This is a genomic window from Flagellimonas oceanensis (assembly GCF_003992595.1).
In the GTDB taxonomy this organism is placed as follows: Bacteria; Bacteroidota; Bacteroidia; order Flavobacteriales; family Flavobacteriaceae; genus Flagellimonas; species Flagellimonas oceanensis.
In genome coordinates this window covers 1-57,671 of sequence record NZ_RZNA01000039.1, presented here as the reverse complement: position 1 = coordinate 57,671, position 57,671 = coordinate 1, and the positions used below count along the sequence as shown (strand labels likewise).

At 43.7% G+C, this 57,671-nt stretch carries 44 protein-coding genes and 2 pseudogenes (1 of these 46 running past the window's edge); 31 read left to right on the top strand and 15 right to left on the bottom strand.

Annotation, left to right across the window (positions count from 1 at the left end; genetic code table 11):
- The 14 genes from EO132_RS09645 to EO132_RS09580 all read left to right on the top strand — a co-directional run.
- A protein-coding gene (locus EO132_RS09645) for an alpha/beta hydrolase (protein WP_127137643.1) crosses the window boundary here: on the top strand, positions 1-989 show its 3' portion. 73 nt of this gene lie to the left of the window's left edge; only the last 989 of its 1,062 coding nucleotides appear in the window; its start codon lies beyond the left edge, outside the window; it ends in the stop codon at positions 987-989.
- 61 nt (positions 990-1,050) lie between these two features.
- Complete coding sequence (locus EO132_RS09640) at positions 1,051-1,500, top strand: nuclear transport factor 2 family protein (protein ID WP_127137642.1); 450 nt, start codon at positions 1,051-1,053, stop codon at positions 1,498-1,500.
- Between the two features lie 105 nt (positions 1,501-1,605).
- Positions 1,606-3,234 (top strand): carboxylesterase/lipase family protein, encoded by a 1,629-nt coding sequence (locus EO132_RS09635; protein WP_127137641.1) that lies wholly within the window; start codon positions 1,606-1,608, stop codon positions 3,232-3,234.
- A 35-nt stretch (positions 3,235-3,269) separates the two neighbouring features.
- A complete protein-coding gene (locus tag EO132_RS09630) occupies positions 3,270-5,420 on the top strand; it encodes a pyrroloquinoline quinone-dependent dehydrogenase (RefSeq protein WP_127137640.1) in 2,151 nt (716 codons plus the stop codon).
- Positions 5,421-5,583: 163 nt separating this feature from the next.
- Positions 5,584-6,318, top strand: a complete 735-nt coding sequence (locus tag EO132_RS09625) for a carboxymuconolactone decarboxylase family protein (protein ID WP_127137639.1) — start codon at positions 5,584-5,586, stop codon at positions 6,316-6,318.
- A gap of 31 nt (positions 6,319-6,349) precedes the next feature.
- Positions 6,350-7,426 (top strand): alpha/beta hydrolase, encoded by a 1,077-nt coding sequence (locus tag EO132_RS09620; RefSeq protein ID WP_127137638.1) that lies wholly within the window; start codon positions 6,350-6,352, stop codon positions 7,424-7,426.
- Positions 7,416-7,901 (top strand): cupin domain-containing protein, encoded by a 486-nt coding sequence (locus tag EO132_RS09615; protein ID WP_127137637.1) that lies wholly within the window; start codon positions 7,416-7,418, stop codon positions 7,899-7,901. Before EO132_RS09620 ends, EO132_RS09615 begins: the two co-directional genes overlap by 11 nt.
- A 20-nt stretch (positions 7,902-7,921) precedes the next feature.
- Entirely contained in the window at positions 7,922-8,521 is a 600-nt protein-coding gene (locus EO132_RS09610; protein ID WP_127137636.1) for a flavodoxin family protein, read from the top strand.
- A 91-nt stretch (positions 8,522-8,612) separates the two neighbouring features.
- On the top strand, positions 8,613-9,074 hold the full coding sequence (locus EO132_RS09605) for a (2Fe-2S)-binding protein (RefSeq protein ID WP_127137635.1): 462 nt from the start codon (positions 8,613-8,615) through the stop codon (positions 9,072-9,074).
- A gap of 19 nt (positions 9,075-9,093) precedes the next feature.
- Positions 9,094-11,355, top strand: a complete 2,262-nt coding sequence (locus EO132_RS09600) for a xanthine dehydrogenase family protein molybdopterin-binding subunit (RefSeq protein ID WP_127137634.1) — start codon at positions 9,094-9,096, stop codon at positions 11,353-11,355.
- Positions 11,356-11,410: 55 nt separating this feature from the next.
- Positions 11,411-13,645: a xanthine dehydrogenase family protein molybdopterin-binding subunit gene (locus tag EO132_RS09595; protein WP_127137633.1), complete on the top strand. Its 2,235-nt coding sequence runs from the start codon at positions 11,411-11,413 to the stop codon at positions 13,643-13,645.
- 145 nt (positions 13,646-13,790) lie between these two features.
- Entirely contained in the window at positions 13,791-14,774 is a 984-nt protein-coding gene (locus EO132_RS09590; protein ID WP_127137632.1) for an aldo/keto reductase, read from the top strand.
- A gap of 13 nt (positions 14,775-14,787) precedes the next feature.
- The gene (locus EO132_RS09585; RefSeq protein ID WP_127137631.1) at positions 14,788-15,147 is read left to right on the top strand and encodes a helix-turn-helix domain-containing protein; all 360 of its coding nucleotides are present in this window, start codon (positions 14,788-14,790) and stop codon (positions 15,145-15,147) included.
- Positions 15,148-15,329: 182 nt separating this feature from the next.
- Positions 15,330-15,683 carry a putative quinol monooxygenase gene (locus EO132_RS09580; RefSeq protein WP_235856427.1) on the top strand — a complete coding sequence of 118 codons (354 nt, stop codon included), beginning with the start codon at positions 15,330-15,332 and terminating at the stop codon, positions 15,681-15,683.
- A gap of 143 nt (positions 15,684-15,826) precedes the next feature.
- Here EO132_RS09580 and EO132_RS09575 read toward each other — a convergent pair.
- From EO132_RS09575 to EO132_RS09560, 4 genes and pseudogenes are all read right to left on the bottom strand, one after another.
- A pseudogene (locus EO132_RS09575) lies at positions 15,827-16,165 on the bottom strand (ATP-binding protein); the annotation flags it as partial.
- 108 nt (positions 16,166-16,273) lie between these two features.
- Positions 16,274-17,140, bottom strand: coding sequence for a sigma-70 family RNA polymerase sigma factor (locus EO132_RS09570; RefSeq protein ID WP_127137630.1), 867 nt, complete (start codon positions 17,138-17,140; stop codon positions 16,274-16,276).
- A 17-nt stretch (positions 17,141-17,157) separates the two neighbouring features.
- On the bottom strand, positions 17,158-17,892 hold the full coding sequence (locus EO132_RS09565; protein WP_127137629.1) for an NYN domain-containing protein: 735 nt from the start codon (positions 17,890-17,892) through the stop codon (positions 17,158-17,160).
- A gap of 4 nt (positions 17,893-17,896) precedes the next feature.
- Positions 17,897-18,091 carry a small ribosomal subunit protein bS21 gene (locus EO132_RS09560; protein ID WP_127137628.1) on the bottom strand — a complete coding sequence of 65 codons (195 nt, stop codon included), beginning with the start codon at positions 18,089-18,091 and terminating at the stop codon, positions 17,897-17,899.
- Between the two features lie 836 nt (positions 18,092-18,927).
- Between EO132_RS09560 and EO132_RS09555 the strand changes: the two genes are divergently transcribed.
- Both EO132_RS09555 and EO132_RS09550 read left to right on the top strand, forming a co-directional pair.
- Positions 18,928-19,908 (top strand): fatty acid desaturase family protein, encoded by a 981-nt coding sequence (locus tag EO132_RS09555; RefSeq protein WP_235856426.1) that lies wholly within the window; start codon positions 18,928-18,930, stop codon positions 19,906-19,908.
- A 70-nt stretch (positions 19,909-19,978) separates the two neighbouring features.
- Positions 19,979-20,176 carry a cold-shock protein gene (locus EO132_RS09550; RefSeq protein WP_127137627.1) on the top strand — a complete coding sequence of 66 codons (198 nt, stop codon included), beginning with the start codon at positions 19,979-19,981 and terminating at the stop codon, positions 20,174-20,176.
- Between the two features lie 382 nt (positions 20,177-20,558).
- On the opposite strand, the gene EO132_RS09545 is transcribed toward EO132_RS09550, so the two are convergent.
- The 9 genes from EO132_RS09545 to EO132_RS09510 form a co-directional block, all read right to left on the bottom strand.
- Positions 20,559-21,407, bottom strand: coding sequence for a prohibitin family protein (locus tag EO132_RS09545; protein ID WP_127137626.1), 849 nt, complete (start codon positions 21,405-21,407; stop codon positions 20,559-20,561).
- Positions 21,408-21,552: 145 nt separating this feature from the next.
- A complete protein-coding gene (locus EO132_RS09540; protein WP_127137625.1) occupies positions 21,553-22,248 on the bottom strand; it encodes a M15 family metallopeptidase in 696 nt (231 codons plus the stop codon).
- The gene (locus tag EO132_RS09535; RefSeq protein ID WP_127137624.1) at positions 22,214-23,299 is read right to left on the bottom strand and encodes an alanine/ornithine racemase family PLP-dependent enzyme; all 1,086 of its coding nucleotides are present in this window, start codon (positions 23,297-23,299) and stop codon (positions 22,214-22,216) included. The genes EO132_RS09540 and EO132_RS09535 overlap by 35 nt, the downstream gene beginning before the upstream one ends.
- Positions 23,296-24,375: an N-acetyltransferase DgcN family protein gene (locus EO132_RS09530; protein ID WP_127137623.1), complete on the bottom strand. Its 1,080-nt coding sequence runs from the start codon at positions 24,373-24,375 to the stop codon at positions 23,296-23,298. Before EO132_RS09530 ends, EO132_RS09535 begins: the two co-directional genes overlap by 4 nt.
- Positions 24,372-24,593: a hypothetical protein gene (locus tag EO132_RS09525; RefSeq protein ID WP_127137622.1), complete on the bottom strand. Its 222-nt coding sequence runs from the start codon at positions 24,591-24,593 to the stop codon at positions 24,372-24,374. The genes EO132_RS09530 and EO132_RS09525 overlap by 4 nt, the downstream gene beginning before the upstream one ends.
- A 33-nt stretch (positions 24,594-24,626) precedes the next feature.
- Positions 24,627-24,959: a cupin domain-containing protein gene (locus EO132_RS09520; protein ID WP_127137621.1), complete on the bottom strand. Its 333-nt coding sequence runs from the start codon at positions 24,957-24,959 to the stop codon at positions 24,627-24,629.
- A 456-nt stretch (positions 24,960-25,415) separates the two neighbouring features.
- Positions 25,416-25,574, bottom strand: coding sequence for a hypothetical protein (locus EO132_RS19265; protein WP_164732315.1), 159 nt, complete (start codon positions 25,572-25,574; stop codon positions 25,416-25,418).
- A 102-nt stretch (positions 25,575-25,676) separates the two neighbouring features.
- Positions 25,677-26,237 carry a helix-turn-helix domain-containing protein gene (locus tag EO132_RS09515; protein ID WP_127137620.1) on the bottom strand — a complete coding sequence of 187 codons (561 nt, stop codon included), beginning with the start codon at positions 26,235-26,237 and terminating at the stop codon, positions 25,677-25,679.
- A gap of 60 nt (positions 26,238-26,297) precedes the next feature.
- Complete coding sequence (locus tag EO132_RS09510; protein ID WP_127137619.1) at positions 26,298-27,203, bottom strand: SAM-dependent methyltransferase; 906 nt, start codon at positions 27,201-27,203, stop codon at positions 26,298-26,300.
- A gap of 1,400 nt (positions 27,204-28,603) precedes the next feature.
- On the opposite strand from EO132_RS09510, the gene EO132_RS09505 reads away from it, so the two are divergent.
- The 4 genes from EO132_RS09505 to EO132_RS09490 all read left to right on the top strand — a co-directional run bounded on the left by EO132_RS09505 (position 28,604) and on the right by EO132_RS09490 (position 33,759).
- Entirely contained in the window at positions 28,604-30,007 is a 1,404-nt protein-coding gene (locus EO132_RS09505) for a sulfatase-like hydrolase/transferase (RefSeq protein ID WP_127137618.1), read from the top strand.
- A 29-nt stretch (positions 30,008-30,036) separates the two neighbouring features.
- A complete protein-coding gene (locus EO132_RS09500; protein ID WP_127137617.1) occupies positions 30,037-31,761 on the top strand; it encodes a GMC oxidoreductase in 1,725 nt (574 codons plus the stop codon).
- A gap of 3 nt (positions 31,762-31,764) precedes the next feature.
- Positions 31,765-32,475: a gluconate 2-dehydrogenase subunit 3 family protein gene (locus tag EO132_RS09495; RefSeq protein ID WP_127137616.1), complete on the top strand. Its 711-nt coding sequence runs from the start codon at positions 31,765-31,767 to the stop codon at positions 32,473-32,475.
- Between the two features lie 204 nt (positions 32,476-32,679).
- Positions 32,680-33,759, top strand: coding sequence for a formylglycine-generating enzyme family protein (locus EO132_RS09490; protein WP_235856425.1), 1,080 nt, complete (start codon positions 32,680-32,682; stop codon positions 33,757-33,759).
- A 304-nt stretch (positions 33,760-34,063) separates the two neighbouring features.
- Here EO132_RS09490 and EO132_RS09485 read toward each other — a convergent pair whose 3' ends face one another.
- Positions 34,064-36,040 carry a BspA family leucine-rich repeat surface protein gene (locus EO132_RS09485; protein WP_127137614.1) on the bottom strand — a complete coding sequence of 659 codons (1,977 nt, stop codon included), beginning with the start codon at positions 36,038-36,040 and terminating at the stop codon, positions 34,064-34,066.
- Positions 36,041-36,486: 446 nt separating this feature from the next.
- On the bottom strand, positions 36,487-37,092 hold the full coding sequence (locus EO132_RS09480) for an RNA polymerase sigma factor (protein WP_127137613.1): 606 nt from the start codon (positions 37,090-37,092) through the stop codon (positions 36,487-36,489).
- Positions 37,093-37,210: 118 nt separating this feature from the next.
- On the opposite strand from EO132_RS09480, the gene EO132_RS09475 reads away from it, so the two are divergent.
- The 11 genes and pseudogenes from EO132_RS09475 to EO132_RS09425 form a co-directional block, all read left to right on the top strand.
- Positions 37,211-38,371, top strand: a complete 1,161-nt coding sequence (locus tag EO132_RS09475; protein ID WP_127137612.1) for a FecR family protein — start codon at positions 37,211-37,213, stop codon at positions 38,369-38,371.
- A 158-nt stretch (positions 38,372-38,529) separates the two neighbouring features.
- Entirely contained in the window at positions 38,530-42,105 is a 3,576-nt protein-coding gene (locus EO132_RS09470) for a TonB-dependent receptor (protein ID WP_127137611.1), read from the top strand.
- A gap of 22 nt (positions 42,106-42,127) precedes the next feature.
- Positions 42,128-43,852, top strand: a complete 1,725-nt coding sequence (locus EO132_RS09465) for a RagB/SusD family nutrient uptake outer membrane protein (protein WP_127137610.1) — start codon at positions 42,128-42,130, stop codon at positions 43,850-43,852.
- 347 nt (positions 43,853-44,199) lie between these two features.
- Entirely contained in the window at positions 44,200-45,654 is a 1,455-nt protein-coding gene (locus tag EO132_RS09460; protein WP_127137609.1) for a sulfatase, read from the top strand.
- 8 nt (positions 45,655-45,662) lie between these two features.
- A complete protein-coding gene (locus tag EO132_RS09455) occupies positions 45,663-46,967 on the top strand; it encodes a sulfatase family protein (RefSeq protein ID WP_127137608.1) in 1,305 nt (434 codons plus the stop codon).
- Positions 46,968-47,077: 110 nt separating this feature from the next.
- The gene (locus EO132_RS09450; protein ID WP_127137607.1) at positions 47,078-48,658 is read left to right on the top strand and encodes a sulfatase family protein; all 1,581 of its coding nucleotides are present in this window, start codon (positions 47,078-47,080) and stop codon (positions 48,656-48,658) included.
- Positions 48,659-48,871: 213 nt separating this feature from the next.
- Complete coding sequence (locus EO132_RS09445; RefSeq protein WP_127137606.1) at positions 48,872-51,208, top strand: family 20 glycosylhydrolase; 2,337 nt, start codon at positions 48,872-48,874, stop codon at positions 51,206-51,208.
- A 276-nt stretch (positions 51,209-51,484) separates the two neighbouring features.
- Entirely contained in the window at positions 51,485-53,173 is a 1,689-nt protein-coding gene (locus EO132_RS09440; protein WP_235856424.1) for a glycoside hydrolase family 2 protein, read from the top strand.
- 186 nt (positions 53,174-53,359) lie between these two features.
- The gene (locus tag EO132_RS09435) at positions 53,360-55,171 is read left to right on the top strand and encodes a sodium:solute symporter family protein (RefSeq protein WP_127137604.1); all 1,812 of its coding nucleotides are present in this window, start codon (positions 53,360-53,362) and stop codon (positions 55,169-55,171) included.
- 22 nt (positions 55,172-55,193) lie between these two features.
- On the top strand, positions 55,194-57,122 hold the full coding sequence (gene nagB, locus EO132_RS09430; RefSeq protein ID WP_127137603.1) for a glucosamine-6-phosphate deaminase: 1,929 nt from the start codon (positions 55,194-55,196) through the stop codon (positions 57,120-57,122).
- A 91-nt stretch (positions 57,123-57,213) separates the two neighbouring features.
- A pseudogene (locus tag EO132_RS09425) lies at positions 57,214-57,671 on the top strand (hypothetical protein); the annotation flags it as partial.

Here is a 57,671-nt window from a genome sequence, read left to right as displayed (position 1 = left end):
AGCCCATTTTGCTGCAGGACCAAGGAAGCTTTGCCGTCGGGGGAACCGTAAAGAGCAATCCAGGAACTTTCGATGCCATTAAACGCACCCCGGAAGGTCAGACCTATCATGGGGACCATGCCTATGTATTCTATCAAGTCCCGGCCGATGCACGTAAATATCCCTTGGTGATGTGGCACGGTATCGGACAGTTTTCCAAGACTTGGGAAACTACGCCCGATGGACGCGAGGGGTACCAGAACATATTCTTGCGCAGGGGGTTCAGTACCTATATCATCGATCAGCCAAGAAGGGGCCGGGCCGGAAAGAGTATGGCGGAAGCGACCATTACCCCGACCCCGGATGAACAGTTTTGGTTCAACATTTTCAGGGTGGGGGTTTGGCCCGATTATTTTCCAGGGGTACAGTTCGCCAAGGATGAAGAGACCCTGAACCAATATTTTCGTCAGATGACCCCCAATATCGGAGGCTTTGATATTGAGGCGATCACAGAGGCTACCTCAAAGCTGTTCGATCGTATCGGGGACGGCATACTGGTGACCCATTCCCATTCCGGGGGCTTCGGCTGGTCAACGGCCCTTAAGAATCCACATGTCAAGGCCATCGTTTCCTATGAGCCCGGTTCCGGTTTTCTTTTTCCAGAGGGAGAGGTGCCGGGACCCTTGCCAAGTTCTGCCGGAGAATTGCAGGCTTTTGGGATTCCCAAGGAGGAGTTCATGAAATTGACCAAAATCCCCATCGTCATTTATTATGGGGACTTTATACCAGAAACGTATGATCCCAATCCGGGAACCGATGGTTGGCGCGTTCGTTTGGAAATGGCCCGCAAATGGAGGGATGTGGTCAACAAATATGGCGGGGATGTCACCGTGGTGCACCTGCCCGAAGTGGGCATCAAAGGGAACACCCACTTTCCCTTTTCGGACCTGAACAATATTGAAGTGGCCGATCTCATGTCGGCCTGGTTGAAGGAAAAGGGCCTTGATTGATGCAGGTCTTAGTGCACAAGAATTGAATTGACATTTGAATACAAACTAAAAAACAAACACCATGAAACGACTTTTACTGATTTTTCTGTGCTGTACGGTAGGCAACCTTTGGGCGCAGGATTCCGATATTACAAATGAGATAAAGAAGCTGTCCAAGGCCAAGTGGCAATGGATGGCCGATAAGGATGTAGATCGATTGGCCGAGCTCTTCCACGACAAGTCCAAATTCGTCCATATGAGCGGTTCTTGGAAAAAAGATCGCGAATTGGAAATCATTGAGAGCGGCAGTATTTGGTACAAAAATACCATAGTGCACGATGTGGCCGTGGAAACCTTCGGGGACGATACCGCTATCCTCTGGAACCGTATCACCTTGGAAGCCCATGTACGGGGCAATGATGTATCCAATGAGTTTACGGCCACCGAATTCTATAAAAAGGAAGGGGATGCCTGGAAATTGTTGGATCTCACGTTCAGCAGTGTCCGGGATACCCATCAAATCGAACATTGAACCGACAGGGTTCACTAAATCTTTTAGACCCAAGAGCATATGGACAACGTTCATCCAAGGGGTTGGGGGTAATACAATTAGAGCACATTAAATAAAGAAAAACAAATGAAAATAAGTATTATGGGTTTGCTATTGCTGTTCAGTGTGGTGATGGGGGCCCAACAAAAGGGGCAAGATACCGATTTGGTAACCACGGAGTCGGGTATCCTGAAAGGGGTTCAAGTCAATGATGTGGTCAGTTTTAAGGGGATACCCTATGCGGCACCGCCCGTCGGGGAGTTTCGTTGGCGTCCCCCACAACCCGTATCAGCTTGGACTGGAGTACGTGAGGCCTCTACTTACGGGCCTGATTGTGCGCAGTCCGGATGGGGCGGAGCACCTGGTAGTATTGTCGAAGGCTCATCCGAGGATTGTCTGTACCTGAACATATGGAAGCCAGCCGATGCCACAGCCAAGGATAAGTTACCGGTCATGGTTTGGATCCATGGTGGTGGATTTACAGGTGGGAGTGGTTCCGGGGCCGGAATTGCCGGCGATGCCTTTGCGGAGCAAGGGGTGGTCTTGATCACCTTCAACTATCGGTTGGGCCGATTGGGCCATTTTGCCTTTCCAGCCCTTAGTGAAGAGCATCCCGGGGAAGCCAAGGGCAGCTATGCCTATATGGACCAGATAGCTGCCCTGCAATGGGTGCAGCGCAATATCAGTGCTTTTGGAGGCGACCCAGATAACGTGACGATATTTGGATTTTCGGCAGGAGGGGTATCGGTACATTCCTTGATGACCATTCCCGATGCACAAGGTTTGTTTGATAAGGCCATAAGCCATTCCGGTGGGGCCAGGGACGGGGTGTTGACCGGTAGGCCGATCCGTGAAGAGAATGCGGATATTTTCTATAAAGAGTCCGCGGAGACCATTGGGATCAACTTTGCCAAAAAACATGGTGTCGAGGGAACGGATGCCGCAGCCCTTGCAAAACTGCGTGCCCTCCCAGTAGAGGAGATCGTTGATGGTGGTCAGGAGACCGATGGACAAGGAGGTCCCCGTATCTATTCAGGACCTATTTTGGACGGTACATTGGTGGTGGAGACCGCTGAGAGTGCCTATATGGCGAACCATCAGGCGAAAGTGCCCTTGATGATCGGTTCCTGCAGTGCAGAGGTCGGGGGCAGTTTTGTCAACAACTCCAGTACCAAGGAGGAACTTTTTGCCCTGTTCGGTGATTTGGGCGAGGAGGCCAAATCTGTATACGATACCAAAGGGGACAAGGAGTTTGCGGAGGTAATCGCCAAGTTCAATACGGACTGGGTATGGGCCGAACCCGCACGTTTTACGGCCAATACCTTTGTGGCCGCAGGAGAACCGGTCTATTTCTATCATTTTGATTTTGTTTCCGATCCCATGAAGGAACGGATGCCCTATGGCGCCGGACATGGAACCGATATATCCTATGTGTTCAATACCCTGGATGCCCGTTGGGGAAATCCCGAAAAGACAGCGGAAGATGAGAAATTGGCAGAAACCATGAATACGTATTGGGCCAATTTTGCCAAGACCGGAAACCCCAATGGGGAAGGTTTGCCGCAATGGCCCGGATACACCCCTGAAAACAATATGATATTGGACATACAGTCAAATGGTGTGCCTGTGGGCAAAGTGGATCCCAGAAAAGCACGATTGGATTTGATAGAAAAGGCGGTGAAAATACGGGAGAAATTGCAATCAAGGGGGATATAAACGATTTGGAAAAAGAATTAAGGAAAAACACGACCATGGAAATCAGATTGGAATATTGGAGAACATACGGAATGGGCCTTTTGGCGCTATTGGTGCTGGCCGGTTGTAAAAAGGAGGAATCGGAATGGGACAATACATGGACCGCGTATAAAGCGGATGCCAAGGCAACCAGCTATTCCCCTTTGGATCAGATTACGGTTTCCAATGTCAACAATTTGGAGAACGTGTGGTCCTTTCATGCCGATGACGTGGCCGATGGGGAAGAGCCTGTGGTATCCAGCCAGGCAAATCCCATCATCATCGATGGTATCATGTATGCCAATTCCAGAAGCCAGACGGTTTATGCGATCAATGCAGCGACCGGGGAAAAGATTTGGGCCTTCAAGGCCCTTGGTGAGGATGAACCCACTGCTGCCAGTCGTGGCGTGACCTATTGGGAGGATGGTGATGATAAGCGTATCCTGTATTCCGCGGGCAACAACTTGTTCGCCATTGATGCAAAAACGGGGAAAGCGATCACTTCTTTTGGTGAAAATGGCAAGGTCAACCTGAATGTAGGCGTTCGGGACAATCCCGATGAAATATCGGTCACCTTGACCACACCGGGAAGTATATTCAACGATTTGATCATCATTGGATCTAGATTGCCCGATTTTTATGGAGCACCTCCAGGATATGTCAGGGCCTATAATGTGAGGACGGGCGAGCTCGCATGGACTTTCCATACCATTCCCCATCCTGGTGAACCCGGCTATGAGACCTGGCCACCGGATGCCTATAAATATGCCGGTGGCGTAAATTGTTGGGCAGGGATGAGCATCGACAAGGAAAGGGGCATGGTCTTCTTGGCCTTGGGATCCCCCTCCTATGACTATTATGGGGCCGATAGGATCGGTGCCAACCTATACGGCAATTGTGTGTTGGCCTTGGATGCCACAACGGGACACTATAAATGGCATTTTCAGACGGTACACCATGATATATGGGACTACGATTTGGCCAGTCCCCCCAATTTGGTGACCATCAACCATGATGGAAAAGAAATCGATGCTGTGGCCCAAGCCACGAAACATGGCTTCATCTTTGTTTTGGACCGTGAAACAGGGGAACCCATCTTTCCTGTCGAGGAGCGGAAGGTGCCCGAATCCCATCTCCCCGGTGAAGTGGCCTTTGAAACACAACCCTTCCCCTTGAAACCCGCACCCTTTGTGCGGCAATCGATGACGGAGGAAGATTTGAACCATTATTCGGATGCCGATTATGATTCTATATTGAAAACGTTCCGTTCGGTACGATATGAGGGGCTCTTCACACCACCAGATTTAAAAGGGACGCTTTCCCTTCCAGCGACAAGGGGTGGCGCCAACTGGGGAGGCCTGGCCTATGATCCAGATACCGATTACCTCTATATCAGGGGCAACAACCTGCCTGAAATACAGACCATTGTGGATGCGGATAAACATTTTGCCGCACAGAACAATACCCGATACGAATTGGGAAGGGTCACCTACGAAAAGCTTTGCGTGGCCTGTCATGGTGCGGATAAAAAAGGGGTGGGGCCTACTATTCCTACCTTGGTAGATCTCAAGGACAGACGCTCCGAAACGGAGGTCCTTGACAAGATCCGTCAAGGCGGTGGGATGATGCCCGGTTATAAAGGCGTGTTGACAGAACGTGAGGAACGGGGCGTTTTGGCCTATTTGTTCGAATTGCAAGATGCCGCTACGGAGGATGAAATAGAAGAAAGTGGGGAAGAAAAACCAGTGAGGTATATGAACATCACACCATATCGCACATGGAGCGATCCTTCGGGCAATCCAGCCATGAAGGGTCCTTGGAACACCTTGAACGCCTTGAACTTGACTACAGGGGAATACGAATGGCAAATTCCCTTGGGGAACGATGAAAAACTGCAAGAGGAGGGAGGACCTGAAACCGGCCTATTGGCGCGTTCAGGGCCCATGGTGACCGCAGGTGGCCTGGTGTTCATCAGCGGTGCCGATGATAAAAAATTATGGGCCTTTGACAAGAAAACGGGGAAAAAGGTATGGGAACAGGAATTACCTGCGGCCAACAATGCCAACGTTTGCTCCTATTTTGTGGATGGAAAACAATATGTGGCCCTATCCGTGGGAGGAACCAAAGAAAACCCATCCGGTTCGATCATGGCCTTTGCACTGCCTTAGGAGACAGGAAGATGAACACACCTTTTTAGGTGTAGGAAGCATTGGAAGCCCCAGAGGAATGGTTTTATGGCTCAAGAAGATGCTGGGCATTCCAAGCTTCCACATCCTTAGAAATGAGGTAAAAAGTGAATTATGAATGAATTAATAACAAAGAAATAGGATTATGGGAAAGGAACGAATGAAAAGTATTGTATGTCTTTTTTGTTGCCTGGCGGGCCTGCAGGGTTTACCGGCGCAAACGGAGGCAGGACCTTCGGAACTATTGGACGAGAAGCAAAAGAGTATTGTCAAGATCGCTTCCTTCACCGCACAGGGTAAAATGGAGGAGCTCTCGGTGGCTCTGGACCATGGTTTGGATGAGGGGTTGACCGTCAACGAGATCAAGGAAGTATTGGTACATCTCTATGCCTATAGTGGTTTTCCGAGAAGTATCAGGGGACTCCAGACTTTTTTGGAGGTGATCGAAAAGAGAAAGGAACAGGGCATTCAGGATGATTGGGGCAAAGAGGCCTCACCCATTGTGGATTCTAGGAGCAAATACGATAGGGGCATTGAAACCTTGGAGGAATTGGTATTGGCCAAAATGGACGGGCCCAAACCTGCCTATCAGCAATTTTCCCCAGAAATGGATGTATTCCTGAAAGAGCATTTGTTCGCAGACCTGTTTGAAAGGGATGTATTGACCTATGCCCAGCGGGAGTTGACGACCATTTCGGTTATTGCCAGTCTGGGCAATCTGGATCCCATGCTCAGAGGTCATATGAACATATCCCTGAATGTCGGTCTGACGGCTGCACAGTTGGAGGAATTTGTAAAACTTATTGAGGTTACGGCCGATCAAGAAAAGGCCGACGATGCCCATAACGTATTGGAAGCCGTTTTGGCGGCAAGGGAATAAGATTGTAAAGAAAAAGAGAAAAGAAAAAGAGATGAAAAAGACACAAATTTTAATGTTAATGATGATGATCGCTGGGGCCGTGGAGGAAACAAGGGCACAGCAGCTACAGAATCCGTTTGGATTGGTATATGCAGGTGCCATTTCGGAAAACAAAAGAGGAGCGGTGAACATACACCCGGTGACCTATGAACGTTCCGGCATTACAGTGGCCGCCAATGTATATACCCCGCCGAATTTTGATGCGGACCACAAGTATCCCACTCTGGTGGTGGCCCATCCCAATGGAGGGGTAAAGGAACAGGTGGCGGGCCTTTATGCCCAACGATTGGCGGAACTGGGCTTTGTGACCATAGCGGCCGATGCCGCCTATCAAGGGGCCAGTGGAGGGGAACCCCGAAATGTGGACACACCCCACAATCGCGTGGAGGATATCCATGGGATGGCCGATTTTATTTCGAAATACAAAGGGGTCGATCCAGGGAACATTGGGCTTTTAGGCATTTGTGGCGGAGGAGGATACTCCTTGAAGGCGGCACAGTCGGACAAACGCTTTAAGGCCGTTGCCACGTTGAGCATGTTCAATTCCGGAGAAGTACGGCGCAATGGTTTCTTGAAATCCCAAGTGGAGAGTATCCAGGAACGATTGGAGCAAGCTTCCAATGCAAGGGAACAAGAAGCCAATGGTGGGGAAGTATTGTATGTAGGGAAAGGAACACCTCCCTTAACGGAAGAACAGATTGCTGCCATGCCCTTCGATCTCTATAGGGAAGGGTATATCTATTATGGGAAAACCCATGCCCATCCCAATTCGGGTGGAGGGTATACCATGAGCAGCCTATTGGAACTCATGACCTGGGATGCCACCGATGAAATTGAATTGATCGACCAGCCCTTATTGATGATCGCCGGGAGTAAGGCAGATACCTATTATATGACGGACAAAGCCTTTGAAAAGGCTGTCAATGCCAAGACCAAGGAGTTGTTCTTGATCAATGGGGCCACCCATATCCAAACCTATTGGAAACCGGAGTATGTGGACCAAGCGGTGGACAAACTGGAAGCATTTTATAGAAACAACCTTGAAATTTCCCAAAGCAATGAACTGTAGGCTGTATTTATGTTATGTCCTTATGGGTTTGGCCATGATCTCTTGTCAACAACGAAAGGATACTTCCGCTTCGATGGAGGGAGATGTGCAACACGAACGGGTGTTTGATAAGGGCAATAAGATCTCCAATGATAATTTTACTGGGACCGCTTGGTTGCAAATGTTGGTGGATGCCGATAGCATCAACCAGAACTCGGTGGGCAGTGTCACTTTTGAACCTGGCGCCAGGACCAATTGGCATTCCCATCCCAATGGTCAGATCATATTGGCCTTGTCTGGGAAAGGGTTTTACCAAGAGGAAGGGAGTCCGAAAAGGATCTTGAAGAAAGGGGATGCCGTTAAATGCCCTCCGAATACCCCACATTGGCATGGGGCGAGCACAGGCGAAGAATTCGTGCAGGTGGCCATCACCAGTAGGATAGATGGCCCGACACAATGGTTGGACAAGGTGACGGATGATACCTATCTAAAATAAGTCCTAAAGAAAACAGGAAGATGGCAAAACGCATGTTGGTCTTATGGGTATCGTTGTTGATGGTTCAGGGCCTGTCCGCCCAAAAAAGTTCCGTGGACTCCGAGCGGATATTGATCGTTTATCTTTCCCGTACAAAGAACACGAAGACCTTGGCTGAAATCATCCATGATAAAATGGGCGGGCGATTGGAAGCCTTGGAATTGGTGAACCCCTATCCTGAAAATTATAGGGCCATTGTGGAACAGGTGGCAGCGGAAAACAGAACAGGGTATTTACCCCCATTGAAAAATAGATTGGATATGGAAAATTACGATGTGGTGTTCCTAGGGTTCCCCACTTGGGGGATGCAGTTGCCACCACCCATGAAAAGCTTTCTCTCATCCCATGATCTAAAAGGAAAAACTGTCGTACCTTTTAATACCAATGGAGGGTATGGTATCGGAAGCTGTATCCAGACCATAAAGGAGCTTTGTCAAGGAAGTACCCTGCTCAAGGAGCTGTCCATCAAAGGGGGTAGTGAACGGGACGGTATTTACTTGGCGATCAAAGGGCAACGCAAGAAAGAAGTGGAGGGTATGGTCCAATCTTGGTTACATGCACTTCGAGTGTTATCAAAATAGAAAAAGGGAACTCCTATCCAAAATGGAAGGGGTTTGAATTTAGTAGGTCTTTTCGGCACAAATTATTTATTTTCATAAAAAACAAAGGATTATGGCAAATTTCAATCTGAACATCAATGGGAAGTCACATACGGTGGACGTAGATCCCAGTACCCCCATGTTATGGGTCCTACGGGACCATCTGAACTTGGTCGGGACCAAGTATGGCTGCGGTATCGCCCAATGTGGTGCCTGTACGGTCCATTTGGATGGTACGGCGACCAGATCTTGCATGTTGACGGTTTCCATGGTCGGCAATTCTGAAATCACCACCATTGAAGGTTTATCGGAAAATGGGGACCATCCCGTACAGAAGGCATGGTTGGAAGTGGATGTGCCCCAATGCGGGTATTGTCAGGCCGGACAGATCATGACGGCCTCGGCACTATTGCAGAAGAACCCCAACCCCAGTGATGAGGAGATAGAAATGGCCATGAACGGGAACATCTGTCGTTGTGGGACCTATATAAGGATCAAGAAAGCAGTGAAACTGGCTGCGGAAAGTAACACATAGACCATTAAAGGACAATAAGATGAGTGTAATGAAAACGCATATAGGGAGAAGGGCTTTTATCAGGAACACCAGTTTGGCCAGTGGTGGGCTGGTGCTTGGCTTTAGTCTATTGAATGCCTGTAAACCAAAGGACGTGAAGACCATGGCGGCCTTGGAAATGCCCAAGGAATGGTTTGAGATGAATGCTTTCCTAAAAATAGGGGATAATGGGGTAGTGACCATTATGTCTCCAAACCCGGAGTTTGGTCAAGGGGTAATTACCTCTATGCCCATGATCGTGGCGGATGAACTGGATGTGGATTGGAAAAATGTTTTGGTAGAGCAGGCCAATTTCGATCAAGAGGAATATGGATGGCAGTTCACTGGAGGCAGTCAGGGCATTAGACGTCGTTGGGAAGGCCTGCGTATGGCCGGGGCAACGGCAAAGCAAATGTTGGTGGCTGCGGCAGCGGAGACCTGGCAGGTTCCGGCATCTGAGATTACCGTTTCCAATGGAGTGCTGAGCCATACCGGTTCGGAGAGGTCCGCAGGCTATGGTGAGATGGCTTCAAAGGCTTCAAAATTGGAGGTTCCTGAAGAGGTTTCCTTGAAGGAAGTGAAAGATTTTACGATTATCGGAACTTCCCAAAAAAGTGTGGAGAACCAGAAAATTATTACCGGAAAACCTTTGTTCGGACTGGATTATCAGTTTGATGGGGCCCTTGTTGCCATGGTGGTCCACCCACCGGCATTTGGACTCCAATTGAAATCCTTTGATGGGTCGCGGGCCGAGTCAATGCCTGGCATCACAAATGTTTTTAAGATAAAGACCTTGGAAGAGGATTTTGCCAGGGGCTATTTTGATACCAATGCCTTTACCGATGTGGTCGCCATTGTGGGCAAGAGCACTTGGGAAGTGATGAATGCCAAAAAACAATTGGACGTGCAATGGGAGCCCATAGCAGGTTCCAAGTTTAAAATGGACCGTTTTGGTACCCAAGTGGATGTGGAGGTTCCCAGTGGACTGGAAAGTACGGAAGGCCATTATACCCAAATGGATGAAATGGCCACCAGATCGGGTACGACCACCCGTAAGGATGGAGATCCCGAGGGGGTATTTGCCTCAGCGGCCAAAACGTTGGAACGTTCGTACACTTGCCCTTTTTTGGCGCACAATTGTATGGAGCCCATGAACTTTTTTGCCCATGTGACCGAGGATATGGCCAAATTGGCCGGTCCTTTGCAGGCACCGGTATTGACCGCTCCGACCGTGGCGGCCCGATTGGGCATGCCCGTTGAAAATGTTGAGATAGAATTGACCCGAATGGGTGGTGGATTTGGAAGACGGGCCTATGGCCATTATGCCGTGGAGGCGGCCCTGATATCCAGAGAGGCACAGGCTTCTGTGAAGTTGGTCTATACGCGGGAAGATGATATGACCTTTGGTATTTATCGTCCTTCTTATCAGGCTACCTATAAGGCGGCTTTGGATGAGAATAACAATCTAGTGGCCTTTCAGGTCAAAGCAGGGGGTATCCCCGAAACACCCCTTTTTGCCAACCGGTTCCCGGCAGGTACCGTCGACAATTATTTGGCGCAACAGTGGGAAATCAATTCCAACATTACCATCGGGGCATTTAGGGCACCACGCTCCAACTTCATGGCAGGTGTGGAACAGGCCTTTTTGGACGAGGTGGCCGAATTGGCAGGGAAGGACCCCATTGAATTTCGATTGGAACTTTTACAGCGTGCCAAGGACAATCCGGTAGGGGAGAACAATGAGTACGATCCCGAACGTTTGGCCGGGGTATTGCGGTTGGTACGGGAAAAGTCCAATTGGTCCCAAGTGCCATCGGGTACCCATAGAGGCGTATCCGCTTATTTCTGTCACAACAGTTATGCCGCCCATGTGGTCGATGTGGTAATGGACGGGGAAACACCCAAAGTGGAAAAAGTGGTCTGTGCCATTGACTGTGGTATCGTGATCAATCCGGATGCCGCGGCGAACATGGCCGAAGGTGCCATTGTGGACGGCGTGGGAAATGCGATGTACGGGGAGCTTACCTTTAAAGACGGTAGCCCGCAACAAAAGAATTTTGATACCTATAAAATGATACGACATGCCGAGGCACCAAAACATATCGAGGTCCATTTTGTGAAAAACGAGGTAGATCCCACGGGAATGGGGGAACCTCCTTTTCCTCCTGTATTTGGAGCCTTGTCCAATGCCATCTATAAGGCCACGGGCAGAAGGCATTATAGACAACCATTTGCTACGGACAGACCTCCATTGGTCGGATAAGAGTATCGAATCTCAAACTATTAAATAAAACGGGTAACCAAAATTCTTTGTGACCATGACAACAACTTCTTCTGCACTATCAAGACGCTCTTTTATCAAAGGTTCAGCGCTTGCTGGTGGGGGTTTGTTGTTGAGTTTTAACTGGCTTGCATCCTGTAAATTGACCCCGGAAGAGGCCAGGGCCTTGCCCAAGGAATGGTTCCAGGTCAACGGATTTTTGAAGATCGGGGACAATGGTATGGTGACCATCATGTCCCCCAATCCGGAAGGAGGCCAAAATGTCAAGACCTCCATGCCCATGATCGTGGCGGAGGAACTCGACGTCGACTGGGACAAGGTCATCGTGGAGCAGGCCCCTTTGGATACAGAGGCCTTTTCCTTTCAGTTTTTAGGGGGAAGCCAAGCCATACGTCGTGGATGGAACGGTTTAAGGACGGCCGGGGCATCTGCGAGGCAAATGCTCAGAGAGGCTGCTGCACAGGCCTGGAACGTGCCGGTTGGGGAAATCGAAACTTCGTCTGGCACCCTTCACCATAAGGGCAGTGGCAAATCGGCCGGATATGGGGAATTTGCCAGTGCCGCGGCACAGTTACCTGTACCCGAGTCCGTGGCACTCAAGGATATTACTGATTTTAAGATCATAGGGACATCCCAAAAAAATGTGGATGCGAAAAAAATTGTGACCGGCCAACCCTTGTTCGGGATGGATACCCAGGAGGAAGGGATGCTTCTGGCCATGATCATTCATCCCCCAGCCTTTGGAATGAAATTAAAGTCCTTTGATGCTTCAAAGGCCAAGACCATGCCTGGAATCCGGGATGTATTCAAAGTGAAGGTTTTGGAGGATGATTATGTCCGACAGCATTTTGATACCTGTACTTTTTTGGAAGTAGTGGCCGTGGTTGGGGAGTCCACGTGGGATGTGATGAATGCCAAAAAGGCTGTTGAGGTTTCTTGGGAACCTTTTGAGGCCTACTCGGAGGAACGGGTACCCTACGGAGGTCCGGCGATGACCTTGAACATTCCCGCAGGTTTGGAGAACAGTGAAGATCATAGGCAAAGCATGGAGGAGATGGCAATGAAGGGAGCTACCGTTGCCCGAAGGGACGGAGACCCTGAAGCTGCTTTCCGTGGTGCGGACAAAGTATTGGAACGAACGTATACCGCACCATTTTTGGCCCATAATTGTATGGAGCCGATGAATTTTTATGCCCATGTCACCAATGAAAGTGCCCTGCTGAAAGGTCCCTTGCAAAAACCTGAACTTACGGAACATGCGCTATCGGAACGCTTGGGAATGCCCATAGAGAATATCGATATCCAGATGACCCGATTGGGTGGTGGTTATGGACGCAGGTCCTATGCCCATTGGCTCATCGAGGCTGCTTTGATCTCACGTGAGGTCAATGCCCCTGTAAAGTTGGTTTATTCCCGGGAAGATGATATGACAGGGGGCATCTACCGTTCCACCTATCATGCCACCTACCGTGCCGCATTGGACAAGGACAACAATTTGATCGGGTTCCATGTCAAAGCGGGAGGTATTCCAGAAAGCCCCTTGTATGCCAATAGGTTCCCTGCAGGAGCCGTGGAGAACTACCTTGCTGAAAGCTGGACCATCAATTCCAATATTACCATTGGTTCCTTCAGGGCGCCCCGTTCCAATTTCATGGCCGGGGTCGAACAGTCCTTTTTGGATGAATTGGCCGAATTGGCAGGGAAGGACCCCATTGCCTTTCGACTGGAGTTGTTGGAAAGGGCCAAGAACGATCCAGTTGGGGAACGAAATGATTACGATCCCGAACGCTACGCCGTGGTATTGGAACTGGTCAGGGAAAAGAGCCAATGGAAAGACGGTCCCTCTCAAGATAAAAGAGGGGTTTCCGCATATTTCTGTCACAATTCCTATGCAGCACATGTACTTGATCTGGCGGTTGACAATGGAAGACCCATGGTCCAAAAGGTTACCTGTGCCATTGATTGTGGTATTGTGGTCAACCCTGATGCAGCACAAAACCTGGCCGAGGGAGGTATTGTGGATGGAATCGGAAATGCCTTGTATGGAGAATTGACTTTTAAAGATGGGGTTCCGATGAAAAAGAACTTTGATACTTATCGCATGATTCGGATGACGGAGGCACCAAAACAAATCGAAATCCATTTTGTGGAAAACCAAATCGACCCTACAGGATTGGGAGAGCCCATGTTCCCACCGATATTTGCGGCCCTTGCAAATGCCCTTTACCAACAGACCGGCAAGCGACAGTACGACCAACCTTTTACCATTTGATTTTTGGATTGCTATTGTGGTCGGTCCATTTACTTTCCTTGAATTCTATTCTTTCCCTTTTTTATATAAGTGAAAATGGTAGTAATACCAGTATTTTATATACTTCTTAGGCAGACCCTCAGCCTTATTTTTGTAAAAAAAGGGTATGGAATCAAGGGTATTGGGAAAAGAAGGACTGGAGGTATCTTCTATTGGACTTGGATGCATGGGACTCAGCTTTGGTTATGGTCCCGCAACCGAAAGGGGACAGGGAATACGATTGATCAGGGAAGCCTATGAACAGGGCGTGACCTTTTTTGATACGGCGGAAGTTTACGGTCCTTTTGAAAATGAGCGATTGGTAGGGGAGGCTCTTGAACCCGTTCGGAATGAAGTAGTGATTGCCACCAAGTTCGGTTTTAAGGATGGTGATTCCAAAAAAGAGCTGGACAGTCGGCCGGTACGAATCCGGCAGGTAGCAGAGGAATCCCTAAAAAGATTGCGCACCGATGTCATCGATCTGTTTTACCAACACCGGGTGGACCCAAAGGTGCCCATGGAAGATGTGGCTGGGACGGTCAAAGATTTAATTAAAGAAGGTAAGGTGAAGCACTTCGGTCTTTCCGAAGCAGGGGTGGAATCCATTCGAAGGGCCCATGCCGAACAGCCCATTACGGCATTACAGAGTGAGTATTCGTTATGGTGGAGAGAACCCGAAAAAGAAGTGCTACTGGTCTTGGAGGAATTGCAAATCGGTTTTGTTCCATTCAGTCCATTGGGTAAAGGATTTTTGACCGGAAAAATTGATGCTAAAACAAAATTCTCCGAGAACGATTTTAGAAACATTGTTCCCCGGTTCTCCGAGGAAAATAGAAAGGCCAATCAAGGGCTGGTTGATGTATTGAATGCCATTGCCTTAGTAAAGGAAGCCACTCCTGCACAGATTTCCATAGCCTGGCTTTTGGCACAAAAACCCTTTATCGTTCCTATTCCAGGAACAACCAAACCACATCGTTTAAAAGAGAACATAGGGGCTGTCGATATAAAATTGACTGAAAAGGATTTGGCTGAACTGCAACAGGCCTTACTGGAAATCGACATTGTGGGGGATCGTTATCCTTCCCATTTGCAAAGCAGGGTTGGTAAATAGGGGAACGGTTCTTATGGATATTGGAAAGCAACATACAAAAACAACCCAATTAGTCCAACGTTTCCTGGGTCTATTGGAAAACCAATTCCCGGCGCAACGGAACCATCATTTGGAACGAAGACCTTCGTATTATGCGGAATGTTTGAAGGTGCATGTAAATTATTTGAACAAAGTACTAAAGCGTCACTTGGGTAAAACAACGACCCAGATGATCTCTGAAAGTGTTTTTAGGGAAGCAAAGCGATTGTTAAGGGAAACCCCTTGGAGCGTTACCGAGATTGCTTTTACCCTTGGTTTTTCGGAGCCCAACCACTTCAGTCATTTTTTTAAAAAAAGGGAAGGTCGATCGCCTGTCCAATTTCGTGGGGAATGATGCTATAAAACAGTACTTTTATCATAAGTCACCAAATACCTATCTGGAGATTGGTTCTTAAGGTGACTTTTGAACATTTTATTGTAGCTAATTTATTTTGAATCATGAAGTCCTTTTTTTATCTATGTCTTCTTTTTATTTCAATGAATGTCCATGGTCAAGATGCATCAAAAAATATTCCTGTGAATAAGGACCCTTCAAATATGCTTATCCGAATAGCGGAAATTGAAATTTTCAATGATTATATCGATCAGTACCTTGAAATATTGAAGGAGGAATCGGAAGCATCCGTTAGATTGGAACCAGGGGTACTATGTATCTATCCCATGCAGGAATCCGAACGACCCGATCAAATAAGGCTTTTGGAAATCTATGCGGATTCAACGGCCTATCAGTCCCATTTAAAAACGCCCCATTTTCTGAAATATAAGACCAGTACGTTGCATATGGTAAAGTCGTTGGCATTGATCGATATGAAGGCCATCGATGGGGAGAGTATGTCAAAGTTATTTGCCAAGATCAACACTCTGGATTAATGTCCTTCTCAAGCTTTTTTGGTTTTAGTACCTTGTAATTGTATGCTTTAGCTGGATAGGTCGGTCAATGTATACCACCTGCGGCGGATGAAAGTGAGAAGTGCAAATCAAGTGCACGAGATCAACTCATTTTGGTGCTGAAGTTAATGTTTATTTTTAATTTTTTTCCTCATAGATTCCCCTTTAATGTCCACCCTGTGCGCCGAGTGCACCAGACGGTCAAGGATGGCGTCAGCGATGGTTTTTTCCCCGATGACATCGTGCCATGCCTCGACGGGCAGTTGTGAGGCTATGATGGTGGATTTTTTGCCGTGCCTGTCCTCTATGATCTCCATCAATAAGTGCCTGGTGATGTTGTCCAACGGTTTCAGGCCGAAGTCATCCAGTATGAGCAGGTCCTGTTTTTCAAGCTTTCCAATGAATTTTAGATAGGACCCGTCCGCCTTTGACGTTTTGAGCAGGGTAAAGAGCTTGGCCGTGTTTAAAACATTTTGTTTTTAGGCAGCTTAATGTGAAAATTCGATCGGTTTTATAGAGTTGCAATGGCTTAATGCGACAGAACCAAAATTTATTTTTTGCTCAAAAAGCACTTATTCCAAATACTGCTTCAAAATTTCAATTTTAGTAGAGCTCCTTAACCGGTTCAAAGCCTTTACCTTTATTTGTCTTACCCTTTCTGTTGTGAGGTCTAAATGAAAGGCAATTTCTTCCAATCCCATGGAATCTTCTGCCCCAATCCCAAAGGACATTTTGATAATATAGGCCTCCCGGTAGGACAAAATCTCCAAAATATCATCGATTTCCAGCTGCAACGATTGATCTAACAACTTTTGTTCCGGACTAACAAACTCATTGGAATGCATTGTGTCGTGTAAACTTAATCCACCATCTCCGATCTTTAGGGGTTCATCCATGGAAAGGGGCCAAGAAGAGTGTTTTAAACAAATTTGAATTTCTGTTATTGAGAAATCGATCAGTTCTGAAATTTCCTCTGCCGTTGGCAACCTTTGATGCATTTGCTCGAAATGGGAAGAGACGTTGTTTATCTTGTTGATCACATTTATTTTGTTCAAGGGCAATCTGACCATCCTTGATTTTTCGGTAAGTGCCTGTATGATTCCTTGGCGTATCCACCATACCGCATAGGAAATGAACTTGAAGCCACGCGTCTCATCAAATTTGGATGCCGCCCTGACCAAACCAACATTCCCTTCATTAATAAGATCATGTAAATTTAGACCCCTTGATTGGTATTGTTTCGCCACGGAAACAACGAATCGCAAATTGGCCAACACCAATCTTTCCAGAGCCACATTATCCCCCTGTCTTATACGAACGGCCAGATCAACCTCTTCCTCTTCGGTAATCATCGGAATACGGCTTATATCACCAAGGTATTTGTTCAAGGAAAGGGTATCCCTTGCTGTAATTTGCTTTGAAATTGAAAGAGGTCTCATAGAGGTTTTGTTTTTCGTTAGACAATCGTCCTTACATAAATCAGGTTCCCATTGCCCTTTGGATTTTTCCTGGACCCTATTTCAATTTGACCGATGGATTTGACCAAAGGTGTCAACTTTTTAAAACCGTAATTCCTAGCATCAAAATTGGGCTGTTTCTTTTGCAATAATGTGCCCACCTCGCCCAGGAAGGCCCAACCTTCCTCATCCTCCACATCGGCAATGGTGGAAAGAATAAGATCGATAACCTTTGGGGTAATCTTATCAATTTTGCTTTTCTCATTTTTCTCTGGGGCGTTGGATTCCCCTATCTGAGTCTTATGAAGTATCTCAAGGTATATGAACTTGTCGCATGAAACGATAAAGGGATCTGGGGTCTTTCGTTCCCCAATACCAAACACTGTCATCCCTGCCTCTCTTAGCCGTATGGCCAGCCGCGTAAAATCACTGTCGCTGGAGACCAGTGAAAACCCATTCACCTTTCCAGAATATAGAATGTCCATCGCATCGATGATCATAGCACTGTCCGTTGCATTCTTGCCGGTGGTATACCCATATTGTTGCACAGGGGTAATGGCATTTTTTAGAAGGACATCCTTCCATTTTCCCAAACTTGGCTTTGTCCAATCACCATAAATTCTCTTAATGCTTGGATTTCCATATTTGGCAATCTCTTCCAACATTTCCTTCACATATTTGGAAGGAATGTTATCACCGTCTATTAGGACGGCTAGGTTTAAATCTTTGTCCATAAAATCACTCCTCATTCTTTTTTAAATATTCCTTTCTATGTATTGCCTTTTTCAGATTCTCCCTCTTCTCCTCGGATTTTTTGGTAAACTCCTTGTTGTCCCTGATACGTTTCAACTGTTGGGTGTTCCTCACCTTGTTCCTATACCTTTTTAAGGCCCTTTCTATGTTCTCGCCTGGAACTATCTTAATTATCAGCATATTGTTCTTGTTATTAATAATTATTTAAAAAATGCCATTAAGGCCAATAGTTGCACATTGGACTCTTTTCAGAGAAATGGCGGATTCCCTGGCATATACAACTTTGGACTTTGACCTATCTAGGCTGGCCTTTAAAATGTGAATATTGGTTCAAGCAAAAAATAACTAAGAAGTGGCCCTTTGGGAATTGTAAATGGGAAAAGAGAGGGCAATCTTTTTATTTAAGGATTGGAGCAATCATCGTCCATAACCCGTGATGCGCTGTAAAGGAAAGGATTTAAATTGGAACTGAACTCGTTTGTTCTGTTTATTTTATGATAAGGAATAATCCTATTTTCAATGTGAAAAATCATTTTTTGATTCCAATGGCAATTCAATCTGTAAAACAATTCGCACCTCAAAATACTTATTTTCAACAATTAACACAGTATTGGGGAATGCTGACCAAATAAATAGTAAGTTTGTGAGGTTAAAATTCAGAAAGCCCAAGTCAATTTAGTCTTCGCAGATCCTCGATTCATTTTCAGCTCTCTTCTTTTTAATTTATAACGTAGTCAAATATTTTAAGCCAAACGTTAAGGATGGTGACGCCTGTGTGGATTAGGGCAATAATGTAACGGTCCCCATATTTGGATAATTCTTCAACATGCCCAAGCCAATTGCGCTTATCAATTATCCCTTTATATCATATGCGTGAACAAGACCGAACCGCAATTAACGGCACTAACAAGCCAAGATTTTCAAAAAGTTCAAATTCTGATTTTTCAAAAACCCTGAGAAACCGGGTCAGCACCTATTTTAAAACAAACAATATCAGTAGACATGCCAACAAGAGTATGGTTTTGAAGACCATGGTCATGCTCACTGTTTATTTTGTCCCCTTGATTTTCATAAACATAGGGATGGTTACCGCTCCCTTGTTACTTTTTGGTCTTTATATCATAAGTGGAATAGGAATGGCGGGAATAGGAATGGGCATTATGCACGATGCCATCCATGGATCTTACTCCAAAAATCAAAAAGTGAACACATATCTTGGGTACACCATGAACCTCATAGGTGGTAATGCCGCTGTTTGGAAAATCCAACACAATGTACTCCACCATACCTATACCAATATAGAGGGGGCAGACGATGACATTAACGCTCCTTTTTTTCTTCGATTCTCCCCACATGCCAAAAAAAATGGACTACACAGGTTCCAATACTTGTATGTATGGTTCTTTTATGGTCTATCCACGGTCTCTTGGATAACCACCAAAGATTTCATAAGACTCGATCGGTACCGGAAAATGGGGTTTTTCAACAAAAAGAATGGTTACAGAAATGCGCTCATGAAGATTGTTGGATGGAAGTTGATCTACTTTTCGTATGCCTTGATCATACCTTTGTTTGTTGTTCCCCTGGCCCCATGGATCATCATCCTGGCCTTTCTCAGCATGCATTTTGTTACAGGTCTACTGATAAGCATCGTATTTCAAGTGGCGCACATCATGCCGAACACGGAATTTCCACTGCCTAATGAAGATGGGATGATTTCAAGTGACTGGGCAGACCACCAATTGGCCACAACAACTAATTTTTCTCCCAAGAGCAGGATATTTTCATGGCTGATTGGCGGGTTGAACTATCAGGTGGAGCATCATCTATTGCCCAATGTCTGCCATATACATTATAGAAAAATATCTGGTATCGTAGCGGATACTGCCAAGGAATTTGGGATTCCTTATAATACAAAAAGAACATTTATCGCCGCCATTATCGACCATGTTGGAGTTTTACGAAAGTTAGGGAAGGTACAACCTGTTCATACCTGATAGAGGGGTGATAATAAAACAACAAATAAAAACAAACATTGAATAGAATATTAATATTAAACATAAAGTAATGCGAGAAGGAACAGTAAAATTTTATAACGAAGCAAAGGGTTTTGGTTTTATTCAGCCCAATGACTCCAATGATGATGTATTTGTGCACCAAAGTGGTCTCATAGATAAGATCCGTGAAAACGATAAGGTGAAATTTACAATGGAAAGAGGCCAGAAGGGCATGAATGCCGTAAATGTCGAATTATTGATCAGTTAGATTCTATAATCCAAGTACAATAAAAACCATCTTTTAAAGATGGTTTTTTTATGGGAATTTTTTCCAATTCATCGTAAACCCTTTACCAAAAAAGAACAGGCCTCGGTAACCTTGGAATTCTGATCTGTCATATACTGATCAAGCTAAAAAAAATGCCAGAACAGTTGTGCAAACTGAAATGAAAAGAGTGGTTGAATTGAAAGTGCCATATAACAAATTATGGGCCAATTTTCCTCCAAGTTTCATGGAATGATCATAGTAATTGTATTGGTGTTTTTCAATCATAAGATATCTATAAAACCCTCTAATACCTCCAATTATGAAGTGAATCAATATAAACTTAGTGATTATCGTCTCCATGTTTAAATCCAATGATGATCAATTATCTGTTCCTAATAACATCTCCCACACCAATAAAGGGAATGGCGCCTGCACCTGTTACTTGGGGCAAGATCCCATTCCATTTTTCTATGGCCTTAAGGTTTGCTTCTATCTTCCTGAGTTCGATTAGGTCGGGTGAAATATTCATTTTCTGTAACCGAAGTGCCTCTGCTTCGGCAGTTGCTGCAGCAATGGTCTGCTCCGCTTCGACTTTTATCCTATCCAGGTCCCTTTTTGCCTTCAATGCATTTTGTTCAGCGGTTTGTTTTGCCTCAATCGCATCGGTAAACGTCTGGGAAAAACTAAATGAGATGATAGAAAAGGCATCAACGGATATGTTCGAAACAAGCAATCTAGAAGTAAGGGCTTCTTGCATTTCCGAGCTTACCGCCGGTCTTTTGGTAATCAATTCTTCTGCGGTATACTTGGCCGACACTGCTTTCATTACCTCTTGAATGGCAGGGTCGATAATACGCTCCTTAAATTCCACCCCAATGGTTTGATAGACCAAATTAGCTTTATCGGGTATAATGTGATAATTAAGTGCAACAGATAAATCCACATCCTGAAGATCTGAGGATGAAGAAGCGGCATCTGTCATGATTTTTTGAATTTTCACATCCATGGGAATCACAGTTTGTACTACTGGTATTTTGAAGTGAATCCCTTCATTCAATACCTTATCCTGTACCGCCCCGAAATTTTGGACAACACCTCTTTCACCTGCCCCAATCTGCACCCATGGTTTAAATACAATTAGGAGTACCGCCAATATGGTAATAATGAACAAATTTCTCCATTGACTCTTTTTCAGTGCATTTTTTATTTCTCTTATAGGGTCATTATCCATAGTAATTGTGTTTAATTGCAAAGATGGGATTTCACATCCCCAAACTGTTACACCGAACCAAACCAATCTTGCATAAATCACAGATTGTCCAATGGGGGCAAAAAACTATCTGTCCATTGTCTGATCCCTTGAAAGCTTATTTTATTTACATTATCGGGCCATAAATGGCATATTCCTTTTCTTTTCCAATGGCCCACATGACATCACCATAATCAAAATGCCAATATTCTTTAAGATCACACACAAAATCTTCATCTTCAAACAATCCGATCAACAGGGCCCTATTCTTCTTCGCTTCAGGGCCAATGCCCGGGTGATAGGGGTAACATTGCTTTGAGAGCTTGATTTCCAGCCCAGTATTCGTTCCAAAGTCCATGACACAATCTTGAACGGCATCATAGATCAATGCATCTATTGCACCGCCTGTGGTATGCATTGACTCTTTGGGCGGAGCAATAAAATGGCTGACCATCTCTTCGATCTCTTTCAAAGACTTTTCAGGATGCGTCCTTTGCATTCTTCCAAAGGATATAAATTTGGTTTCCCAAAGTAGCTGTTGATGTTCAAAGGACCTCCATGCAGAACGGATGATCAAGGTTTTATTTTGCGCATGTAATCGTTGACTTATACGGGCTATTTTTTCGATCATATCCTCCCGGACGAGATATTGATAATCATCCATGAACGAAGGTTCAAAAATCAAATCAAGACCTGTCTCTTTTAAGCTTTTAAGGGCGGTGTGATTTTCCCGGATCGGAATGGTCGGGGCCAAGATCTTGTTTCGGGCATCTTTGGCTTCCACAGCTTCACAATACTTCTTGGCATTCATGATAGTTGACATGGTTTTTTGTTATGTGTGTGGAGTTCAGTCCTCTCAAGAGGGCATTGTAGTCAAGGTCGAATGTCACGGTATCCCCCACCTTTAAATTTGCCTTATTGTTATCTACCACAATATGATCGCTACTTGCCCCTAAAATGGTCACATCTTGTTTTGGTACAATTCCTGAAACCAAAACATCCTGTTGGCCAATACCTAAAATGGCCCTGTACATCAAGCCCAAATTTTTGAAACGGGGGATTTCACCGTTCATGTTTTGATAGGCTTTACCATAAGGTTTTGATGGTTTTTGTTTTGCCTCTATTACCTCGGTCACAAGGGTAAATATATCGGTGAAAAGCCCAGGGATGGGTTCCCTGCAAAGTGCTTCCCTACCCAGAAAAATGGATTCTCCCAAACGCAAACTGTTAATTCTGCCCAGTTTTTTTGACGATTTGAACCAATGATAGTTTGCGGAGTTCCCCCCGGACACAATATCCAGGGAAATATTGAACTTGTTTTCTAAATGTACAGCTATGGAGGATAGCTCGGTCATCTTATCAAGGTCGGGGGCTATTCCATTGAAACACGCAAGGTTTGTACCGATCCCAATCAAGACAATTCCTTGCAAGCCAACCACTGCTCGTACCATATTCTCCATTTCCGAAGGCATGATTCCTTCACGCAGATCTCCAAGTTCCACCATTAGGATCACTTTATGGATACTATGATTTTTCAAGGCATGCTTTGAAAGTTCCTTGAGCACTATGAGTTCCGAATTCAAGCTGATATGTGCATGGGCGACCACTTTCTCCACTTGGCTGAGTGCGGGTGACCTGAGCAACATGTACTGTGCCCTTATACCGGCTTTACGCATTCTCAATATGTTTTCCAATCTGGAGTCCGCAAGGATCTTGATGCCATTGTCCACCAAGATCCCAGCGATGGTCGGATCTCCACCAATGACCTTGGTTACACCTATTATCTTGATGCCCTTGGAGCCATATAGTGTTGTCAATTTTTGGACGTTATATGCAATTTTCGCAGAATCGATATCTATTCTCGGAAGGTTCAAACGGGCACCGATTCCCTTGCAAGCTCCGGAAATGTCCGGAGCAATGCTTTTACCAATTTATCGCACCCATACTTCAAAACATCCGTGACGGGCAGATTAAACTCGGATTCATATCGCTTAATGAATTGGCTTATTTCGGCATTGTCCATCTTTTCATGGTTGATGGTAATGGCCATAACCCTGGCTTTGGAGAACATCTCTATCATTTCGATCTCACCTACCAGCCCCAACATTGGAATTTTCGGATAATCACAATAGCTTTTTCGCTTGGGGGGGTGTTGTAAAATAATGGCATCGGGCATTGCACCTCGCAGGATGGCGCTAGAAGAGGTAAATGCGGGATGGCTCAACGCCCCTTGACCTTCCACTACAATGATATCGGGTTCCTCTTTCTCACAGGCATTCAGAATGGCATGCTCAACTTCTCCCGTGGCAAACCCAGAGGTCAGTACGTCCACTGCCACCCCATATTCGGAACCTTGGAGGAGGCCCGTTTGACCGGTGGTGACAAAAACGGCATTCAAGCCTTCATTCCGAAGCGCCTCCACCAAAAACAAGGCAGTGGTTCTTTTGCCGACCGCACAATCAGTTCCCATGACCGTTACGATCGGAACCTTTATGTATTGGATATGTCCAGTAAAATTGTGGAGGATTTCACGTGCGGGCGGCTTTCGCACATCTTGGATGGCCACTCCATATTCATGGGCCATTTGGGCAAATTGCGGGTCATCGTTGAAAAATTCGGGAAGGCCATTAACGATGTTCATCCCATTTTTGATAGCCATAAAGATAACCTCTCTTTGTTCATTGCTTAAAAACGAAGCGAGTGGTGCGATACCATAGATAAAGTATTTTGGGATCCTGCCCAATTCTTCCAATGCACTTTCAATGCTCTTAAAAATTGGAATTGTGTTTTTCACGCCATCAAGATACTCTCCTGCATCTTGTCCGGCTTTGGTACTGTCCACTACCCCAACAATGGCATACTTTTCCGATTGCCTAATGAGTCCATTGGCCACTTTGCCGTCTATATTCCCAAATTCACTTTCACAATAAACCAATGCGCTTTCTTTCATAATGTCAGTTGTTCAACTTTAATAGTAGATAGAGTACCTATATACGGTCTAAGCTCGCTATCGAAATAAACCAGTTCATTTGCGGCAGTGTTGTTCTGGATGGCACAGTAATAGACCTTTCGGACATACAATCGTACAACAAGAATGACACTGGGCCTTACCTTTGCATAAACAAGGTCTCCTTTTTTATATCTTTTTTCCATGTAATCCTTTTTCATTGTATATGCTTTTGTGTAGATGAAATAAACGGGTCATTCATTTTTTATAGTGGTACATAGCATCTTAAACTTATGATTTGCTTCAAAGGAGCAGGGTATAAATGCAGGGATAATTATGGAATCCCCTCTCCGCATAAAAGTAGAATTACCGTTTATGACCACCTCGGCCTTTCCTTCAATGATATGGATGAATCGAACAAAAGGGGATTCATTATGGGACAAAACCTTGCCAAAATCAAATGCGAATGCTTGTATGATACAGTTGTTCTGGACACTTATGTTTTTTACCACGATGGCATTGGAATTGAACTCCAGTATATCCGCTAGGTTAAACGTCTTGGATTCCTCAAATTCACCCTTTTCCATAATTAAATAATTTAATATTGGTCCCTTCCTGCTATTCCGACCTATTTTTGGCGTTGCGCTTGGCCTTTTTTGCCGCCTTTTTTTCTTTAGGGGTCTTTGAAGGTGGTGTTTTTCCCGACTTTTTCTTTCCTTCTCTTTCTTTTGACATAGTGTGTTTATTTAAGTTGTCATTGCTTCATGGCAATGTGCTTGCCAGCATGAGCATTGTTATGAACAGAATAAAATAGATGACACATTTTCTCACAACTCAATGTTTATTGTTGGCTTGGGATAATTGGAATGGTTGGGACAATGATTGCAAAATGTTCTTTTGGGCTGGAGGAAAGTAACACCAAGAAAAAAGAGCAGTGTTTTTTAGTTCCTGCTCTTTTTTGGGCTTCTAAAAATTTAAAAGCACGTATCAACAAATTAAATTGCTTCAATGCATCGGAGCCAACAATACATTAAAGATTACTTTCAATCATTTTTAATTCGAATCAACCCAGGTACTAAACTTTTGTGCAATTCATTTTCTTCTTCATTTTTTAATCTTAGTCCTTCAATGATCGGATTGGAAAGACTGAGAAGTTTTCCTAGAATCCCTTTAACCGATATATTTTTTTCAAATATGTCCATATAATAGTTTGTTACCATACTGATCATATTGCCAGCAATGAATAAAGGTGCGATGGAATTAGGTGGGGTTTGCTATATAAATAATTATAAACTTTACATATATCACAGGTTTTCCAAGTTTTGTGTCCTTTTTGCCTTTAACTTTTTATAATAGGAGGGTGTGAGACCGGTGACTTTTTTAAATTGATTGGAGAGATGTGCGGAGCTACTATAATGAAGTTTATATGCTATTTCGGTAAGATTGAGTTCGTCATATAAAAGCAACTCTTTTACTCTTTCGATTTTGTGCTTAATGATATAATGCTGTAAAGTGATTCCTTTCACCTCTGAAAACGTGTTGGACAAATACGTGTAGTCATATCCTAATTTTTCACTTAAATACCCGGAGTAATTGGTTTTTGGAATCTCATCGGTATGATGGATCATTTCAATTATTACATTCTTGATTTTTTCAATCAATATGCTCTTTTTGTCATCCAATAATTCCAATCCAGACTTCAGCAGATTATTTTTGAGTTGGATTCTCTTTTCATGGGTAATTTCCTCCTTAGTTTCCACCATGCCCAGATTCAATGTAACATAATCCAGTCCCAACTTTGTCAATTCTTCATTTACCAACATTTTACAGCGAAGACTGACCATGTATTTTATATATAATTTCATTCATTTATTTTGAATGGTCTTTCTCAATTCCAAGGATTTGATCAATAAACTTTTGACTGTCTAAATTTTCTCAAACACCAACCGATAATGGTCCATTATTTCCTTTTCAAAGCATATTTTGTTCGGGCTGATCTTGAAGACGGCCACTTGATGTCTAAATTCCCTGTCCATAACGTATTTGGGTACTAGGGATAAGTAGAGCCAATATTTTTTCAGGTTGAACTTCCTGAACTTCTTTCGCCATTGGCTTATCGTCTCAATATAGTCCAGTCTACCACTACTTTGCGAGATCAATTTAAAGTTTGGTTCTGCATTTCGTATCACCATTTCTGGGCCGTAGGGCAACCATGAACCCGGAAATTCTTTGACCATTAGTGCCATGACATGGGCCGCGGAGCCTTTTTTGGCCTTGACGTCCAGTTCTTCAAAATCGATCATGTTTTTGCTAAACGTCATGGTCTGCATGTAGAACCTACCTCCTTTTGGCAATAAATCATTAAGGGTTCTGAAAAAATCACTATATACCTTTTCTTGATTCCCCTCTTTCCACTCCTCAACCGAACAAAAATGTTCTAAACCTCCTATACAAGTTATGGCATCAAAGGTTCCAAAATCTTCCGGTTTTACATACCGGCAATCCTTTACAAACACATTTAGTCCATTTTTTTGGCATGCCTCCGCTTGACCCTTCGATAAGGTCAATCCAATACTGATTGCCCCCCTTTCCTTTGTGATAAAATGGGAGAATGGACCCCAGCCACAGGCCATATCCAACACCTTGCTTTCCCCATCTATATTGAGGCTGTCCGCTATAAACCTGTTCTTTTCCTTTTGCGCCTCCTCCAAGGACATGGAAAAATCACCATCGTACTTGGCACCGCTGTAATCTGCGGTTTCACCCATGCTTAAACGGAATATTTTGTCTATGGTGGTGTACGTAAAATCCAAATCTGCCTTGTCTGCCATTCTATTAATTTTAGGTTTAATTACTCATTTCCACAGCACAGCATCGCAAAACATTATGTTCTCGAATTATGCTACAGATGTCACTTCTATGCTAAAACATCAAAGCTTATAAAGGAAACACAACTTTATTTTTGATTCCCTTACCCTGAAGAATTGTGAAATATTTGTAAATAGATGTGTAAAAAACCTTTTCTCTACGGGCAATAAGATAGTAGTAAGACTTTAGAAAAGGGTTTGAACAAAATATATTCTTCTAAAGATAGGCATTAAACTGTTCTCTCTAACCATATATCATGGCAACATTCAAAATATCAGTTATCAATTGAGATAAAATATAACAGCCACAGTATTACACTTCTAATGCTGAGATCATAATTACGCTTTACTGCCGATAATTAAATTGTTATACGGTTAGGACTTTTCTTTTTCCACTTAATATAAGAGTGTTCTTGGGTTAAAATCAAGAGTTTCAAGTAACTATTTCAGTTTTTAATTAGTTGAAATTGTATGCTTTAACATAAAAACATAATTTCAGCACAACATAAAAATATAATATTGGCCCAGAAAGGGACTACTGTTGCAAAAATCTTATCCAATTAGGGGTTAATTTACTTAAACATCCATTCAACATTTTTTTAGTACTTTAAACAAATCATTGGGGGTCAAATTATATCCTCCAGAGCTCTTTTTTGGGTTTGTTGTGCAAATAGGTGCGCAAGCTTTGAAAAGTTTTGTAAGTAATTGAAATACAGTGTATTGGCTTTCCTATAATAGGTCTGCCACCCCGACGAATATGATATTGCTTGGATACAAGCGATATCATATTTAATTGAAAGCCAGAAAATATATATTTTCTGGCTTTTTTTGTGCCCAAATTTGACCAAGGATAAAGGTGTCCTATAGGGTGTCCAGTTTTTATCCAATATCTCCAAACCTTACGTCAATATTGGGATTCAGAGTTTTGGTTCTAATCCCTTCAGGTTTTTTGTTTTTTTATGCATATCGTTTGAATTCATTTAGAACCATCTGAAATCATATCAAACATGTTCCCATCGGGAGCAAACACTTACAGTTCTTGTTGTGACTTTAAATAACTTTTAGGACCATTTTTCTAGTGTTTTGACTTTCACAGTATTCGCACTCTAAAAGGTTGCAACATGCAGAAAAACAATTCTTCTAGGTCCCTCAATATTAAGCTAAGGTATTCAGGTTTGAATAGGTTGAAGTTTAATAAAATTTCACAAAACTAAGGGTATACAAAATCTGTATTGTCTTTAATACAAATAACAAACTATCAATTGTATAGGGAATTTTGTACATCACACAGTTCTATATGCATAGTATGAGGTTATTTATTAGGAATATATATGTTTTTCAAATACAATTTCAATTAAGCGCCGATGAGCAATAAAATTACAGGATACCCAATTCAAATACTGCTCTGTGCTTTTTTTACCTTGTTTTATCCCAAAGGTATAGCACAGACCACAAAAACTAATAAGCCCAATGTAATTGTAATCCTTACTGATGATCAAGGGAGTGTGGATTTAAACAGCTATGGGGCCGATGATCTTTATACTCCAAATATGGACCGTTTGGCCAAAGAAGGTGTAAGATTCACGCAATTTTATGCCGCTGCCCCGGTCTGTTCACCTTCACGTGCTGCCCTGTTGACGGGCAAGACAAACTTAAGGGCAGGACTGCCGAATAACGTGCCCATTCCTGAACATGCAAAAAGTGCCGGACAATACGGCCTGCCTACCAATCAGGTAACCATGGCTGAAATGTTAAAAGAAAACGGCTATTATACTGCTTTGATTGGAAAATGGCATTTGGGACATAGGGATGAAAACTTACCGAATGCACAGGGATTCGATCATTTCTTTGGCCATGAAAGAGGATGTATTGACAATTATTCCCATTTTTTCTACTGGAACGGGCCAAATAAACATGATTTGTATCGAAACGCCGAGGAGGTATATTATCCTGGAGAACATTTTTCGGATTTGATGGTTCGGGAAATCAAAGAAGTTATTGGTCAAAACCAAGAGCAACCTTTCTTTATATATTGGGCATTTAATGCACCTCACTATCCTTACCAAGGCACACCAAAGTGGTTGGAGCGCTATAAGGACTTGCCTACTCCTAGAAAGGAATATGCCGCATTTGTTTCCAATACCGATGAGAAAATAGGGGAAGTATTAGATTATTTAGATGAAAATGGCCTTACGGATGATACCATAGTTATTTTTCAATCAGATCATGGACATTCGAGGGAAGCACGTGCTTTTTACGGAGGAGGAAATGCTGGCCCTTATCGTGGAAGTAAGTTCAGTTTGTTTGAAGGGGGCATTCGGGTACCTGCTATTATTAGGTACCCCAAATTGATTCCGGCCAATGAAATTAGGAATCAGCTTTCCATGGAAATGGATTGGTTCAGAACCATAGCAGAGCTTACAGATTCGAAGTTTGATGAAAGCATCGATGGTAAAAGCTTGATGCCCGTCATCAAAGACGTAAGCAAGCCGTCCGCCCATGAGGTTGTTTATTGGCAGTTTGGAAATTATAGTGATGTAAAATCCCAGTGGGCGGTCCGAAAAGGACCTTGGAAACTCATAGGTAATGTGTATGAACCTATGGGTAAGGAAAAACCCTCAAACCTACCCTCGTTGTATTTGGTCAATTTAGAGAGGGACATTGCGGAGAAAAAAAACTTGGCAGCATCTAATCCTAAGGAGCTTACGGAGTTGCTCAAGCTTCATAAGGAATGGTTGAAAGCGGTAAAAAATGAAATGGTAAAATAAAATACTCTTTATAAAAAGACTTAGAATTCATGCAAATAATCGAGAATTCCACGGTTTACGATGCCATTATTGTAGGTTCCGGGGCGGGCGGCGGTATGTCCGCCAAGGTGCTTTCGGAAGCTGGGCTAAAGGTAGCCGTTGTAGAAGCGGGCCCGTTTTTTGATCCGGCAAAACCGGAGCATCAAACCCAGTTAAAATGGCCGTACGAAAGCCCGCGCAGGGGCAAGAGCACACGTTTTCGTCCTTTCGGTGATTTTGATGCAGCCTATGGAGGCTGGGATATCGAAGGAGAGCCCTATACCCAGAAGGACGGTACCAAGTTCGAGTGGTTCCGCTCCAGGATGCTGGGGGGCAGGACCAACCACTGGGGACGTATCTCGCTCAGGTTCGGGCCAAAGGATTTTAAGCACAAGGATGTGGATGGCCATGGGGACAACTGGCCCATTAGCTACGATGATGTAAAGCCTTATTATGACAAGGTGGATAAGATGATCGGGGTATTTGGTACCAATGAGGGGTTGGACAACGATCCCGATGGTTTCTTTTTGCCCCCGCCAAAACCAAGATTGCACGAGCTGTTTTATATCAAAGGCGCACGGAAGACCAATATTCCGGTGTATCCTTCCAGAATGTCCATGCTCACCAAAAAGATAAACAATGATCGTGGGGTCTGTTTTTATTGTGGACAGTGCAACCGCGCCTGTCAGGTATATGCGGATTTCTCCGCTGGTACTTGCTTGATTTTCCCGGCACAGAAGAACGGTGGTCAAATAGACCTGTTCGTCAATTGTATGGTCCGTGAGGTAACCACCGATGAAGAGGGAAGGGCCACTGGGGTGTCCTACATCAACAAAGAGGACAGAAAAGAATACAAATTGAAAGGGAAAGTTGTGGTGCTAGGAGCTTCGGCCTGTAGTTCCGCACGGATACTTTTAAATTCCAAGAGCAAGCAGCACCCGAACGGATTGGGCAATAGTAGTGATGTTGTCGGTAAGTATCTACATGATTCCACCGGGGCCGATAGGGCCGCCTTTATCCCGGACCTAATGAACCGGAAGGTATCGTATAACGAGGACGGCGTGGGCGGTATGCACGTATATTCCCCTTGGTGGGGCGACAATTCCAAATTGGATTTCCCTCGAGGTTACCATATCGAAGTTTGGGGCGGCATGGGCATGCCGAGCTATGGGTTCGGTTTCAATGCGAACGAGTTCAATAAATTCTTCGGGACCAAGGTCGGTGGCTATGGCGATGTACTCCGCTCCGATGCCAAAAAATACTATGGTGCCGTAGTGGGCATGGCCGGTCGTGGGGAGTCCATTGCGCGCAGGGACAACTATTGTGAGATAGACCCGACCACTGTGGACGAGTTTGGGATACCCGTACTTCGGTTCCATTATAAATGGTCGCAGTACGAGATCAACCAGGCCAAACATATGCAGGACACCTTCGAGGAGATATTGATCAATATGGGAGGGGAGCCGTTGGGCGACAAACCGGCCAAGGACACCAATTATGGCCTGCACAATCCCGGTAACATCATCCATGAGGTGGGTACCACCCGTATGGGCGACAATCCCAAGACATCGGTAACCAATAAATACCAACAATTGCACGATGTGGACAATGTGTTCATTGTGGATGCCGGACCATTTACCTCCCAGGCGGACAAGAACTGTACTTGGACCATATTGGCACTTTCCATGAGGGCCTCGGAATATATTGTGGAGCAATTGAAACAACAAAACATATAAGGCATGGACAGAAGAAAAAGTTTAAAATCGATAGTACTGGGTTCCGTGGCCGGTGGATTGGCGGTGCATGGGTGCAAACCCTCTACGGTGACTGAAGAATTTGTGGAACCCCCCAAGATCAATTACCCAGGCAGGGTCTCATTGGAAGAAGAGTTGATCGAGGAACTCACGGACGAACAGTTCCTGAATCCACACGAGATAGAGACACTTACCATTTTGTGCGATCTGATATTGCCGCCTTCACAAGAGTTTAAAGGCGCATCGGATGCGGACGTGGTCAGTTTTATAGAGTTTATGGCCAAGGATGTGCCGACCTACCAGCCCAACATCCGTGGAGGGCTGATGTGGCTGGACCATAATTGCAATACCGAGAATGGCGTGGAGTTTAAAGCAGCGACTGTAGAGCAACAAAAGGCCATTTTGGACGGGGTCGCTTTCTATGACCCCGAGACTCCCGCCAACGAACGCCCGTTCGAGGTCAACTTCTTTTCATTAATCCGAAATTTGACCATGACCGGTTTTTATACCAGTAAGATCGGGATTGAGGAGATCGGGTACAAGGGCAACCAGCCCAATGTTTGGGATGGAGTGCCAGACGATGTGCTGGAACAGCACAGCGTATCCTATGATGAGGAATGGCTGGCCAAATGTGTGGACCAGAGCAAACGCGGTATTATTGCCGAATGGGACAAGAAAGGTAATCTTATCAGCTAATACAATTGAAGAAGCGGCCAGACTTGATTTTAAGTTAAAAAGTTTATTTGGTTTAGTATTTGAGCAGTACAGGGAGATACGGTCCACAGTGGCTGTGTCTCTTCTACTGTTCTTAAATCCCGAATATCATTTTTTATCTCGGTCTTTAGTGCTCAAATTAAACCTTAACTATTATACTTTATGCATAGAACACAAAATTTGAGGATGTTGCCAATAATCATATCGGTATTCATAATCGGCAGCTGTAAAAATAAAAATGACCATTCCATACAGGGAAATGAAAAGGTTCTCGAAGGTGAAAAGAAAAATATCGATTCATCCATATCTACTCCAGAGGGCATGGTTTGGATTCCTAGAGGGGAGTTCAAACAAGGCGCTGTACATGGGGATACTATGGCCATGATGCATGAAAAGCCTGCCCATAAAGTAGAGGTGGATGGTTTTTATATGGACGTTCATGAGGTTACCAATAAGCAGTTTTCCAAATTTGTTGGGGAAACGGGATATATTACAGTAGCGGAGCGGAAAATTGATTGGGAGGAGATGAAAAAACAACTTCCTCCTGGCACGCTGAAGCCTCATGACTCTATCTTGCAGCCTGGCTCATTAGTGTTCAAGAAAAGTAAGTCCAGAGTACCAAATCTTTATGATTATTCACAATGGTGGGAATGGAAGATAGGTGCCAATTGGAAACATCCAAATGGACCGGAAAGTTCTATTGAAGAAAAGGAAAGTTACCCTGTAGTGCACATTGCATATGAAGATGCCCAAGCTTATTGCAAATGGGCTGGGCGCCGACTACCGACCGAAGCAGAATGGGAATATGCTGCTAGAGCCAAGAATTCGGATGGTAAATTCTTCTGGGGAGACGACATAAAACAACTTAGTTCCCATGCCAATTCTTGGGAAGGCGAGTTCCCTGTTGAAAACACCCAAAAGGATGGATTTGAGCGCAGGGCACCGGTAATGAGCTATCTAAAAAATGATTTTGGTCTCTATGACATGGCTGGAAACGTATGGGAATGGACTAGTGATTGGTACAATACGGAATACTATAAAATGCTGGCATCTAGCGGTCAAACCACTAAAAACCCCCGTGGGGCAAAAATAGCTTTCAATTCAAATAACCCTTATGTCCAAGAAAAAGTTATTAAAGGAGGTTCTTTTCTTTGCAGTGCTTCCTATTGTGCAAGTTATCGTATTTCAGCAAGAATGGCAACAAGCCCAGATTCCGGAATGGAGCATTTAGGTTTTAGAACTGTTTATATTCCAAATCCAAATTAGATGGACTTGTGGGATTCTTTCTTTTGCACCTAGTCTAAAGTGCTTACGTATGCCCCCTATGGTTTATTTAACTTAATCCTATTCATGAAGATAGCAATCGGTTGGGTTGGAGAGCAAATTAAAGGCAAGATTCCGTTTTAGATTTTAACCTATGGGATAGTATAGAACCTCTTATAGTAGGGATTGTTTTTTAAAAGAGATCGGACACCCAATGGTGCCCGATCTTTTTCTTTTTGCCATTGCCGCCCATCCTTTTACAAGCGGTGGGGGCCTGAAAAGGTAATTCCTCTCAGGGATCCTAGGTTTAAAGCCCTTGCGGATAATGGGCCTCCTGCATGGCAGTGGCACCAAGGAACATATTAGTTGTATTCTTACCGCTAACGTCCCAACCACTGAGGTCTTGGTCAAAGGAAGCGGCATTTTGGAACATGTTTTGCATGTTGGTCACATTGGACACGTCCCAACCACTGAGGTCCCCGTTAAAGGAAGTGGCAGCACGGAACATGTCCCTCATATTGGTCACATTGGACACGTCCCAACCACTGAGATTCTGGTCAAAGGAAGTGGCATTATCAAAAAGATAGGCCATATCGGTCACCTTGGATACGTCCCAACCACTGATGTCCCCGTTAAAAGAAGTGGCATCACGGAACATTTCTCTCATATTGGTCACATTAGATACGTTCCAACCACTGATGTTCCCGTTAAAGGAAGTGGCACCCCTAAAAATGTAAGCCATATCGGTCACATTGGACACGTTCCAGCCACTTAGGTCCTGGTCAAAGGAAGTGGCATCACGGAACATTCCTTCTATATTGGTCACATTGGATACGCTCCAACCACTGATGTCCCCATTGAAGGGAGTTTCACGGAACATTTGGTACATATCGGTCACATTGGACACGTCCCAACCACTGAGGTCCCCATTAAAAGAAGTGGCATTTTGGAACATTTCTCTCATAGTGGTCACACTGGACACGTCCCAACCACTGAGGTCCCCGTTAAAGGAAGTGGCAGCACGGAACATGTCCCTCATATTGGTCACATTGGACACGTCCCAACCACTGAGATTCTGGTCAAAGGAAGTGGCATTATCAAAAAGATAGGCCATATCGGTCACCTTGGATACGTCCCAACCACTGATGTCCCCGTTAAAAGAAGTGGCATCACGGAACATTTCTCTCATATTGGTAACATTAGATACATCCCAACCACTGATGTCCCCGTTAAAGGAAGAACCTAAGGACAGGAATGACATGTCCGTGATCAGACGGGTGTTTATAAGGGTGGGATCTGTTCCGCTATCAAGCAGGTCAGCAAGGGCGGCCTTGTTCGCAGGCAAGAACATCCATTTGGCAAATAGTGTCAGGTTTTCGGTCACTTCGGTGGCAAAGTCGAACTCTGTTGTCAGTGCCTCGTCGGTGTACCATTCTTCAAAAGAATAGCCATTTCTGGTGGGATCTTCCGGCCTTGTGGCCGTAGCGCCCTCTTCCACGGTCTGGTCCTCCACAGCACTGCCCTCATCGGTGTCAAAGGACACGGTGTAGGTAATGATTTCTTCCCATTTGGCATAGAGTGTCAGATCTTCGGTCACTTCGGTGGTAAAGTCGAATTCCGTTGTCAGTGCCTGTTCTGTGAACCATCCTTCAAAGGAATACCCGTCCCTGGTGGGATCCTCCGGCCTTGTGGCCGTGCCGCCCTCTTCCACGATTTGGTCCTCCACGGCACTGCCCTCATCGGTGTCAAAGGACACGGTGTAGGTAATGATTTCTTCCCATTTGGCATAGAGTGTCAAATCTTCGATCACTTCGGTGGCAAAGTCGAACTCCGTTGTCAGTTCCTGCTCGGTAAACCATCCTTCAAAGGAAAAGCCGTCCCTGATGGGGTCCTCCGGCCTTGTGGCCGTACCGCCATGTTCAACTATCTGGTCCTCCACGGCACTGCCCTCACCAGTATCGAAGGTTATGGTGTAGGTGATGATTTCCCATTTGGCGTACAGTGTCAGGTCTTCGGTTACTTCGGTGGTAAAGTCGAACGCTGTTGTGAGAGCTTCGTCTTTGTACCATCCTTCAAAGGAATACCCGTCCCTGGTGGGGTCTTCCGGCCTTATGGCCGTGCCTCCTTCTTCCACGATCTGGTCTTCCACGGTACTGCCCTCACCAGTGTCGAAGGATACAGTATAGGTAATGGGGGGAGTCCCTCCATCGGAATCATCGCTGTTACAGGAAAATAGACACAAGAGTGCCAAGGAAAGTACATAAAGGTAGTTTTTAATCCTCATTTTATATTATTTGATTAATCAATTCAATGGGGAGTATTTCAACCCCCTGATTCAAATACTGTATCTTGAACTGTGTAATATTCAAAGTTCCCAATACAATAATCTTTTATTATTGTAGTAAGACAAAACAGATTTTGTATACCCTAAGCCTTCATTGAATTTTTTTACTTGTTGATTAGTCTACCACTTAAAAGAGCCAAATCGAATTTATTTGTGCACCTGAAATGTCATCGGCTACCCACCAGTATAAATCAATTAGGTGGTTTGGACGGTCGGAATATTGAAATGTATAAAGTATTGCAGGATAGATTTGAAAAGGAAAATATCGCCAAAGAATACCTTGGAATTATATAAAAACTGAAACCAAAATTCTCAGTGAGATGAAAAATTTGTCGAGGATAGCAAGCAAGGCACTAATATATTGGCCAAAAATTGATTTAACCGAGTTAGTCGACCAATCGTCCTTTTTTAAGGTCTGTCCCAAATAGAAAAAATAAAATGAGCTCAATATTTCCATCAAATTTTTCTCTGAGCGTAGAAAATGCCTTTGTAATGTGGGCTTCAACCGTTTTAATTGAAATATTGAGATAATCAGAAATTTCCGTATTTGTGAGTCCTTCCTTGCGGCTCAACAAAAAAACCTGCTTACATTTTGGCGGAAGTTGTTCAATTTCCCCATATATTATCTCAAGGGCATGCTTCAATGAGTTTTCGTCATGGGCTGTCGCTGATTTATTGAGGGCTTCAAAGTATTTGTGTTCCAGTAACATAGTGGAACGATTCTTTTTATATTGATTTAAGAACTCATTGTGGGTAGATTTGAATAAATAGTTCTGTAGTGAGGTATTGATTTCCAATTTTTTTCGTTTTTCCCAAGTTCTTAAAAATACATTCTGCACAATGTCCTCTGCCATTTCCTTATCATTGGTCAACGATATGGCATAGCCGAACAATCTTTTATGGTAAATGTCAATCAAATGGACAAAGGCTTCCTCTTGTCCACGCTTTAAATGCTCCAACAAAGTGGCTTGATTCAAATACTTTGATTTCATATGCGGAGAATGTAATAAAAATTCTATAAATCTCACAAATATGAAAAAAAAATCAAGAATGGGTTAGGGTATTGTAAATTGACTTTGTCATTTATTTAAAAACCATTAAGAAAGAATCTTGGAAATAGAACATCTTATAATAAAATATCTGACGAACGAAATTTCGGCAGAAGAGCTTGATGCATTGAGCGAATGGATCGAGAACTCAAAGAATCAGAGGATTTTTGATGACTTGGTAAAAGTTCACTACGAAACTAATGTACTTATGAAAGAACCTGATGTGGATGCCATTAAAAAAGCTATCCTGAGCAAAATGCAACAGGATAGAAGGCTGTTCAACAGACCTTATTTTAGAAATGGACTTAAATATGCTGCCATCCTATTGGTTGTTATTTCACTGGGTTATCTATTTCATGAGTCCAACATGGAAAAGACCACCGATCAAGTGGCAGCGGAGCAGTTGGTGCCCAAAGAGGAGGCTATAACCATTGAGCTTGGCGATGGCAAATCAAAGGTCATCAACCCTGAAGAGAATGGGGAAATCAAAGATTCAGAGGGGAATATTTTAGGAAAGCATACCAAAGGGAGCCTGAATTATCCGGGTACGGCAGAAACGGAAGGTTTGGTTTACAACACATTGAACATACCTTATGGAAAAAGGTTTGATGTGGTTTTGTCCGATGGAACACATGTCTATCTGAATTCAGGGACATCTTTAAAATATCCGGTGAAATTTATTGCAAATACTCCAAGAGAGGTCTTTTTGAACGGTGAGGCTTACTTCGATGTTGCCAAAGATGCAAAAAATCCTTTTTTGGTCCATTCCGATAGCATGGCCATTGAAGTTCTGGGAACAAAATTCAACGTGTCAAATTATCCTGAGAATGATCGCATAAACACGGTTTTAGTAGAAGGATCCATAGCATTGAATCAAACCGGAAAAATACATAACGGAGAGGGGCAGTTACTGGAACCTGGATTTATGGCCCAATGGAGTAAAGAGGATAACATGGTGGCTGCAGTTGATAATGTTGACACAAGGGTTTATACAGCATGGATCGATGGAAAGCTGGTTTTTAGGAACAATACCTTCCGACATATACGATTGGCCTTGGAACGTCATTACAATATTGAAATCATAAACAACAATAAAATTCTGGATGAACAAAGGTTTGATGCCACCTTTGATATAGAGACCATAAATGAGGTGTTGGAAACCTTCAGTAAGAGTTATGCAATAGAATTTAGTGTGGTAAACAACCGAGCCTTTATACAATAACAATCAACCAATTAAATAGATGCCAATATGAAGAAAGAAAACAACAAACCATAACCAGACCATAGAACATTTGAAATCAAAAAATCGGAAAATGCTGGAACATTTCCCGATTTAAAAAAATGATTTAAAAGATTTTTAAACCATCGCAAACTAAAAGTATGAAAAAAATTATGAATCCAAGGGGCGTAGCCTATGCTCCTTTGAAATTTAACCTTAAAATGAGGTTGACGGTACTACTCTTATTTGTTGCTTTATCCAGTTTGGAAGCCAATACAGTTTACTCACAATCAAAGAGATTGTCCCTTAACATGGAAGATGCAAAAATTGAAGATGTAATCAGGGAAATTGAGGCACAGTCCGAATTTAAATTTCTTTACAATAGAAAAGATGTCAATTTGGAGAGGAAGCTTTCTGTAAATTTTAGGAAAGAACGCATTAAAGATATTTTGGCTTCCATTTTTAGGAATACCAACGTGTATTTTGAAGTGTTGAACAAGCAAATAGTGCTAAAAAGAAAGCTTGAAAACCAAAGGGTCAAAAAGCCATTGGATGATGAAGAGCCTCCTCAATTGTCCGTATCAGGAAATATTGTTGATGAAACGGGCCAACCATTGCCAGGTGCCAGTATTGTGGAGAAAGGTACCTCCAATGGTACACAATCCGATTTTGACGGAAACTTTTCACTAAAGGTGACCAATCAGAATGCTGTTTTGACCATTTCATATCTAGGATTCAAAACCAAAGATGTGATTCTCGACGGGCAAACCGATTTGTCCATTGTTTTGGAAGAAGATACCGCAGGCTTGGATGAAGTTGTGGTTGTGGGCTATGGGGTGCAAAAGAAGGTGAACCTTACCGGAGCTGTCGATGTTATCGACAGCAAAATAATCCAGAACAGACCTTCTCCTACCGTATCCCAATTGTTGCAGGGCACATCCCCAGGATTATCCTTTAGCGTAGGAAACAGCGGCTTCCAGCCAGGAGCCGAGCTAGATATCAATATTCGAGGCATGGGATCCATTAACGGGGGATCACCCTATGTGGTAATCGATGGGATTCCTGGTAACCTGAACCGTTTAAACCCGGAGGACATTGAGTCCATTTCCGTACTTAAGGATGCCTCCGCCTCGGCCATTTATGGTGCCCGTGCTCCCTATGGGGTAATCTTGGTGACTACAAAATCCGGTAAGAAGGAGAAGATAACCGCTACTTATTCTGGGTCGGTTTCCATAAGTGCTCCAGCCCAGCTACCGAGTATGCTTAACTCCTATACCCATGCCCGGGTGCTGAACGAAGCCGGGGTATCCGGGGCGGGAGGTCGATTTTATTCTAACGATATCGTGGATAATATTGTTGCTTATCAGGCCGGTGATTATGATTTTATTCGAAGTAGGGATAATTTTCCCCAGGATGCCATCTATTTTGAGACAACCCCAAGGAACGGGGGCAATACCTGGGGCTTTAATCAACGCGGGAACGCCAATAGGGATTGGTTCGACGAGTATTACGGGAGTGGGCTTATTACCAAACACGATCTCTCGGTGTCGGGAGGGGGAGAGCGTACTTCGTACTACCTGTCCGCCGGGGTGTTGAATCAAGAAGGGGTCCTGAACTATGGCACGGACACCTTTGATCGCTTCAATGTGATGGGGAAGTTTACCTTTGCTATCAATAAGAATTGGGACATTACCTACCAGCCCCGGTTTTCCAAAACGGTCCGAGAGTATCCCAATATGGACAAACAGGGGGGCTATACCTTGATTTTCCACCAGCTTGCCAGGACCATGCCCTCCAATGCCATGTACGACGGATACGGAAACTATATGATTCAATCGAAAATCCCTTGGGTAAATGACGCAGGCACCGATGTAATCGAAACTCTGGAGAACTGGCAAACTTTTACCACCGAAATACGGCCCTTAAAAGGATGGACGATCCATGCCGACTATGCGTTTAGGGATACCGATTATGTAAAGCGGGATACAGAACTTACGGTGTACGACCATCAAGTTGACGGCACCTTGGTGGCAAGTGGGAACACTTCGCCGAGTAGCTATGAGGCCACTCATAGGAGCAACATTTATTGGACGAGCAACCTATATACCAATTATGATTTTACTTTGGGTGGCGACCATAATTTAGGATTCATGGTAGGAGCTCAGTTCGAACGCACCAAAGTGAGAACACTCTCCTCGTACCGAACCAATTTGCTGGTGCCAGAGGTACCTTCCTTAAATACTGCCGATGGGGAGATTCAATCTGACGAAGGGTTGCTCACCACTAGTACGGAAGGTTTTTTTGGACGATTTAAATATAACTTCAAGGAAAAATACCTCTTGGAGGCCAACGCCCGATACGATGGGACCTCGCGTTTTAGTGAAGGCTCCCGATGGGGTTTTTTCCCTTCCTTTTCGGCGGGGTGGAATGTACATAAGGAGCCCTTTTGGGATTCCTTGGCACAAGTGATCAATACCTTTAAGCTCAAAGGTTCTTGGGGCGAATTGGGTAACCAGAACGTAGATGCCTACCAGGACCTGCCCTTGATCAGCTTTTCCGGGGATGCCATCAGATGGATTTTTGAACAAGGTGGGACCGCACCCGTGGGCTATGCGCAGACCCCAAGTTTGATCAGTTCCAACCTTACTTGGGAAACCGCTCGTTCGGTTAACTTGGGAACCAGTCTTTCTTTTTTTGGAAACAAGCTCAAGACCGATTTCGATTGGTTCGAAAGGACCACCTACGATATGATAGGGCCTGCTCAGCCACAACCTGGGGTCATTGGTGCGACTATTCCCCAAGAAAACAATGCCACCCTGCGCACCAGAGGCTGGGAAATAAATGTAAACTGGGGACAGACCCTAAATAGTGGTTTAAGCTACAACATCGGAGTCAATCTGTTCGACTCCAAAGCCGTGGTTACAGAGTATCTAAATTCCACAGGAACTTTATCCACCTGGTACGAGGGCAGGGAACAAGGTGAGATTTGGGGGTATACTGCCCATGACCTCTACCAGTCCCAGGAGGAAATCGATACCTATACTTCGGAGGTGGATTTATCATATATCACTGGGCTTGCCTGGAATACAGGAGATTTAAAATATTTAGATACCAATGGAGATGGTGCCGTGAACAATGGGTCCTATACTGTGGATGATCATGGTGACCTATCCGTAATCGGGAACTCAACCCCACGCTATCAATATGGAATCAACGCCAATGTTGCTTATAAAGGCTTTGATCTCTCCATGGTCTGGCGTGGCGTGGGTAAAAGGGATATCTCGTTCCACCGCTCGGCTAATATTTTCTGGGGATTTCGAACTGGGCCCCAATCTTCCCTTTTTCCAGAACATTTGGATTATTACCGTGATCAAGAGGGAGATGCTTACACTGGTCTCTATATGGGCGAGGCAAATTACAATACCGATGCTTATTTCCCGCGTCCGTATCTTAACAATAGACAAAACAACAAGAATAGGGAAACAAGTACCCGTTACCTGAGGAATGCGGCTTATTTGAGGCTTCAGAACCTTCAGTTGGGCTACACCTTACCGACCGAGATACTGCAAAAAATGAAATTGAGCAACTTAAGGGTCTATATGTCAGGAGAAAATCTGTTTACCTTTTCAGATCTTCCTGTAGGAATCGATCCCTTGGCCCTTTCCAGTAGTTGGGGCGCAGGCAAGACCTATGGGGCCGATCGTATCATTTCCTTAGGCCTTAAAATTGCATACTAACCTGTCCAAAACACCAAAAAAAATGAAAATATCCAAATATATTTCGATAATATGGACCATTCTGGCATTGACCTCCTGTGAGGATTTTATAGATAATCCGCCGGAAGACCAAATTTCCATTAATGATTATTTTACCACTGCCAACGATGTGGACAATTATGTGAAGAAATTTTATGAAGTCTTTCCAAGCCATGGTAATGCGGTACTTCCGATATCAGAGAACGATTCGGACAACCTTATCTTGACCGTACCCAACGAAGTACTTCACGGTACCCGGGCCCTCCAGACAGGTTCTTGGGAAGATTCGGAGGCTTATGTATGGGACAATATCCGGGCTGTGAACATTCTTTTTGATAATCTTGATGGGGTGGAAGACGATATTTCTTCCTACTCCCAATCACTGGGAGAGGCTTATTTTTTTAGAGCCTGGTTTTACTTCCGATTGTTGACCACTTATGGGGATGTTCCTCTGTATACTTCCGAACTATTGCCGGGGGATGAAGACTTGAAGCTTCCGCGGAGTCCCCGGAACGAGGTGGCGGATTTTATCCTTTCAGATCTGGACAACGCCTTTGTATATCTAGGAGACCGGTCCACTGTAGGCAATGCAACGCTGAACAAGGAGACGGCCCTGGCCTTCCAATCCCAAGTTGCCCTTTACGAAGGGAGTTGGCAAAAATATCATTCCAGTACCGTATTCGGTACCGAAGGTGTAGATCCAACCCAATTTTTTCAAAAAGCGGTGCAATCGGCTGGGGAACTGATAAACGGTTCCTACACCCGAGGAATATATAATACAGGAGATCCTGATGCGGATTATTATACGCTTTTTGGTCTGGATGATATGTCCAATATCGACGAGGTACTCTTTTACAAGATAGCCGATTCGGATCAAAGCCTTGGTCATAACTTACAATTGTACGTGACCCGTGACACCCGGAATATGTCGCTTAGCTGGTCTTTGGTGTCCTCCTACCTTACAAAAGATGGTACTCCCTACGATTTTCTGGGGTTAGCTTCCACTACCAAAGGCAATGCATTTTTAACAAAAGTAACTACCGATTGTGACCCTAGGCTTAGTGCCACTATATGGGCCCCGGACGATTTGCGGGTGGCCAGCGACAATACTCTTTTCGAAAAACCCGGTCTCAACGGGGGGTCTGATGCGTTGGCCGCTACCGGTTTCCAAGTCAAGAAATTTTCAAATCCTTATTCCGATGCCGCGGGTGCAGATTGGGGAGGGTATTCCGAAACAGGAAGGATTTTCTTTCGGTATGGAGAAGTACTCCTTAATTATGCCGAGGCCTTATACGAATTGAACGGTACTATCGCCTATGATCAGTTAAACCTGCTCCGGTCACGGGTCGGTATGCCGGATTTTAGTGTGATTCCTCAGGTCGATTATGGAAGTAACCTATTGGACTATGGATACGCTATCGACGATGCACTTTATGCCATCCGTAACGAACGCCGTGTGGAATTGGCCTTGGAAGGGCAACGCCCATTAGATTATAAGCGTTGGGCGGCTCATGCTCTTTTTCAAGGAAATAGGCCCTTAGGTTATCCTTTTGAAGCAACGGAATTTCCGGATTATAGCCCGACCTTGGATGGGAATGGGTTGATTGATTATTTTCAAAGCGATATGCCCGCCGGCTATGGATTCCAAGAAGGGAGGGACTACCTTACCTCGATTCCACAAGGGGAGTTGACTTTAAACCCTAATTTGGAGCAGAATCCAGGATGGTAATCATAAATTAAATATGAACCGGAGTTCATTACAATCTGATAATGAAAGCCTTTATTGATAGAAAGAGTGGCTTCCCCTACCACTCTTCTTTAACTCCACTTTGATAAAACGGATTAAGGTGTGCATTCAATACTAATGAGTGAAATTGGAATGTGACTGGCTTTCTCTTGTTGATCATAGGTAATTCTTGTGCGTTGATTAAAACCAAGATATATGAAAAACAAGACTTGACAATGTATTGATAATGAGTGATGACCATGCTTATCAGGTTATAAGGACCTACGGTCAAAAACCTAACGCCACTTTTTTTAAAATAAGCTATTCTGATGATTTAACTGGAATAACCAATGACTAAATTAAAACGGGCCATACTTTTATTAGGAATGACAATTATTTCTTGTCATGGTCAAAAAAAAACGATTGAAAAACCCAATGTGCTGTTCATTATTGCAGATGATCTGACATGTACAGCAGTGTCCTCCTATGACGGCCAAGTTTCCCAGACCCCAAATATTGATGCCCTTGCAGCACAAGGGATTAAGTATACCAAGGCGTATTGCCAATTTCCGGTATGCGGCCCCTCTAGGGCGTCCTTGCTAACTGGGTATTACCCAAATGCTACTCGAACTTATGGTTATGTTAGTGGAAGAGAGAATATTGGTGATTCAAGAGACACTTGGCCCCAATTGTTCAAGAACAATGGGTACTACACGGCTCGGGTAAGCAAAATTTATCATATGGCCGTGCCCAAGGATATCGAAATGGGATCTAATGGCAAGGATGATGAAGCCTCATGGACTGAGCGATTCAATAGCCAAGGGCCTGAATGGACAGCTAAAGGCACAGGAGAGTTGGTACAGGGAAATCCGGATGGGAGCAAGCCTGTAAAAGGAGGTAATGTAATGACCATTGTAAAGGCGGATGGGGGGGATATGGTCCATTCCGATGGAAAAACGGCCGCCAAAGCCTCAGAATTGATAAGAAACCACAAAAATCAGCCCTTTTTCCTGGCAATAGGTTTTGTGAGGCCCCACGTACCATTTGTGGCCCCACGTGGAGATTTTCGGCCCTATCCGTATGAGGATATAGAATTACCCTACAATTTTGAAGGGGATTGGGATGACATTCCCCAAAAGGGAATCAATTATGTAAACAGTAAAAATGCCCAAATGACCAAGGACCAAAAGCAAAAGGCCATAGCTGCTTACTATGCTTCAGTTCGGTATATGGACAGGCAAGTCGGTAAAGTATTGAAAACATTAAGGGAGGAGGGTCTGGAAGATAATACCATAGTCATTTTCACTTCCGACCATGGATTTCATTTGGATGAGCATGAATTTTGGATGAAAGTGAGCGTGAAGGAAGAATCCGCACGAGTGCCACTGATAATTAAAGTCCCAGGTAAGGATCCGGCCATATGCAATTCTTTTGTGGAGTTGTTGGATCTGTATCCGACCGTTGCCGAATTGGCTGGGCTTGACTATTCTGAACACGTGCAAGGAAAAAGTTTGGTGAAAACCTTGGATAATCCCGATTACAGCGTGAGGGATATGGCCTTTACCACTACCCAAGGCGGACAGACCTTTCTATTGCGAACCGATAAATGGGCCTATATCCAATATGGAGAGAATGGTTCACAAGGAATCGAACTCTTCAATATGGATAAGGATCCACACCAATATACCAATCTGGCCTTGCTCCCTAAGTATGCTGATGAAGTGAAAAAATTTCAAGAAAAATTGAGGCATAAGCTAAAAGAAGTACGCACAAATGATCTGGGTATAGATTATTCAAAAAAATAGTAAAGCAAATGAAAAAATACCTTTCCATACTGTTGACAATACCATTATTAGGCTGTCAGAATGTGAAGAAAACCGTTCAACAAAACCAAAACCCCAATATCATCCTGATCATGGCGGACGATCTGGGTTATGAAACCTTAGGGGTATATGGCGGAAATAGTTATAAAACGCCTAATCTGGACAAACTTGCCGCAGGGGGAATGCGCTTTGAGCATTGCTACGCCATGCCACTTTGTACTCCATCACGGGTTCAGCTAATGACAGGGAAGTATAACGACAGGAACTATATAGGGTTTGGACTATTGGACCCCAATGAAAAAACATTTGGACATTATATGCAGCAAGCTGGGTACAAAACCTATATTGCTGGCAAGTGGCAATTATTGGGTTCTCCACGACAACAGGAATTGGCAGGGAACAAGATAGGGACACTTCCGGAACAGGCAGGTTTTGATGACTATTGCCTATGGCAGATAGATCAATTTGGTTCCCGCTACAAAGACCCGGTTTTAAGTATTAAAGGGGAGGGCACCAGAAAATTCGAGGGCGAATATGGTCCCGATATCTTCGTGGATCGCATAAATTCCTTTATGAGGGAAAATAAGGACAATCCCTTTTTTGTGTATTATCCCATGGCACTTACCCATGACCCTTTTGTTCCTACGCCAGACAACGAGAATTTCCAAGATTTTAATTCGAAATCAAGAATCAACGACCCTAAATATTTTGGTGATATGGTAAGTTACATGGATAAATTAGTGGGCCGTATTGTAAGTGAGATAGAAACCTTGGGCATCACGGACAATACATTGATTTTGTTCATTGGAGACAACGGTACAGATCATGATGTTACCTCTGTGGTCAATAATACAGAGTTGACAGGCGATAAGGGAAGGACCACGGATGCAGGAACACACGTTCCTTTTATAGCAAGTTGGCAAGGGAAGATCAAAAAAGGAAGTGTCAATCCCAATTTAGTGGATTTTACTGATTTTCTTCCAAGTATTGTGGAAGCCGCAACTCATGCTGAGCTTCCTGAGGAAAAAACTGATGGGTTGAGTTTTTACCCTCAATTGCTAGGTAAGAATACGGTAACGCGGGATTGGATTTTTTGTCACTATGATCCCAATTGGAATGGGTTTGAACCAAGAACTTATGTTCAGGATACCATATGGAAATTATATGGGAACGGAGAGTTGTACAATATAGAAAATGACAAACTGGAACAAAATCCACTAAAACCTGATAATCAGACTCCTGAAGTACAACAGATAGTGGGCAAGTTCAGGGCTGTATTGGCAAAACATCAATGATCAAATTCATTTCCCATTGTCCCCCAAAAAATCCAATCGGACAAGGCAAGATTATGGGAAACAAAGTTGAATGCAACCAAATGACAAGTATCAAACCAAAAATGAACAGAATGTCAAATATTAGTTTTTTTAAAATAGCCAGGTCACTTGGAATTCTTGGTATTGTGGGATTATTGTTTTGTGTTTCCTGTAAGGGAAAGCCTGAAGCGGGACCATCTTCCCCTCCGAATATTCTCTTTATAATGAGTGATGACCATACATCACAAGCTTGGGGGATTTATGGTGGTCCCCTTAAAGACTATGTACGCAATGAAAATATAAAAAGACTGGCAAGTGAAGGAGCTGTATTGAACAATACATTTTGTACGAACTCAATTTGTGTGCCGAGCAGGGGAACGATTCTTACGGGGCAATATAGTCACATGAACGGCGTGTACACATTGACGGATGCCTTGGAGCCGGACAGTTTAAATATTGCAAAAGTTTTTCAAGAGAATGGTTACCACACAGCCATTATTGGAAAATGGCATCTTAAAAAGCAACCTTCAGGATTCGACTATTTCAATGTGTTGCCCGGTCAGGGCGTATACCATGATCCCATCTTGAAAACAAAGGAGAACTGGCAAGACAGTCAGGAAGGTGGTGCAAAATATCAAGGATTTTCAACAGATGTTATCACCGACCTTTCGATACAATGGATGGACACCATTAGCAAGGAAAAACCATTTTTGCTGATGACCCATTTTAAGGCGACTCATGAACCATTTGATTACCCGGAACGGTTTAAGGACCTGTACGGAGATGAAGATATTCCAGAACCACAATCACTTTATGATTTTGGTCCAGAAACCACGGGAAGGAGTTTTGAGGGACAATCGTTGGACAATTTGGCCTTACGCTGGGAGTCTGCTTCAAAAGGGCCTTGGTGGTGTGATTATCCAGAATTGCCCTTTACGGTAGAGGGGATTGACAGTATTGCGGCCAGAAAAAAGACATACCAAAAGCTTGTAAAGGATTTTATGCGCTCTGGAGCCGCAGTAGATGAAAATATAGGTAAACTTCTAGATTATCTTGAACAATCCGGATTGGCAGAAAATACGGTAGTCATTTATACCGCAGACCAAGGCTATTTTCTTGGTGAGCACGGCTTTTTTGATAAACGTTTGATTTATGAAGAATCCCTGCGCATGCCTTTTGTCATACGTTACCCAAAAGAAATAAAAGGAGGACAGCGCATTGACGACATCGTTCTTAACATAGACTTCGCTTCCCTTTTTGCGGATTATGCAGGGATTGATTTGCCAGAGTCATTCCAAGGTCAGAGTTTCAGGAATAATTTAAAAGGAGAAACACCAAAGGATTGGCGTAAAACCATGTATTACCGCTATTGGACACACGAGCCCATTAGACCTGCTCATTTTGGTATTAGGAATGAACGCTACAAATTGGCTTTGTTCTATGGTCGATCTTTGGATGTCAACCTATATCAGAATGAAAATACGGAGCCTGCTTGGGAATTTTATGATTTGGAAAAGGATCCCCATGAAAACCACAATGCCTTTAATGATCCACAATATGCTGAAGTCATTGCGGAAATGCGGCAGGAATTGTTGGAACAACGTGAGAACGTTGGCGATACAGATGCCGATCATCCGGAAGTGCTGGAAATTTTGAACTCACATTGGAATTGATTCCCCTCTTTTTAAATAAAGGATGTATTCACTGGGTACTGTGCCCATCTTGCTCTTGGACAACTGTACATATCAGAATGAACAAGCCTTTTTTAAGAAAAATTGCAAATGATAATAGTATGCATATAAAGCTTGTCCAATAGAGATAAGGCATTAAGAAAAGCAACAATCAATTGATTGAAAAAGAAATAAATAAAACATTGACGATTTAAAATGAGAATAATGAAATTTAGCTTCAGAATAGTAGTATCCTTAATATTATGTGTCGGGATATCATCATGTGTTGAACATGAGGTTCTAAATTCAAAGGCTTATCAGATTATACCGAAACCTCAAAACCTGACACCTCAAAAAGGAACTTTCAAATTTACTCCCAAAACCCAAATAATACTCTCAGAGGATTCTGAAACATTACATTTTTTGGGAAGTTACCTTTCGGAAAAGTTCCAAGCTGCAGCGGGCTTTGAGTTGGAACAGCTCGTCGCTTTGGAAGCGGACAAAGGAAATGTGTTCTTGCATTTGGACAGTTCTTTTCCAGGTAAACAAGAGGCATATCGACTGCACATTTCACCTGAGAAGATTATCGTAAAGGCCAACCATGATTCAGGCCTTTTATATGGTATACAGAGCTTGAGACAATTGTTGCCACATGCCATTGAATCCAAGGAGATACAGCACGTTAAAGCTTGGGAAGTATCTTCAGTTCTGATTGAAGACGAGCCAAGGTTTGAATATAGGGGAATGCAAATGGATGTGTCCCGACATTTTTTTGACGTAGAGGAGTTGAAGGAATTTATTGACCGATTGGCCTTTTTCAAGTTCAATAAGTTCCATATCCATCTAACGGACGACCCAGGATGGCGTTTACAAATCAATAAATATCCTGAATTGACGGATAATGGTGCGTGGAGGACAATGAACATGCACGACAGTATTTGTAATGAAAGAGCTCTGACAGATCCAACTTTTGAATTGCCAAAGAAGCATTTTAGGGAAAAAGATGGTAAGCAAGTATATGGGGGGTTTTATACCCAAGAGCAAATGAAGGATGTTATTGCCTATGCATCCCAAAGGGGAATTACCATTGTACCGGAAATTGATATGCCCGGCCACATGAAAGCGGCCATTGATTTGTATCCAGACCTTTCCTGTGTGGATGGAAGCGGTTGGGGTAACAAAAAGTTTTCCATTCCACTTTGTCCATGCGAGGATAGTGTCTATGAATTTGTTGAAAATGTACTGTCGGAAGTAGTGGAACTCTTTCCTGGGGAGTACATTCACATTGGAGCTGATGAAGTTGATAAAAGTACCTGGGCAAATTCGATGCAATGCAAGGAGTTGATGAAACGTGAAGGCTTGGAGTCTGTGGAAGAGTTACAAAGTTACTTTGTGAAAAGAATGGAGAAATTTTTGAATGGCAAGGGCAAGAAAATGATTGGCTGGGATGAGGCCTTGGAGGGAGGTATCAACCCAAGCACCACCATCATGTATTGGCGAGGTTGGATTCCAGGAGTGCCTCTGGAAGCTGCCGAGGGTGGACATAAAGTGATTATGACCCCTACAACACATAGTTATTTTGATCATAAAAACAGCAGTAAGAGTACTGTCAAAGTCTATAATTTTGATCCAATTCCCGAAGCATTAAAGGGAAAACATGAAGATAAAATAATTGGGGTACAAGCCAATCTTTGGAGTGAATATATTCCTTCAATGGCCCGATTGGATTATATGTCCATGCCGCGTATGATGTCAATGGCGGAAGTTGGTTGGAGTCAGAAAGAAAAGGATGAGGCAGATTTTATGGGCAGGTTGGATAACATCTATCCCCGATTGGATATTATGGATATTGGATATCGGCTTCCAGACATTCCAGACCTTCCCAGTTATAATACCTTTGTGACAACGGACACCCTACGTTTAGAAAAGCCCAGTATTATTGATGAGATCCACTATACAACCGATGGTTCCATACCAGATATGACTTCTAAAGTGTACGAGGGGCCAATTGTGGTCACAGAACCCACAATTTTTACTATTCTTCCCTTCCACGACGGTAGAAAGGGCCATGTATCAACCGCCGAATTTAAACAACAGGAATACCTCAATGCAGAAGAGGTGACGAGCAAGCCTGGAATTCATTTAAAATATGTGAAAGGCAATTTTAACAGTACCGAGGAAATTGATAATGAAGAAGTTCTTAGGACTGCTGTTTTGGAAACGATTAATATACCGGAATTTGCCTCTGACACAGATTTTGGCCTCTTGTTCGAGGGATATTTAGAAGTGCCCAAAACAGGTGTATATTCTTTTTATCTACGGACAGATGATGGAAGTACCTTGGAAATAGGCAATAAATTGGTCGTGGATGGTAATGCCAACAAAAAGGCGAGTGATGAGGTATACAGGCAAGTTGCCCTTAGGAAAGGTAAGCACCCGTTCAAGCTAAACTATTTTCAAAAGGGTGGAGGGGCAACCTTGGATTTCCAATATCATATAAAAGGAGAGAAAGAAAAGAAGACTACGGTACCCGCAAATATGCTTAGCCATTAAATGGATTTCGTTAAAAACAGGAATAGTAATATTTACCCGATAGGCATGAAGATTAATCATTTACAAGCAATTAAATATCCATAAAAGAACTCACTTATGTTAATCAGTTGAACTATGAAAAGGAAAAAACACTTTCTATTTATAATTTCCATTTTGGGTCTTCTATGTTCCCCTTGTCATGCTCAGGAAAAGATGTCCAATAACAAAAGGATTATGACAAAATGGGCTCAAGAGGTAACTCCTAGTCATGTTTGGAATGAATATCCTCGGCCTCAAATGGTACGTAAAGATTGGAAAAACCTCAATGGTCTATGGGAATATGCCATTAGTGGAAGAACTGAAAAACCTTTGGAATTTGATGGCCAGATTTTGGTGCCCTTTGCAATCGAATCACAACTATCGGGGGTCCAAAAAAGAATCAAGGCAGATGAATGTCTATGGTACAGACGAACATTCAAAATTCCTTCTCAATGGAACAAAAAGCGAATCAAGTTAAATTTCGGGGCAGTGGACTGGGAAGCCGAGGTATTTGTGAACGGAAAACGCATGGGGGTTCACCAAGGGGGCTATGATTCGTTTTCGTTTGATATTACTGATGTCTTGGAGCAAGGGGACGAACAGTTGTTGGAAGTTCGGGTCTGGGACCCAACAAGCAGGGGTACACAGCCAAGGGGGAAGCAGGTCACTGAACCTCATGGCATATGGTACACCCCAGTATCAGGTATTTGGCAGACTGTATGGATTGAGCCAGTACCAGAAGTATCCATAGAAACAATCAGAATGCTGCCCGACATCGATACTGAAAGAATTGTAATAAAGGCCAATGGAGATCGAAAGATAGAGGATGGCTATTCCATTTTGGTCAATGTCTTTGACGAAGGTACTAAAATAGCAACCAGCATAGGAACTCCTCAAAAGGAAATGGATATAAAAATTGATAACCCAAAATTATGGTCTCCAGAAAATCCTTTTTTGTATGATTTGCAAGTCATTATGCTGAAAAATGGAAAAAAAGTTGATCAGGTCTCCAGCTATTTTGGCATGCGAAAAATATCCATGGGCAAAGATAAGGATGGCCATAAGCGCATGTTTTTAAATAACAAAGCCATTTTTCAATATGGAACGCTAGACCAGGGATGGTGGCCCGACGGTCTTTATACTGCCCCATCTGACGAAGCATTAAAGTATGATATAGAAGTGACCAAAAAACTGGGTTTCAACATGATTCGAAAGCATGTAAAAGTTGAACCGGCAAGGTGGTATTATCACTGTGATAGATTAGGTATGATGGTCTGGCAAGACATGCCCAATGGGGACAAAAGCGCTGACTGGAAAGGCCCTTCGGGCTATGATGGGCGCGAAATGGAACGAAACGCCCAATCCCAACATCAGTTTTATACCGAATGGAGGTCCATTATGGATGCAAACTATAACAAACCGTCCATTGTTATGTGGGTACCTTTTAATGAAGGTTGGGGACAGTTCAATACGGAGGAAGTTGTTAAGTGGACCATGGATTATGATACTTCCCGTTTGGTCGATGGTCCCAGTGGTGGGAACTTCTTTCCTGTAGGTCATGCAGTTGATGAACATCGCTATCCAGGCCCTGGAATGCCAGAAATTGAGTTGCATGCTCCAAACATTTTTAAAGATAGAGTAATGGTCTTGGGGGAGTTTGGCGGTCTTGGCCTACCCATAGAAGGACACCTTTGGCAACAAGATAAAAATTGGGGCTATCGAAATCTGCAGGGCAAGGAAGAACTATTGGTTTCTTATAAAAAATTGATTGATGCTTTACCTCCTTTGATCAAAAGGGGGCTTTCCGCGGCTATTTATACACAAACCACTGATGTGGAGGGGGAAGTCAATGGTTTGTTGACTTACGATAGGGCTATTATAAAGATGGATGAAACTAAAATGAACAAGATCAATCAAGCCCTATATCATGCTATTGATGAAATGTGATCGAATCGCATACATGTTTTCTTAACACTCAGCGCTGACGGTGTTTTTATTTGAATGAGACCATTTACAGCAACGAAAATATATTAATCGTGAGTTAGTTGATTGAGATGGGCAGGGTTTGTTCCCTGCCTTTCTTTTATGTCCTTTTACCACCTACGAAAAATACAACTTTACCAACATATACATATGATACAATTGCGACCATTGGATTATGCCATAATCCTTATATTTTTTGCTATTACCCTAGGCATCGGGTTTTATGTATCCAAGAGCTCGGGCAAAAGCAGTTCAGAATTTTTTCTTTCGGGAAAATCAATGCCTTGGTGGCTATTGGGAGTTTCTATGGTAGCGACCACCTTTTCCACAGACACGCCTAATTTGGTCACGGACATCGTTCGGACCAACGGAGTAGCTGGAAATTGGGTTTGGTGGGCCTTTCTCTTGACAGGTCTTTTGACCGTTTTTATATATGCAAGATTGTGGCGGAAATCCAACGTCAATACGGACCTCGAATTTTATGAACTTCGATACGGTGGAGAACCTGCTAGATTTTTAAGGGGGTTTAGAGCTATTTATCTCGGAGTAATATTTAATGTGATCACCATGTCCGCGGTAACACTTGCCGCTATAAAAATTGGTGGAATCATGCTCGGCCTCGCGCCATGGCAGACGGTTCTTATTGCAGGACTCGTCACAGTGATTTTCAGTGCAATTGGAGGGTTCAAGGGAGTTGTGTACACAGATTTCATCCTTTTTTTTGTTGCAATGGGAGGTACCATTGGTGCCGCCTATTATCTGGTAAACATCCCGGAAGTTGGGGGCTTGGGTAACCTCATGTCGAATCCGGATGTTAAGGATAAATTGAGAATGATACCTGAATTGGACGATACCGAAGCATTGATTACGTTGATTATCATTCCTTTGGCCGTACAATGGTGGAGTTCCTGGTATCCAGGTTCCGAACCCGGTGGTGGTGGATATATCGCCCAAAGAATGCTTTCCGCAAAAAATGGGAAGCATGCCATAGCGGCCACCTTCTTTTTCAATATTATGCATTATGCAGTCAGGCCATGGCCTTGGATATTGGTGGCACTGGCCTCTATTGTTGTATTTCCGGACCTTCAGAGTTTGCAACAGGCCTTCCCAATCATATCGGACGATAAGCTTGGGCACGATTTGGCCTATTCCGCCATGCTGACCAAATTGCCCACGGGACTTCTGGGCCTTGTTCTAACCTCGTTGGTGGCAGCCTATATGTCTACTATATCCACACAACTCAATTGGGGTTCTTCGTATATCGTTTATGATTTTTATCAAAATAGAATCAACCCCAAGGCATCGGAAAAACGATTGGTAGCTGTGGGAAGGATATCCACGGTAATTTTGATGGCGCTCAGTGCTTCTCTGGCCCTTTTGCTACAAAACGCACTTCAGCTCTTTGAGATATTGCTCGTTTTTGGAGCAGGTACAGGTTTGATTTTTATCCTAAGGTGGTTTTGGTGGCGTATCAATGCATGGAGTGAAATTACTGCTATGTTCGCCTCTGGCATACTTTCACTTGTATTGAAATTGACTCCTTTGGGAGATTATTTATTTGCTGCTGATGAGGGTCTCTTGCCGAGTTGGTCTGAGTATCCTTTCGTGGTGCTAACCACCACCTTGACTTGGTTGGTCGCAACCTATCTTACACCACCAGAGCAACGAGAGGTACTTTACAAATTTTGTGAAAGAATTGGACCTGGTGGGCCTGGATGGGAGAAAATAGTTCAGCAGGGCAGGACAGAGGGAATTGACTTGAACAGTAGTGAAAAATGGAGCGTTCCCAGTGGAATATTGGCAATGCATTTAGGGTCGATACTGATTTATTGCAGCCTTTTTGCGGTCGGTCATTGGATATTTGGCAAGTGGATATTGGCAGGTGCTCTGACCGCTCTTTCGGTAGTTTCTGCCATATGCCTTATGCTTACATGGAAAAAAATAGAAAAGATAATAGAGTAATACTTAAAAAGATTTTATAAAAATGGACACAGATATTCAATCATTACAATATGAGCCCGCGGGACAGTTTGAGGCCACTAGGTATGAAAAGGTGCATAATGTCATCTTCCCTGATTCAAAACAGGGGTCATTGCAGGTCGCCAAGGAAATATCAACGTTGATCCGTGAAAAAGCGAAGAAAAACCAAAAATGTGTTCTAGGGCTTGCCACTGGGTCATCGCCCATAAAGGTATACGAAGAATTAGTGTGTATGCACCGAGAAGAAGAGCTTAGTTTCAAAAATGTGGTCACATTTAATCTGGATGAATACCATCCAATGGAACGTACCAATATTCAGAGCTATCATTATTTTATGCACCAGCATCTTTTCGACCATGTTGATATAGCTGAGGAAAACATATACATTCCCAATGGTATGGTTTCATCACAAGGGATTCAGGAATATTGTAAGGAATATGAAAGAAAGATTGAAGAACAAGGGGGACTGGATTTTCAATTATTGGGTATTGGAAGGACTGGACATATTGGGTTCAATGAACCGGGATCCCATTATAATTCTGCCACAAGGGACATTACCTTGGATTATGTTACCCGTATAGATGCAGCATCGTCGTTCAAGGGACTTGAGAATGTACCCCTTAAGGCCATTACCATGGGTATAGGAACCATTAAAAAGGCGAAGCGCATTGTTTTGCTGGCCTGGGGCCAAAACAAATCTTCGATCATTAGGAAAACCATTGAAGGAGGTATTAGTTCGGAAGTCCCGGCCACTTATCTACAAGAGCATGGAAATACCACATTCGTCTTAGATAAAGAGGCTGCTTCCCTGTTGACACGTATTGATACTCCGTGGTTGGTTAAAAACTGTGACTGGACCCAAGATTTGATACATAAGGCAGTGGTTTGGCTCAGCCAGAAAAAGAACAAACCTGTTCTTCAACTGATAGATAAGGATTACAACGATATGGGCATGTCCGACCTTTTAAGTTCGGAGCAGTCTTCGTATGAGATTAATATTAGAACGTTTAATCGATTGCAACATACCATTACCGGTTGGCCTGGGGGCAAGCCCAATGCGGATGATACCAATCGACCAGAACGTGCACGACCAGCAAAAAAAAGGGTTATTATTTTCAGTCCCCATCCAGATGATGATGTAATTTCTATGGGTGGAACGTTCGATAGATTGATCTCCCAAGGTCATGAGGTTCATATAGCGTATCAAACTTCTGGTAATATTGCCGTGGCCGATCATGAGGCGGTTAAAGCAGCAGAAGTGGCCAATAGTATGGAGACGACTGGAACATTTGATCAAGTTATTGAGGAAATTCAGAAAAAAACAGAAGAAGATTTTGATTCCAAACTTTTAAGGCGACTCAAAGGCAATATCCGACGGGCGGAAAGTATCGCTGCCACACGTTACCTTGGTATTACAGATAATCAAGTACATTTTTTAGATCTTCCTTTTTACGAAACAGGAACAATAAAAAAGAAACCCCTAGGAGAAGTGGATATTGCCATAATGAACAATATTATTGAGGAAATCCAACCCCATCAAATCTATGCTGCTGGAGATTTGGCAGACCCTCATGGTACCCATCGTGTTTGTTTGGAAGCTCTATTTGCTTCCTTAAATGCACTCATGCTAAGATCCTTCATGAAGGATTGTTGGGTATGGCTCTACCGCGGGGCATGGCACGAGTGGGAGACCCATGAAATTGAAATGGCGGTGCCTATGAGCCCAGCTCAGGTACTTAGAAAGCGTAAGGCCATATTTTTCCACCAGACCCAAAAGGATGGGGTCATGTTCCAAGGGGAGGACCTCAGGGAGTTCTGGGTGCGCGCGGAGGACAGGAACAAGGAAACGGCACAACGGTATCAGGCCCTTGGGTTGGCCAGTTATGCGGCCATGGAGGCTTTTGTACGGTATGATTTCCACAATCCGAAATAGATAGGAACGACAATGTTCCCGATCCCATACCCAATTTTTTTGACGAAACCCCGGTCAATCAATAAACCAATAACAATTGCATTATCAAATTATGAGAAAAAAGCATATCAAGAATCTGAGTATATGGATAGTTGCACTGGTGCTGACCATTCCGGTTCAGCTAAGTGCCCAAGAAAAGGAAGGTCCCATCAAAATATTGTTTGTTGGAAATAGCTTTACCTACTTTTGGAACATGCCCCAATTGGTGGACGCTATGGCCGAAACACAGGGGGTTGATATTTCTGCACACCAATCCACTGTGGGAGGCAGTAATTTGGAACAGCACTGGAAAAGTGAAAAAGGAACGGTTACCCGCCAACTGCTTGAAGAGAAAGAATGGGACTATGTGGTGTTCGGAGACCATAGCCTGAGTACCATAGATACACCGGAACGTTTTAAGGAATACGGTACCAAGTTTGCCGAACTGGTCCGTTCCAAAGGGGCGCAGCCCATTTTCTATATGACCTGGGCCTATAAATCCAATCCATTGATGCAAGAGACCATTACCAA

Bases quoted from the DNA above. Each gene is read 5' to 3' on its own strand.
- EO132_RS09495 (WP_127137616.1), top strand. From the start codon at position 31,765: ATGGACAGAAGAAAAAGTTTAAAATCGATAGTACTGGGTTCCGTGGCC.
- EO132_RS09450 (WP_127137607.1), top strand. From the start codon at position 47,078: ATGTCAAATATTAGTTTTTTTAAAATAGCCAGGTCACTTGGAATTCTT.
- EO132_RS09610 (WP_127137636.1), top strand. From the start codon at position 7,922: ATGGCAAAACGCATGTTGGTCTTATGGGTATCGTTGTTGATGGTTCAG.
- EO132_RS09435 (WP_127137604.1), top strand. From the start codon at position 53,360: ATGATACAATTGCGACCATTGGATTATGCCATAATCCTTATATTTTTT.
- EO132_RS09640 (WP_127137642.1), top strand. From the start codon at position 1,051: ATGAAACGACTTTTACTGATTTTTCTGTGCTGTACGGTAGGCAACCTT.
- EO132_RS09565 (WP_127137629.1), bottom strand. From the start codon at position 17,892: ATGGACAAAGATTTAAACCTAGCCGTCCTAATAGACGGTGATAACATT.
- EO132_RS09525 (WP_127137622.1), bottom strand. From the start codon at position 24,593: ATGAAAAAGGATTACATGGAAAAAAGATATAAAAAAGGAGACCTTGTT.
- EO132_RS09505 (WP_127137618.1), top strand. From the start codon at position 28,604: ATGAGCAATAAAATTACAGGATACCCAATTCAAATACTGCTCTGTGCT.
- EO132_RS09615 (WP_127137637.1), top strand. From the start codon at position 7,416: ATGAACTGTAGGCTGTATTTATGTTATGTCCTTATGGGTTTGGCCATG.
- EO132_RS09635 (WP_127137641.1), top strand. From the start codon at position 1,606: ATGAAAATAAGTATTATGGGTTTGCTATTGCTGTTCAGTGTGGTGATG.
- EO132_RS09560 (WP_127137628.1), bottom strand. From the start codon at position 18,091: ATGCTGATAATTAAGATAGTTCCAGGCGAGAACATAGAAAGGGCCTTA.
- EO132_RS09595 (WP_127137633.1), top strand. From the start codon at position 11,411: ATGACAACAACTTCTTCTGCACTATCAAGACGCTCTTTTATCAAAGGT.
- EO132_RS09625 (WP_127137639.1), top strand. From the start codon at position 5,584: ATGGGAAAGGAACGAATGAAAAGTATTGTATGTCTTTTTTGTTGCCTG.
- EO132_RS09590 (WP_127137632.1), top strand. From the start codon at position 13,791: ATGGAATCAAGGGTATTGGGAAAAGAAGGACTGGAGGTATCTTCTATT.
- EO132_RS09550 (WP_127137627.1), top strand. From the start codon at position 19,979: ATGCGAGAAGGAACAGTAAAATTTTATAACGAAGCAAAGGGTTTTGGT.
- EO132_RS09470 (WP_127137611.1), top strand. From the start codon at position 38,530: ATGAAAAAAATTATGAATCCAAGGGGCGTAGCCTATGCTCCTTTGAAA.
- EO132_RS09530 (WP_127137623.1), bottom strand. From the start codon at position 24,375: ATGAAAGAAAGCGCATTGGTTTATTGTGAAAGTGAATTTGGGAATATA.
- EO132_RS09460 (WP_127137609.1), top strand. From the start codon at position 44,200: ATGACTAAATTAAAACGGGCCATACTTTTATTAGGAATGACAATTATT.
- EO132_RS09465 (WP_127137610.1), top strand. From the start codon at position 42,128: ATGAAAATATCCAAATATATTTCGATAATATGGACCATTCTGGCATTG.
- EO132_RS09485 (WP_127137614.1), bottom strand. From the start codon at position 36,040: ATGAGGATTAAAAACTACCTTTATGTACTTTCCTTGGCACTCTTGTGT.
- EO132_RS09500 (WP_127137617.1), top strand. From the start codon at position 30,037: ATGCAAATAATCGAGAATTCCACGGTTTACGATGCCATTATTGTAGGT.
- EO132_RS09555 (WP_235856426.1), top strand. From the start codon at position 18,928: ATGGTTTTGAAGACCATGGTCATGCTCACTGTTTATTTTGTCCCCTTG.
- EO132_RS09520 (WP_127137621.1), bottom strand. From the start codon at position 24,959: ATGGAAAAGGGTGAATTTGAGGAATCCAAGACGTTTAACCTAGCGGAT.
- EO132_RS09540 (WP_127137625.1), bottom strand. From the start codon at position 22,248: ATGTCAACTATCATGAATGCCAAGAAGTATTGTGAAGCTGTGGAAGCC.
- EO132_RS09455 (WP_127137608.1), top strand. From the start codon at position 45,663: ATGAAAAAATACCTTTCCATACTGTTGACAATACCATTATTAGGCTGT.
- nagB (WP_127137603.1), top strand. From the start codon at position 55,194: ATGGACACAGATATTCAATCATTACAATATGAGCCCGCGGGACAGTTT.
- EO132_RS09490 (WP_235856425.1), top strand. From the start codon at position 32,680: ATGTTGCCAATAATCATATCGGTATTCATAATCGGCAGCTGTAAAAAT.
- EO132_RS09620 (WP_127137638.1), top strand. From the start codon at position 6,350: ATGAAAAAGACACAAATTTTAATGTTAATGATGATGATCGCTGGGGCC.
- EO132_RS09630 (WP_127137640.1), top strand. From the start codon at position 3,270: ATGGAAATCAGATTGGAATATTGGAGAACATACGGAATGGGCCTTTTG.
- EO132_RS09600 (WP_127137634.1), top strand. From the start codon at position 9,094: ATGAGTGTAATGAAAACGCATATAGGGAGAAGGGCTTTTATCAGGAAC.
- EO132_RS09585 (WP_127137631.1), top strand. From the start codon at position 14,788: ATGGATATTGGAAAGCAACATACAAAAACAACCCAATTAGTCCAACGT.
- EO132_RS09545 (WP_127137626.1), bottom strand. From the start codon at position 21,407: ATGGATAATGACCCTATAAGAGAAATAAAAAATGCACTGAAAAAGAGT.
- EO132_RS09445 (WP_127137606.1), top strand. From the start codon at position 48,872: ATGAGAATAATGAAATTTAGCTTCAGAATAGTAGTATCCTTAATATTA.
- EO132_RS09570 (WP_127137630.1), bottom strand. From the start codon at position 17,140: ATGAGACCTCTTTCAATTTCAAAGCAAATTACAGCAAGGGATACCCTT.
- EO132_RS09510 (WP_127137619.1), bottom strand. From the start codon at position 27,203: ATGGCAGACAAGGCAGATTTGGATTTTACGTACACCACCATAGACAAA.
- EO132_RS09440 (WP_235856424.1), top strand. From the start codon at position 51,485: ATGGTACGTAAAGATTGGAAAAACCTCAATGGTCTATGGGAATATGCC.
- EO132_RS09480 (WP_127137613.1), bottom strand. From the start codon at position 37,092: ATGAAATCAAAGTATTTGAATCAAGCCACTTTGTTGGAGCATTTAAAG.
- EO132_RS09515 (WP_127137620.1), bottom strand. From the start codon at position 26,237: ATGAAATTATATATAAAATACATGGTCAGTCTTCGCTGTAAAATGTTG.
- EO132_RS09605 (WP_127137635.1), top strand. From the start codon at position 8,613: ATGGCAAATTTCAATCTGAACATCAATGGGAAGTCACATACGGTGGAC.
- EO132_RS19265 (WP_164732315.1), bottom strand. From the start codon at position 25,574: ATGGACATATTTGAAAAAAATATATCGGTTAAAGGGATTCTAGGAAAA.